The sequence below is a fragment of the Clostridium cibarium genome, from assembly GCF_014836335.1.
Classification (GTDB): Bacteria; Bacillota; Clostridia; order Clostridiales; family Clostridiaceae; genus Clostridium; species Clostridium cibarium.
Genome location: NZ_JACSRA010000005.1, coordinates 81,731 through 139,401 on the forward strand (window position 1 = coordinate 81,731; position 57,671 = coordinate 139,401).

General features: G+C 29.1%; 47 protein-coding genes, 1 tRNA gene and 1 pseudogene (1 of these 49 cut by a window edge). 7 read left to right on the forward strand and 42 right to left on the reverse strand.

Annotated features, from left to right (window positions below; all coding sequences use genetic code 11):
• A partial coding sequence (locus H9661_RS04565) for a GatB/YqeY domain-containing protein (protein WP_191767812.1) occupies positions 1-6,005 on the reverse strand: 6,005 nt, incomplete at its 3' end.
• Between the two features lie 857 nt (positions 6,006-6,862).
• Positions 6,863-7,159 (reverse strand): annotated as a pseudogene (locus tag H9661_RS04570) (B12-binding domain-containing radical SAM protein); the annotation flags it as partial.
• A gap of 201 nt (positions 7,160-7,360) precedes the next feature.
• Between H9661_RS04570 and H9661_RS04575 the strand changes: the two are divergent.
• Entirely contained in the window at positions 7,361-7,546 is a 186-nt protein-coding gene (locus tag H9661_RS04575) for a hypothetical protein (RefSeq protein WP_143315610.1), read from the forward strand.
• A 77-nt stretch (positions 7,547-7,623) separates the two neighbouring features.
• Positions 7,624-8,004, forward strand: coding sequence for a LytR/AlgR family response regulator transcription factor (locus H9661_RS04580; RefSeq protein WP_143315612.1), 381 nt, complete (start codon positions 7,624-7,626; stop codon positions 8,002-8,004).
• Positions 8,005-8,293: 289 nt separating this feature from the next.
• Here H9661_RS04580 and H9661_RS04585 read toward each other — a convergent pair whose 3' ends face one another.
• The 31 genes from H9661_RS04585 to H9661_RS04735 form a co-directional block, all read right to left on the reverse strand.
• On the reverse strand, positions 8,294-9,490 hold the full coding sequence (locus tag H9661_RS04585; protein WP_191767813.1) for an MFS transporter: 1,197 nt from the start codon (positions 9,488-9,490) through the stop codon (positions 8,294-8,296).
• A gap of 37 nt (positions 9,491-9,527) precedes the next feature.
• Entirely contained in the window at positions 9,528-10,577 is a 1,050-nt protein-coding gene (locus H9661_RS04590; protein WP_143315616.1) for an ROK family transcriptional regulator, read from the reverse strand.
• Positions 10,549-11,448, reverse strand: a complete 900-nt coding sequence (locus H9661_RS04595; RefSeq protein ID WP_243129556.1) for a PHP domain-containing protein — start codon at positions 11,446-11,448, stop codon at positions 10,549-10,551. Before H9661_RS04595 ends, H9661_RS04590 begins: the two co-directional genes overlap by 29 nt.
• A 74-nt stretch (positions 11,449-11,522) precedes the next feature.
• On the reverse strand, positions 11,523-13,604 hold the full coding sequence (locus H9661_RS04600) for a beta-galactosidase (protein WP_191767814.1): 2,082 nt from the start codon (positions 13,602-13,604) through the stop codon (positions 11,523-11,525).
• A 116-nt stretch (positions 13,605-13,720) separates the two neighbouring features.
• Positions 13,721-14,746, reverse strand: coding sequence for a zinc-dependent alcohol dehydrogenase (locus tag H9661_RS04605; RefSeq protein ID WP_191767815.1), 1,026 nt, complete (start codon positions 14,744-14,746; stop codon positions 13,721-13,723).
• A 12-nt stretch (positions 14,747-14,758) separates the two neighbouring features.
• Positions 14,759-15,697 (reverse strand): inositol monophosphatase family protein, encoded by a 939-nt coding sequence (locus H9661_RS04610; protein WP_191767816.1) that lies wholly within the window; start codon positions 15,695-15,697, stop codon positions 14,759-14,761.
• A gap of 14 nt (positions 15,698-15,711) precedes the next feature.
• Positions 15,712-16,992, reverse strand: coding sequence for an aspartate aminotransferase family protein (locus H9661_RS04615; protein WP_207706225.1), 1,281 nt, complete (start codon positions 16,990-16,992; stop codon positions 15,712-15,714).
• Between the two features lie 257 nt (positions 16,993-17,249).
• On the reverse strand, positions 17,250-18,689 hold the full coding sequence (locus H9661_RS04620) for an Rne/Rng family ribonuclease (RefSeq protein ID WP_191767817.1): 1,440 nt from the start codon (positions 18,687-18,689) through the stop codon (positions 17,250-17,252).
• 13 nt (positions 18,690-18,702) lie between these two features.
• Positions 18,703-19,404: a TIGR03936 family radical SAM-associated protein gene (locus H9661_RS04625; RefSeq protein WP_191767848.1), complete on the reverse strand. Its 702-nt coding sequence runs from the start codon at positions 19,402-19,404 to the stop codon at positions 18,703-18,705.
• A complete protein-coding gene (locus H9661_RS04630; RefSeq protein ID WP_191767818.1) occupies positions 19,388-21,244 on the reverse strand; it encodes a TIGR03960 family B12-binding radical SAM protein in 1,857 nt (618 codons plus the stop codon). The genes H9661_RS04625 and H9661_RS04630 overlap by 17 nt, the downstream gene beginning before the upstream one ends.
• Positions 21,245-21,428: 184 nt before the next feature.
• Positions 21,429-22,892 carry a nicotinate phosphoribosyltransferase gene (locus H9661_RS04635; protein WP_191767819.1) on the reverse strand — a complete coding sequence of 488 codons (1,464 nt, stop codon included), beginning with the start codon at positions 22,890-22,892 and terminating at the stop codon, positions 21,429-21,431.
• Positions 22,893-22,907: 15 nt separating this feature from the next.
• Positions 22,908-23,261 carry a hypothetical protein gene (locus H9661_RS04640; protein ID WP_191767820.1) on the reverse strand — a complete coding sequence of 118 codons (354 nt, stop codon included), beginning with the start codon at positions 23,259-23,261 and terminating at the stop codon, positions 22,908-22,910.
• Positions 23,262-23,308: 47 nt separating this feature from the next.
• Entirely contained in the window at positions 23,309-23,956 is a 648-nt protein-coding gene (locus H9661_RS04645; RefSeq protein ID WP_143315631.1) for a cysteine hydrolase family protein, read from the reverse strand.
• Between the two features lie 12 nt (positions 23,957-23,968).
• Positions 23,969-24,865 carry an NUDIX hydrolase gene (locus H9661_RS04650; protein WP_243129557.1) on the reverse strand — a complete coding sequence of 299 codons (897 nt, stop codon included), beginning with the start codon at positions 24,863-24,865 and terminating at the stop codon, positions 23,969-23,971.
• Positions 24,866-24,994: 129 nt separating this feature from the next.
• On the reverse strand, positions 24,995-25,858 hold the full coding sequence (locus tag H9661_RS04655) for a zinc metalloprotease (protein WP_143315632.1): 864 nt from the start codon (positions 25,856-25,858) through the stop codon (positions 24,995-24,997).
• Between the two features lie 27 nt (positions 25,859-25,885).
• A complete protein-coding gene (locus H9661_RS04660; RefSeq protein ID WP_191767821.1) occupies positions 25,886-26,656 on the reverse strand; it encodes a M23 family metallopeptidase in 771 nt (256 codons plus the stop codon).
• A gap of 123 nt (positions 26,657-26,779) precedes the next feature.
• A complete protein-coding gene (gene mgsA / locus H9661_RS04665) occupies positions 26,780-27,142 on the reverse strand; it encodes a methylglyoxal synthase (protein WP_143315635.1) in 363 nt (120 codons plus the stop codon).
• A 13-nt stretch (positions 27,143-27,155) separates the two neighbouring features.
• Positions 27,156-28,259 carry an FtsW/RodA/SpoVE family cell cycle protein gene (locus tag H9661_RS04670; RefSeq protein WP_243129560.1) on the reverse strand — a complete coding sequence of 368 codons (1,104 nt, stop codon included), beginning with the start codon at positions 28,257-28,259 and terminating at the stop codon, positions 27,156-27,158.
• A gap of 221 nt (positions 28,260-28,480) precedes the next feature.
• Positions 28,481-28,750, reverse strand: coding sequence for a cell division topological specificity factor MinE (minE, locus tag H9661_RS04675; RefSeq protein ID WP_143315639.1), 270 nt, complete (start codon positions 28,748-28,750; stop codon positions 28,481-28,483).
• 12 nt (positions 28,751-28,762) lie between these two features.
• Positions 28,763-29,560 (reverse strand): septum site-determining protein MinD, encoded by a 798-nt coding sequence (gene minD, locus H9661_RS04680; protein ID WP_143315641.1) that lies wholly within the window; start codon positions 29,558-29,560, stop codon positions 28,763-28,765.
• 19 nt (positions 29,561-29,579) lie between these two features.
• A complete protein-coding gene (minC, locus tag H9661_RS04685; protein ID WP_143315643.1) occupies positions 29,580-30,227 on the reverse strand; it encodes a septum site-determining protein MinC in 648 nt (215 codons plus the stop codon).
• Between the two features lie 150 nt (positions 30,228-30,377).
• A complete protein-coding gene (locus tag H9661_RS04690; RefSeq protein WP_143315645.1) occupies positions 30,378-33,296 on the reverse strand; it encodes a penicillin-binding transpeptidase domain-containing protein in 2,919 nt (972 codons plus the stop codon).
• Between the two features lie 182 nt (positions 33,297-33,478).
• Positions 33,479-36,352 carry a penicillin-binding transpeptidase domain-containing protein gene (locus H9661_RS04695; RefSeq protein WP_191767822.1) on the reverse strand — a complete coding sequence of 958 codons (2,874 nt, stop codon included), beginning with the start codon at positions 36,350-36,352 and terminating at the stop codon, positions 33,479-33,481.
• Complete coding sequence (gene mreD / locus H9661_RS04700; protein ID WP_143315649.1) at positions 36,353-36,844, reverse strand: rod shape-determining protein MreD; 492 nt, start codon at positions 36,842-36,844, stop codon at positions 36,353-36,355.
• A gap of 9 nt (positions 36,845-36,853) precedes the next feature.
• Entirely contained in the window at positions 36,854-37,699 is an 846-nt protein-coding gene (mreC, locus tag H9661_RS04705) for a rod shape-determining protein MreC (protein WP_143315651.1), read from the reverse strand.
• Positions 37,700-37,702: 3 nt separating this feature from the next.
• Positions 37,703-38,719: a rod shape-determining protein gene (locus tag H9661_RS04710; protein ID WP_143315653.1), complete on the reverse strand. Its 1,017-nt coding sequence runs from the start codon at positions 38,717-38,719 to the stop codon at positions 37,703-37,705.
• Between the two features lie 18 nt (positions 38,720-38,737).
• Complete coding sequence (radC, locus tag H9661_RS04715; RefSeq protein ID WP_191767823.1) at positions 38,738-39,424, reverse strand: RadC family protein; 687 nt, start codon at positions 39,422-39,424, stop codon at positions 38,738-38,740.
• Between the two features lie 38 nt (positions 39,425-39,462).
• Positions 39,463-40,029, reverse strand: coding sequence for a Maf-like protein (locus H9661_RS04720; protein WP_143315657.1), 567 nt, complete (start codon positions 40,027-40,029; stop codon positions 39,463-39,465).
• Positions 40,030-40,225: 196 nt separating this feature from the next.
• Entirely contained in the window at positions 40,226-40,903 is a 678-nt protein-coding gene (locus H9661_RS04725; RefSeq protein WP_143315659.1) for a hypothetical protein, read from the reverse strand.
• Between the two features lie 314 nt (positions 40,904-41,217).
• Positions 41,218-41,727, reverse strand: a complete 510-nt coding sequence (locus H9661_RS04730; protein ID WP_191767824.1) for a GNAT family N-acetyltransferase — start codon at positions 41,725-41,727, stop codon at positions 41,218-41,220.
• Between the two features lie 124 nt (positions 41,728-41,851).
• On the reverse strand, positions 41,852-43,312 hold the full coding sequence (locus H9661_RS04735; protein WP_143315662.1) for an aminoacyl-histidine dipeptidase: 1,461 nt from the start codon (positions 43,310-43,312) through the stop codon (positions 41,852-41,854).
• A gap of 177 nt (positions 43,313-43,489) precedes the next feature.
• Between H9661_RS04735 and pyk the strand changes: the two genes are divergently transcribed.
• A complete protein-coding gene (pyk, locus tag H9661_RS04740; RefSeq protein WP_191767825.1) occupies positions 43,490-44,908 on the forward strand; it encodes a pyruvate kinase in 1,419 nt (472 codons plus the stop codon).
• Between the two features lie 121 nt (positions 44,909-45,029).
• On the opposite strand, the gene rpsA is transcribed toward pyk, so the two are convergent.
• Entirely contained in the window at positions 45,030-46,178 is a 1,149-nt protein-coding gene (gene rpsA / locus H9661_RS04745; RefSeq protein ID WP_191767826.1) for a 30S ribosomal protein S1, read from the reverse strand.
• 270 nt (positions 46,179-46,448) lie between these two features.
• Between rpsA and H9661_RS04750 the strand changes: the two genes are divergently transcribed.
• From H9661_RS04750 to H9661_RS04760, 3 genes are read left to right on the forward strand one after another with little or no spacing between them, the layout of a single operon-like run.
• Positions 46,449-46,883 (forward strand): hypothetical protein, encoded by a 435-nt coding sequence (locus tag H9661_RS04750; RefSeq protein ID WP_191767827.1) that lies wholly within the window; start codon positions 46,449-46,451, stop codon positions 46,881-46,883.
• Between the two features lie 22 nt (positions 46,884-46,905).
• The gene (locus H9661_RS04755) at positions 46,906-47,559 is read left to right on the forward strand and encodes a PspA/IM30 family protein (protein ID WP_143315668.1); all 654 of its coding nucleotides are present in this window, start codon (positions 46,906-46,908) and stop codon (positions 47,557-47,559) included.
• A 10-nt stretch (positions 47,560-47,569) separates the two neighbouring features.
• A complete protein-coding gene (locus H9661_RS04760; RefSeq protein ID WP_143315670.1) occupies positions 47,570-48,226 on the forward strand; it encodes a DUF1292 domain-containing protein in 657 nt (218 codons plus the stop codon).
• 42 nt (positions 48,227-48,268) lie between these two features.
• Here H9661_RS04760 and H9661_RS04765 read toward each other — a convergent pair whose 3' ends face one another.
• The 8 genes from H9661_RS04765 to H9661_RS04800 form a co-directional block, all read right to left on the reverse strand.
• Positions 48,269-48,688, reverse strand: coding sequence for a CBS domain-containing protein (locus tag H9661_RS04765; RefSeq protein WP_143315672.1), 420 nt, complete (start codon positions 48,686-48,688; stop codon positions 48,269-48,271).
• A gap of 61 nt (positions 48,689-48,749) precedes the next feature.
• Positions 48,750-49,724 carry a serine hydrolase gene (locus H9661_RS04770; protein WP_185966743.1) on the reverse strand — a complete coding sequence of 325 codons (975 nt, stop codon included), beginning with the start codon at positions 49,722-49,724 and terminating at the stop codon, positions 48,750-48,752.
• A gap of 18 nt (positions 49,725-49,742) precedes the next feature.
• Positions 49,743-51,542, reverse strand: a complete 1,800-nt coding sequence (locus H9661_RS04775) for a MutS-related protein (protein ID WP_143315676.1) — start codon at positions 51,540-51,542, stop codon at positions 49,743-49,745.
• A 135-nt stretch (positions 51,543-51,677) separates the two neighbouring features.
• Positions 51,678-52,550 (reverse strand): metal ABC transporter substrate-binding protein, encoded by an 873-nt coding sequence (locus H9661_RS04780; protein WP_143315678.1) that lies wholly within the window; start codon positions 52,548-52,550, stop codon positions 51,678-51,680.
• An 81-nt stretch (positions 52,551-52,631) separates the two neighbouring features.
• Positions 52,632-55,346, reverse strand: a complete 2,715-nt coding sequence (locus tag H9661_RS04785) for an AAA family ATPase (RefSeq protein ID WP_143315680.1) — start codon at positions 55,344-55,346, stop codon at positions 52,632-52,634.
• On the reverse strand, positions 55,336-56,469 hold the full coding sequence (locus tag H9661_RS04790; RefSeq protein WP_143315682.1) for a metallophosphoesterase family protein: 1,134 nt from the start codon (positions 56,467-56,469) through the stop codon (positions 55,336-55,338). Before H9661_RS04790 ends, H9661_RS04785 begins: the two co-directional genes overlap by 11 nt.
• Before the next feature lie 243 nt (positions 56,470-56,712).
• Positions 56,713-56,901, reverse strand: coding sequence for an alpha/beta-type small acid-soluble spore protein (locus H9661_RS04795; protein ID WP_143315684.1), 189 nt, complete (start codon positions 56,899-56,901; stop codon positions 56,713-56,715).
• Positions 56,902-57,173: 272 nt separating this feature from the next.
• Positions 57,174-57,249, reverse strand: a tRNA-Trp gene (locus H9661_RS04800).
• Positions 57,250-57,413: 164 nt separating this feature from the next.
• On the opposite strand from H9661_RS04800, the gene H9661_RS04805 reads away from it, so the two are divergent.
• Positions 57,414-57,671, forward strand: the 5' portion of a protein-coding gene (locus H9661_RS04805) for an NAD(P)H-dependent flavin oxidoreductase (protein WP_191767828.1). The gene runs 810 nt beyond the window's last position; only the first 258 of its 1,068 coding nucleotides appear in the window; its start codon is at positions 57,414-57,416; the stop codon falls past the right edge of the window.

Here is a 57,671-nt window from a genome sequence, read left to right on the forward strand (position 1 = left end):
CTTCCGATTGCATTATATTCATTTATATAGTTACCATATATATGAATTGTTTCTTGTCCGTTATTTACTTTATATATTTGTATTCCTAAGTTTATTGCATTTTGTATATCACTTAGCTTTAACTTAGTTCCATCTGTTACTGTTATTGTTTTACTTTCTTTTATATCTGCATTTATACATATTATATTATCTTCTGTTACCTTTGTTTCGCCAAGTCTTTTATAGTCTTCAACACTTGCTTCGCCTGCGATTATTCTTCCTGCTGCCTCATATCTTTTTGCTAGTATTTCATCTATAACCTTTTGTACTTCCTCCTTTGTTAACTTACTTCCTTTTACTTTTTCTGCTTCTTCTATTGCTACTTTTATTTGTGATACTACTAGTACTGATTCTGTATTATCTGCTGTTTCTTTTATTATTTTTATCAATTCATTTCTTGTTAAGTATCTTCCATCTACTAACATTCTTGCTATCTTTATTTGATCTCTTATTGTTGCTAGTTTTTCTATATCTACTCTGCTACTTCTTCCGATTGCATTATATTCATTTATATAGTTACCATATATATGAATTGTTTCTTGTCCGTTATTTACTTTATATATCTGTATTCCTAAGTTTATTGCATTTTGTATATCACTTAGCTTTAGCTTAGTTCCATCTGTTACTGTTATTGTTTTACTTTCTTTTATATCTGCATTTATACATATTATATTATCTTCTGTTACCTTTGTTTCCCCTAATCTTCTATAGTCTTCAACACTTGCTTCGCCTGCGATTATTCTTCCTGCTGCCTCATATCTTTTTGCTAGTGTTTCATCTATAACCTTTTGTACTTCTTCCTTTGTTAACTTACTTCCTTTTGCTTTTTCTGCTTCTTCTATTGCTGCCTTTATTTGTGATACTACTAGTACTGATTCTGTATTATCTGCTGTTTCTTTTATTATTTTTATCAATTCACTTCTTGTTAAGTATCTTCCATCTACTAACATTCTTGCTATCTTTATTTGATCTCTTATTGTTGCTAGTTTTTGTACATCTACTCCACTACTTCTTCCTATTGCATTATATTCATTTACATAGTTACCAGATGGATTAATTTTTTCTTGTCCATTGTTTGCTATATATATTTGTATTCCTAAGTTTATTGCATTTTGTATATCACTTAGCTTTAACTTAGTTCCATCTGTTACTGTTATTGTTTTACTTTCTTTTATATCTGCATTTATACATATTATATTATCTTCTGTTACCTTTGTTTCCCCTAATCTTCTATAGTCTTCAACACTTGCTTCGCCTGCGATTATTCTTCCTGCTGCCTCATATCTTTTTGCTAGTGTTTCATCTATAACCTTTTGTACTTCTTCCTTTGTTAACTTACTTCCTTTTGCTTTTTCTGCTTCTTCTATTGCTGCTTTTATTTGTGATACTACTATTACTGATTCTGTATCATCTGCTGTTTCTTTTATTATTTTTAGCAATTCACTTCTTGTTAAGTATCTTCCATCTACTAACATTCTTGCTATCTTTATTCGATCTCTTATTGTTGCTAGTTTTTCTATATCTACTCTGCTACTTCTTCCGATTGCATTATATTCATTTATATAGTTACCATATATATGAATTGTTTCTTGTCCGTTGTTTATTCTCTTAATAACATCTTCAACACTTAATGCTGATTTCACAATTACTTGAGCATTTTTAGCTTTAATATCTACATTACCTTTCATTTCACCATTGATATAAATCAAGTTATCAACAGTAACTGCAGTAACTCCTATTAAATTATAATCATCTAAAGTCCCTTGACCATTATTAATTCTTATATAAGCATTATTAATATTGATTATTACAGCAATATCAATTTTTATTTTTGCTGAATCTGTATATCCTCTACCTTTAATATCTGCATTAACATAAATTAAATTATCTATAGTTACTCCAGTTATACCTAAATATGCATAATCACTTAAAGTTCCTTCTCCTGCATTTATTCTTACTAATATTTCATTTATTGAAGTAACTTTATTAATATATGCTTGAATTTCAGCTAAAGTACTATAACCTTTCCCCTTAAGTTCTGCATTTATATAGATTAAATTTATTTCTGTTATCCCAGTAACACCTATAATATTGTAATCTACTAATGTTCCTTGTCCATTATTTATTCTGTCTAAAGCTGCATGTATTTCAATTACAGTATTTACCGCTACCTTTATTTCAGGTATTGTTCTGTAGTTTTTTCCTTTTAATCCTTCATTTATATATATTAGATTGTTAACATTCACTTCAACTAATCCTAATAACTGAAAATCTGCTAACGTTCCTTGTCCATCATTTATTCTATCAAATGCTGCACAAACAGCTACTACTGTATTAACTGCAATTCTATATTCTCCTAATGTCAAATATCCTTTTCCTTTTACCTCTGCATTTATATATATAATGTTATGTTCAGTTACTCCTGATATTCCTAGTACTATATAATCATTTAAAGTTCCTTCGCCTCCGTTAATTCTTACAAAAATATCCACATAGCTAACAACTTTATTTATAGATGCTTGTACCTGTACTAAATCTCCATATCCTTTTCCTTTTAATTCTGCATTTATATAAATTAGATTATTAATATTTACTCCCGTTGCTCCTATAAGTTCATAATCATCTAAACTTGCATTTCCTAGATCTATTCTTCCATAAGCAGCTCTTATATTAATTACTAAATTAACTCTTACTTGTATGTCTGCTTGATTATTATAATTTTTACCCTTTAAATCTACATTTACATAAATTAAGTTCTGAACATTAACTCCTGTTATTCCGATGAATTCATAATCATCTACACTAGCTGTTCCTAAGTTGATCCTTTCAATTATTGCAGCTATTTTTAAATGTATTTCATATTGAGCTACAATATCTTTTACCTTTACTTGGACATCACTTAAAATCCTATAACCATAACCTTTAATATTTATATTTATAAATATTAAGTTATCTACTGTTACTCCTGTTGCTCCAATAATTCTATAATCATCTAAAGCACCTTGTCCTAAATTTATCCTAATTAATGCATCATATATTTTTATATTAGCTTCTATTCTTGTCTTTATTTCTGCTATAGTAATATAACCTTTGCCTTTTAAATCTGCATTAATATAAGCTAGGTTATTGACATTTACTCCAACTATCCCTAATAAATTATAATCTGCTAAAGTACCTTCACCAAAATTAATTCTTATTATTGATTCATATATCTTAACTACTATATCTATTCTAGTTTGTACATCTCCAATTGCTTCATAAGATCTTCCCTTTAAATCAGCATTTACATATACTAAATTATCAATTGTTACTCCAACAGCCCCTATAATTCTATAGTCTTCTATAGTTCCTTGTCCTAAATTTATTCTTGCATATGCATTATATACCTTTACTAAAACATCTATCTTTATTTGTAGTTCTGATACTACAAAAGAAGTGTTTCCTTTTATATTTATATTTACATATACTAAATTATCTACTGTTATTCCAACTATTCCTATTACTTTATAATCTTCTATTGTTCCTTGCCCTGCATTTATCCTTACAAATGCATTGTACATTTTTACTAGCACATCTATCTTTATTTGTAATTTTTCTGCTACAAAGTAGTCATTTCCCTTTATATTTATATTTACATATACTAAATTATCTACTGTTATTCCAACTATTCCTACTACTTTATAATCTTCTATTGTTCCTTGTCCTGCATTTATCCTCACAAATGCATTGTACATTTTTACTAATACGTCTACCTTTACTTGTATCTCTTTTGATGCACTATAGATAGTTCCTTTTATATTTACATTTATATATACTAAATTATCTACTGTTACTCCAATTACACCTATAGTAGTATAATCATCTAATGTTCCTTCCCCTCTACTTATCCTTCCATAAGCATCATAAACTTTTACTAGAATATCTACTCTTTCTTGGATTTCCGGAGAAGTAGTATAATTTCTTCCCTTTAAATCTAAATTTATATATGTTAAATTTTCTGTTGTTAATCCAACTATTCCTAAATATTTGTAATCTTCAACAGTTGCTATTCCTTCATTTATTTTTCTAAAACACTCATTAGCTTTTATAATTGATTCATATATTTTTATTACTATATTTACTCTTTCTTGAACTGCTTCTTTTGTTACATAATCTTCTCCTCTAACATTAATATTTATATATGCTAGATTTTGTGCAGTAACACCAACTACTCCTATAGACTCATAATCTTTTAAAGTTGCTTGTCCTAAATTTATTCTTGTATATATAGCGTCATTTTTAATTACTAATTCTACTGCTATCTTTATTTGTGCTATAGTTGTATAATTCTTTCCTTGTAATGCTCTATTTACAACTAATAGATTGGTAGATGTAACCACATCTATTCCGATAGCTTTATAATCTTCTATAGTAGCATTGCCTGAATTTATAGCTTCTATAGCTTTAAATAATCTTAATGTGCTGTCTACAGATTCTTTTATCTCACTTCTTAATAAGTCATTTCCTTTTTTATCTCTAAGAATTTTTATATCAGCTCTTATAGCATTAATACTTTCTTGAGTTACCCCTCCAATTGTTAATGCTTCATAATCCTTTAGACTATCATTTCCTCCATTTATATTCCTTAATGGTATTACTACCTTATCTATCGCTTCTTGTACACTTTTTAAAGTTCTATAGTTTTTTCCCTTTAGTGATTCATTTACATCAAATATGTTATTAATATTTACTCCAGTTGCTCCAATATATTTATAATTATCTACTGTAGCTTTTCCTGAATTTATATAATAGAAGAAATCTATTATCTTTAATGATTCATCCACTGCACCAGCTATCTCAGATTTTGTTAAATCCTTTTGTTTAATAGCTCTTTTTCCTAATATTACTTCTCTTATCCAACTAATATTATCTTTAGTTACCCCTTCTATTCCTAATATTTCATAATCTGCTTCTGTTTCTTTTCCATCGTTTATTTTACGCAAAGGTTCTATAATTGTATTTATTTCTACTTTTACATTCCCTAATTCTGTCCAACCTTTTCCCTTTACCCATTCATTAATATCTGAGATATTAACCTCATTAACTTCATTTATTCCTATGAATTTATAATCATCTATAGTAGCTTGTCCCTGATTTATCTTATCTAAAGTTACTTTTATTTTATCTATAACTTTTTGAGTAACATCTATTATTTCTGCTCTATTTAAATTATCTCCTTTTGTAGCTTTTTTACTTGTTACACTTTTCCTTATTAACTCAATATAATCAAACTTTACATTATATATTTCTAATGTATTGTAATCATCGATTGTTTCTATCCCATTATTTATATTTGAAGTAGCTAATAATATTTTATCCACCACTTCTTTTATTTTACTTATACTTCTATATCTTTTGTCTTTTAACCAATTATTAATATCTGCTATGTTTTTATTATTAACTTCAGTAATTTGAATTAAACTATAGCCACTTTCTTCTCCTTGGCCTAAGTTTATCTTATCAAAAATCACATCTATTTTTGCTACAGTGTCATCTACAATAGCTGAAATCTCATCCTTATTCAAATTTTCTTTCTTTTTTATCTTTGCATCTGCTACTGCTTTTCTTATGACCTGAATATTATCTAATTTTACTTTTCTTATTCTCAGTAAAGTATAATCGTTCAAATCTTCTGTTCCATTATTTATTCTTATAATGGCTTTTTCTTCTTCAGACAAAGTACTATCCACAGTAGTAGTTCCACTGTCACTACTGACAAAAGTATTAGTACTTACAACATTTTCTTTTGTAGTTAATCCCCCAGCTTCCTTATTATTTGTCATTTCTTCGTTATATGCACTTTGGCTAATATCCCCTTTCACAGGGATAACTTCTGCCGCATACGTATACACCGGTATATCCATCACGCATTTACCTAATAATGCTAGTATAGATATAATTATGGTCCTTTTTATAATTTTATTCATTTACCCACCTCCTTCCCTATGATAACATATACTGTATCACATGTAATTATATTATCATTCTTCATATTACTGCATAATACGAGTTATTTCGACTACTGTATTTAGTTCGTTCGACAAAAAATAATTGTCCCATTTTTATGAAAAAGTCATCTTTTTTAAGGGAAGATATATCAAGTCACATTCCCACTGACAAAACTATACTTATATCTTCTACAATATACCTAAATAATTCTTTTGTTGCTGAATCAGTAAATTTCCTTCCTTTTGATATACCTGCAAATACCCTCTGAAAATGTTTTTCAAGATTCCTATTAAGTAAATAACTAACACACTTTATTATTTAAAGTTAAATATTAATATATATTCGCAAAACATTTCGCCGATATTCGACAAAAAAACTGTTTAAAAATAACTTTTATAAATAAAATTATTTTTAAACAGTATACCATCATCAATTATTCTATTTTAATTAAATATTGTTCAATATTCTTCTTTTGATTTTTAAATATTAAAGGTTCAACCCTATACCCTTCAATACCACCCACATAATTAATATAAATTTCTTTATCAAGCCCATCTATATTATTTTTTTAAAAAACTATATCTTCTCTAATTTTATCCTTATATGTCTCATATACCTCTATAAAGAAATCATTAATACCATTTTCATTATGATATCTAGTTATCTCATTATTGATTAGACCTTCTAAATAAGATAACTTTAGTAAAGCGCCACTACCTAAACATAATGGACATTATTCTTCCATATATTCATAGATACTCTTCCCTACTCTTTTTTTAGAAATTTGAACTAAGTTTAATTCCGTGAATGGGAATATCTTATGATTTCTTCCATCTTCTTTTAATGCTTCTTGCCAAGTTTCAAAATTAAAGTACTCTGACCATCCATCAAACTTCTCATCCTTTTCAAAAGCTTTAATTAATACTTCACACATTCTCCTATCTCCTCTAGCAAATAGAACTTTCATATATGAAGTTTCTTGATGATGGTAGTTATAATAGATACTCCTAGATTTAATTGACCCTTTTACAGCCTTAATCTTTTCATTAACTTCCTCTATTTTTGCCATAGGAGCCCATTGGAATGGTGTGAATGGCTTTGGTATAAGTATTGATGCGCTTACAGTTATCTTTTATAAAAAACTCAGGCACGAGAGCCTGTTGATATCATCTTAGAGCCCTTTAACATTGCTTAGGTATCTATTTAGTTATTTTGATTGAAATGCATGTATGATATTCCACTCATTTCTATCAATAAATCTTAGGTTACATAATATGGTTATATAAGCAATTTAATCCTTACATTATAATATTTGTATGAAGGAGGGATAGATATGTTTAAAGTCCATAAGAAATTAATTTCTTCAAATGTACCAAGAACTATTAGATTTACGGAGGAACTATTTAATGAATTAAATAATGTAGCAATAAACGAAGATATATCTTTTAATCAATTAATTCTTCAATGTTGTGAGTATGCTCTTATGGAGTATGAAAAAGAAAATAGTGATGAAAATTGATATTTTCTATTTAAAAAATTGAAAATGCAAATAATGAAGCTTAAAGTAAATTTTAGTTAATTAAGGAGTGAGAAAACATGAAAAGGCCAAATGATGTTGAGCTAAATTGGAAGCATGGTGAACCATATATAGTTGATAAAACTGATAAGGGAATATATAAGATATATTTAGAAGATATTATATACATAGAAACGTATAAGAGAAATACATTAATTCACACGAAAAAGGAAAACATTTTAAGTTATAAAACTATGAAATATCATTTAAAAATTCTAAATAACAGCTTTTATAGGTGCCATGAAAGTTATATTGTAAATTTTAAATATATAAGTAAAATAATAAAATTAGATATTACCCTAAAGAATAATGAAATATTGCCATTAAGCAAAAATAGGAAAATAGGATTTTTAGAAGCATTATTAAACTTTTATAGAAGTCAATTACTATCTAATAACTAGAGGCTTAGCCCAAAAGAACAGTTAGTCTAAATAATTTTCAATAAAACAAAAAAATTTAACTTCATTTTAAAAAATAGATGTAAAAAATATTGATAATACTTAATTTTTTGCATTAAAATATAGGGGCAACAAATTACTTAATGCCCCTATATAATTTTAACTGGATTTGAGTCCGAAATTAAATATATTTTCTAAGAATATAAGAATTACATATGGAATAATCACATCTATAAGACTTTCATCAAACTAAAAAGAGCGTCAATTTCGTTGACACTCTCTTGAAAGCTTCTTATTGCCTATCATTATTTAATAATTGGAACCTATAACATATTATCTTATTAATTATTATAAACATTATTAATATAACTAATAGCACAATAAATAGTAATTCCAGTGAATATTTAGATAAAAGTAATCCTATTCCTGAAGAAATTATAGATCCTCCAAGGCATGCTGCCCCAACTTGGTACCCAATCAATTTCTCTGCCACATCTTTACTGAAACGTATTGGTGTTTCATGCATTAGACATGGATATACCGGAGATAATCCCATACCGAACATAATTACTCCAATTACATTACATGTATAACTATAGGTGAAAATAATGAATAATAGCCCTAGAATAGCCATGACTAGTCCTATTGTAATCATCTTTCCGTTCCCTACCTTATTTACGATAGTCCCTGAAATTAACCTTCCTACCATAATAGATGAATAATAAATAGTTACTGATATTCCTGCTAATTCTATAGAAATATATCTTGACTCTATCAATACACTATTTAACCATGTTCCCATTGATAATTCCATTCCAGTATATAAAAAGAATAATATTACAGCTAAAAACTGAACATCCTTCGAAAATAATCCTTTTACTTTAAGCTTTTCCTCTTGCTCTTTCTCTTGATTTAAAGTCCTAGGTTCAATTTTCCAAAGCCCTAACAAATCACTTATCAATAAAAGAATTGATATTGATAATTGTATACCTGAAATTATAATATATCCAATCTGCCATGTATTAATATTAGTTATTGAATAAGTCATTATAAATGGTCCTAGAGTAGCACCAATTCCCCAAAAACAGTGTAACCAATTCATATGCCTAGACGTATAATTACGTGCTACATAATAATTAAGTGTCGAATCAACAGCACCTTGTCCTAATCCTAAAGGTATAGTACATATAATTAACCATACGAAATTAGATGAAAATGAATATCCTAAAAGAGATAATCCAGTTAATAAACAACTAAAAAATACAATACCTCCAGTTCCGAAAATTTTCAACAATCTCCCATTCATTATGCTAGAAATGAACGAATTACATAAAAGTAATGTTGTTAATATACCAATACTTTCAAGTGGCAAATTCATATCAATTCTTATACTAGGCCAAGCAACTCCTAGTACTCCATCTGGAATCCCTAGACTAATGAAAGCTAAATATATAATTATAATTAATATATTTTTTTTATTTTTAATCACCTTATTACCTCCTCATACTCTTTCGATTTGCTAGATCTTATATATTTTCAATATAATTTCTAGCTGTTAAATGAGTAAGCCCTTCAAGATAATATTTTGTATCATTTTCTGCTAAAGCAATATTAGGCATCATAATGTCTGAAATATATCTTTTAACATATTTATAGATTATTTCTAAATTCATGTTTTTTATATTTTCATTATCTCCCCCAACTACAACTAAAGAAGGATTTATGACACAATTTAGAATTGAGATTATTCTAGCAATTAATTCTACGCATTCTTCATAAGTAGAATATTTTAAAATCTCATTAATATTTTTGCCATCCTTCCATGGTAGAAAACCTAATTCCCCAGCAAATTTATTATTACCATGAACTATCCTACCATCAACTATTATACCTGCTCCTATACAACTATTATTAAAATGAATATATACAATATTGCTACTTTTAACGCTTATATCATTAAATTCACAAACTTTATCAATAACATATCCATAAGCAATAGCATTTAAATCATTTTCTAGAATTACTGGTATATTTAACTTTTCTTGAATTTCTTGTCCCATTTTATTTATGTGCCAAATATTAAACCCTTTACTTATATAGAAGTGTTTTTCCTTTACTATTCCTGGCACTCCTATTCCTACAGAGCAAATATCCCACTCACCTTTTTTTTCCAACATAAAATTTATTAAAATATCAATGTTATTCTCAATAGCATTAATATTTCCTTCTTCTTTTACATTGCTAAGCAAGTCGCTAATCTTATAAATAATTTCTCCATTATCAACACAGAACGTTAAGATTAAGTTTTTCTCTGGATTTATTGTATATCGTTGAGCCCGTCTACCACCACTAGATTCATCTAACTTTAATTCAATAACATCTCCATTTTCTTTTAATTCTTCTAATAAAGTTCTTACTGTCGTTAAACTTATTTGAGTTTCTTTCGATATTTCTCCTCTAGTTGCAGAACTACGACTAATTAGAACCTTATATATCAAACCCATATTCATTCTTTTAATTAGTTCTGGTTTTACAACTGTTTCATTGTTATAATAACCAATGTTTAATAAGTCCATCTAATATCTCCTTTTTCTTAGAGGTACAATCTACGCTTCCTATTTGAATCTTAGGTTTTGTTTTTCCGTGGAAGTCACTACCACAAGTTAAACTTAACTTTAGCCTAGATGCTTGTTCGATATAGAAGTCTCTTTGATATTCAGAATGATAGCTACTAAATGCCTCAATTCCTACAATCCCTTCTTCCACAATTCCATCTAGAATATCTATATTTTCTTTAATATTATTACCAGGATGTGCTAATACCGCTACTCCCCCTGCTCTATTAATCATATTTATAGCTTCTGTCAAAGTAATATACTTTATCTCAACATATGCTGGTTTTCCTTGTGAGCAAAAATCCCAATAGAAATTTACATATGGATTATCATCTCTGTTCCCCCCCGGAAAGTACTCTTTAAGTAGCTTATTATCTTTATTTCTCTCATCCCCCAAAGCAACTTCTGCAATAATTTCTCCTGTTACTACGCCATCTTTCGATATTTCTTTCACCTTATCATCATCAACATATATTCCTAACTCTTTTATTATCTGAACTTTTTTAGCAGCAGCTCTTTTTTCTTGATTTAATATATTAATTCTATTTTCTTCAAATTTTTCATAATCCGGATTTACTCCATATCCTAATACATGTAAATTAATATTATTATAAGTACAATCTAATTCTATAGCAGGAATTACAGTTATTCCCAGTGTCTTTCCATATGATACTGCTTCTTTTACACCTTGCGTACTATTATGATCTGCTATTGCTAATACACTCATTTTATTTTTATAACCGATATCTATTAATTCCTTGGGCGTATATTCTCCATCATCACTATAATAAGAATGTAAATGCAAATCTACGTTAAAATCCAAATCTCTCATAATCATACCCCTTCTCTATACTTTTATTACATACTTTTATAAGTACATAACAAAAGTATAGCCCATTTTACTTTTTATGTCAATACAGTAATTTCATTACTTACTCTGTAAATATCTCCATAAAAATCTAATGAAATGATATTATTTTTATATTCTACATATGCTTTTTCTGATATATTATAAATTTCATTTACATTTTTAATATAAAAATCAGTTAATTCTTTATGATTAAACTTAAATATTGCAAAAGCTTTCGCTACTAATATAAATTTGAGCATTTCCCCATTTATATTAATTTCTACTTTCTGATTTTTCTCATCTTTGCTAACAACAAATAAATATTTAATTTTCTTATCACTATCAACGCGAGTAGATATAAATACATTTCCCTTTAAAACTTCCAAATTCAATCGTTTTTCAAATACCAAATTGAAATTTTTTTCATCTAGCTCAAACTTGTAAAAAAACTTAGAATTAATATCTCTATTTTCATAATATTTTCTTAAATCACAACATGCCTTTAATTTTTCATCTAAATTTGGAATATCATTATAACAGTGTAACTCTCCTCCATCTTCTAAATAATTGATAAGTTTTTGTTGAACTTGAGATGAAAGAAAATTAAAGCTATAAAAAATCAAATACTTATATTTTCTTAAAGACTCTTCTTTAACATTTTCTAAATCAACTAAATTAAATTTCAAATTTTCATTAATACATGTAGAAATAATTACATCCAAATTATTACTAATCTTGCCCCATGCTTCCAAAGAGTAATATGGTCTATAAATACATACCCCTATTTCTGCCTCTACATCACAATCAAGCAAATCCTTTTGCGCATTTAAAAAAGTATTAAAATGTTGTAGTGACTTATATTTATTATGTGAGCTTTCAGAATCACTAATAGGAGCTGCTTCACAATATGGACCACTAAATAATTTAGGATCTTCAGCATACATATTTATTGTTTCATAACTAAATTTAAGATGTTCTGCACATGAATTTGTTGAACATACATTATAAACATTAAATCCATTAGATCCTCTTGATATCATTATTACTTCATGATATAGAGAAGTAATAGAATATTTATATTCTTCTCCAGCCCATAAATGTCCCCAATTATCCTCAATATTCCCCCACTTTGCATAACTAGCGACAAAAATTATCTCATTAAATGCTTTTTGGCTATACATAGCATTAGGAAGCCAATTAGTGTAAGCAAAAGTAATCCGAGTATCATTAACCCTATTTCTTGTAATCCATGATGCATAAGAGCTATCTTCATCAATCTTAGGAGGATTTATATTGGCAATAATAGGAATATTGTATTTTCTAAAAATTGCTGAATAATTTTTGTAAAACTTCTCTAAATATTCACAGCTCCATTCGCCCCAATCAATATAATCTAAGTCATCTTTATATAAATCTTCCTTATTTCTTTCAAATATATCTTCAAAACTGCTATAGTCTGTATCATGAAGTAAATTATATAATCCTATATATCGATATTTTTCTTTAAGATAATTATTGTAGTTATCTAACCCTTTTGGTGAAAAATCATAATCAGTAATATTGCTATTAGCATTACAGTATATTCCTTCATTTCCTACTTGAATCCCAATAATAGGTCCTCTTGGGTAGGCATTAACTTCCAATATGTTATAACAAATATTATCAAACCATTCCTTTGTTAAATTAAAGAAATCTTCATTTAATGGATTTGGTAATTCAGTATTCATATATTTTATTGCTTTTCCATCGTAATTTAAAATATTTTCAAACTCTCCTTTTAATACAAAATCCGGTAAACCTCCATGTTTAATTTCTGCATGTATAAATGGCCCAGGTTTAATAATACAATACATATTTTTTTCTCTAATTAATCTTAATAAAAAATTTATATCAGAATTATTATATATTTCTCCACTAAAAAAGTATTTTATAGAAACATAATTTTGAGCAGAATGATGTCTCCATGGAATATAAAACGTAACAATGGATATGCCTAATCTCTTTATTTCATCCAACTTTTCATTCCAAAATTCTTTCTTATCCCTATAATATGGGTAATCTGCTGTTATTAAAAAATTTTTTTCTCCATTTATTTGTAAAATATTGTTTTTAAAAGAAACATTCTCTGATTTATTCATTCACATATATCCTTTCTAATAAAATTTAATAAATAGGGGAGGCATATGATTTCCCCTTTTCTTCTATTATTAATTTACAAATACGCCTTCCCCTAATTTAACTATTTTTTTATCTATTACATTTCAAATACTACTTTCATTATTTCATTTTTATCTGAAACATTTTTTTCTCCAACCAATATTTTAAAAGCATCTTCTGCTTCACTTAACTTAAATCTATGAGTAATTAATTTTTCTAAATCAATATTCTCTGCCATATCAATAGCTCTAATAAACATATTATTATAGTCACCAGCACCTATTATTGTTATTGCATTATTAGTAATATATAGTGGGGAAATTGTTGCTTTGTAATTGGAATTAAATCCCATTAACACAATACGCCCACCTTTATCTACTAATTCTAAAGCCTCTTCAAATAAACATCCTGTTGCATCTACAACAGCATTTGGTTTTCTTCCAAACTTCTTAACAATACCATCTATATAATTTTTGTCATTTGCATCTACAACTTCACTATTACTTAATATGTTTCTCAAAAAGTTTAGCCTTTCTGGTCTTTTTTCTACAATAACTGTTTTCAAAGCCATTTTTTCAGCTACCATTGCAAATAATGTTCCAATTGGGCCTCCTCCCAATATTACTAACTTATCATCAAAAGTTAATTTTAATGCTTCTAAATTGTTAAGCACGCATGTAAGAGGTTCAATTAGAACAGCTCTATCATCACTAATAGTATCTGGCAATAAATAAACAAAATCTTCTGGCATTACAATATATTCAGCGAAAGTTCCATCTTTGTCTACTCCTGTTTCAGTATTTGCCTTATTGTCACATAAGTTATGAAAACCTTTTTGACAATAATAGCACTTTCCATCAAACAATGTAGGATCAATAACAACTCTATCTCCAACTTTTATTGTAGTTACATCTTTACCAATCTCTTCAATATTTCCTATTGCTTCGTGTCCTAAAACTACGTCTTTTGCTCCTGGAAAATTACCGGAATAAATCCTCAAGTCTGTTCCACAAACTCCTGTTAAAGTAATTTTAACTATTACATCTGTTGATTTATTAATTTTAGGTTCCTTTCTATACTCACAATTAACTGAATTACTTCCTTTATAAACAATAGCCTTCATAATATTTCCTCCTTAATCTTTCATAAGATCTATAACTTCATTAATACTATTAATCCAATTTATAGAATTTAAAATTTTAGAATGCAACTCCAAATTTGATGCAGCAATACAAGATTGAAGATTTTTTTCGCTTATATCAATTAGTTTTGTTAGCCCAAGATCCTTTCCAAAAGCATCAGTAATTATAACTCCAGCCTTTCTAGCAATATATACGGCTGCTGCTATATCATATGGAAACAGGTGTAACATTTTCCCATTTCCTACTTTTCTAAACTCATTTTCTAAAAATGAATTTTCTTTTACCAATCTATTTCCAATATCTATATAAGCCTCTAGCTGTCCTGTAATTATTCTAGATATAGAATAAGTAGAGCTATTAAAAATAAATACTCCCCCTTTATTGGCTGATGAATCAATCAGATCTCCAATACAATGAGTAATTATTTTAGAAGGATGTCCATTAAATTCAAAACTCCAAAACATTTTTTCTAATGAAGTGTTTTTAGATAATTTAATTTCTCCATTAGATACATATATATCCTCACTTAAATAATCAGAATAGAAGTATGATTCACTTTTAAACTCATAAAGTAAAGCATATTGAATATCATTTATGCAGGCATCTTCTTTATATTTAGCTACTGCCACTGAAAAACAACAACTTTCTAATCCAGCTGCTGCACTTCTTGTCCCATCAATAGGATCAATAATTAAAATATACTGGGGATCTTCATAAAATCTGATTAATCCTTTATCCTCTGAATAATATGCAATACTCTCATTACTACTTTTCAAAAAATCAAAGACAGCCTCTTCTGCAATATCATCAATACTAAATTGAGTATCCCCTCCCGATGAAATCCCTAAATTTCTTTTTGCTTTTAAAATATCGAAGTTGTCATTAACTGACTTTATAACACTTTTTGACAAACTAAAAATAAAATCTTTCAAGCTATTTTCCTCCTCTATAATATAAAACTTTCTAATACTTTATCTAACTTATTCATCATTATTTCACATTCTTCCAATGTAATATTAAGAGAAGGTCTAATTTTGAATACATTCCCAAATCCATACAATGAAGATCTTAATAACAATTTATTTTCAAATGCTTTTTTTACTATTGCATTAGTTAATTGGGTATCTGGTTCTTTTGACTTCTTATCTTTAACGACCTCAATTCCTATCATCAATCCTACCCCTCGTACATCTCCAATAAACTCATACTTTTCTTTAAATACCTTAAGATGTTCCATAATATAATTTCCCGCTTCTTTTACATGTTCTAAGAAACCATCTCTTTTAATAATTTCTATTGTTTTATTTCCTGCTGTACAGCTTAATACATTAGAACCATATGTGAATGAATGAAAATGAGCTTCCATTTCATTAAATTTTTCTTCCATCAAAATAGCTGCTACTTGATATCCGGTTCCTCCCAATCCTTTTGCAACTGTCATGATATTAGGACTTACATTAAAATAGTCTGCTGCAAACATTGTACCTAATCTTCCCATTCCTGTTTGAATCTCATCAAAAATAAGTTCTATGCTATTTTCATTACAAACCTTCTTTAGTTTTTGAAAATATTCCTTTGGAGGTATCTGATTCCCACCATTTCCTTGTATTGGTTCAATGATCAAACTTGATACGCTTCCTGTAGATCCATAGTTTAAATAATCTTCAATTTCCTTAACACATTGACAATTACATTCTGGATACTTTTTATTTAAATGACATCTATAGCAATAAGGATATTGCAAATGTGCTATATCTGCCTGAGCAAAATGAAATGGCTTTTTCCTAAAACTGTTTCCTGAAACATTTTGCATAAATACAGTTTGTCCAACATGACTTCTATAGAAACTTATAATTTCTGTTTTCTTATTGTAATATTGCGCTAATTTAATAGCTCCTTCATTTGCTGTAGATCCACCACATACCTTTGTAGTAACTTTTGTAAGATTTTCAGGTGAAATTTCTACTAAGTTTTTTGCCAAATTAACCACAGGTTTACACATATGTGAAGATGTTAAATGAGTTAACTTTTCACTTTGCTTACTTACAGCTTCATTAACTTCTTTATTTGAATAACCTAAGCTCAAATTAAAAGTACCAGCTTCACAATCAATATACTGATTGCCTTCTTTATCATAAAGATAAATACCTTCTCCTTTTACAAACTCTAAATCTGAAGTTTCATCTCCTCTAAACATATATTTTTTTTCTTCTGCTAATTTACTCATGGTATCACTCCTATTCGATTATATTTTTTATGAGTGCACTCTTTTTGATTTTTTAATAATTAATTAATTAATATTACATTATTTTTTTAACATTTTATCCATTTTAATACAATATTTTTTGTATAATTGAGCTTCTATGTGGATTAATTCCACTAATTTTGTTAGTGCATTATTTTCATAAAGTTAGTAAATAAAAAAAACTGATTCAGAAAATCAGTCTAACTTTGATTTTTCTGAATCAGTATATTAATACCAACTTATTCTATTTTAATTAAATATTGTTCAATATTCTTCTTTTGATTTTTAAATATTAAAGGTTCAACCCTATACCCTTCAATACCGCTCACATAATTAATATAAATTTCTTTATCAAGCCCATCTATATTATTTAAAAAAGAAACTATATCTTCTCTAATGTTATCCTTATATGTCTCATCTACCTCTATAAAGAAATCATTAATACCATTTTCATTATGATATCTAGTTATCTCATTATTGATTAGACCTTCTAAGTAGGATAACTTTAGTAAAGCTCCGCTACCTAAACATAATGGACATTGTTCTTCCATATATTCATAGATACTCTTACCTACTCTTTTTCTAGAAATTTGAACTAAGTTTAATTCCGTGAATGGGAATATCTTATGGTTTCCTCCATCTTCTTTTAATGCTTCTTTAAGTTCTTTCATAACTATAGATTTATGAGATTTGTCCCTTAAGTCTATAAAATCAATAACTATAATTCCACTTAAATTTCTTAGAAGAATCTGTTTTCCTATTTCCCTAGCTGCTTCTATATTAGTATCTAAAATAGTTTTTTCAAAACTTCTTTCCTTTATGTTCTTGCCTGTGTTAACATCAATAACATACATAGCTTCAGTTCTATCTATTACTATAGACCCTCCACAAGGCAGTACAACTTTGTTATGTCTTAATTTTAGTAGTTCTTTTTCTATATCATAATAGTCAAACAATCTTTTAGAATCATCAAACAATTCAAGTTTAACATTTTCCTCTTCCTTTAAATAATCTTCTACAAAGTCAAAGTCCCCTTTATTATCCACAATTATCTTTACAGGTTCTATTCCAACCTTATCTCTTAATATCTTATTTATAGCAAGATTATCTCCATAAAGTTTTCCAAGCTTTGTAGAATAGTTCATCCTTCTATTAATCTCTTCATATTCCTTTTCTAAAAGCTTTCTTTCATGCTTCAGTTCTTCAATACTAACGTTAGCTGCTTCAGTTCTTATAATAAGCTTTCCACCCTTAACTTCTTTAAGCTCAGCTAATATAAGTTCTTTTTTCACCTCATCTTTAAATCTCTTTGAAAATTCTATTCCACTTTCTGTGCTTTCAAGGACCATGTACTTTGAAGGAATTCCAACCTTTGTAGTCAGCTTGGCTCCCTTTTCATTTAATGGCTCTTTTAAGATTTCAACTAGAATTTCATCACCTTTTTTAATTCCTTTAGACTTAAGCTCGTTACTATAATAAAGGTAGCCTTCCTTTTCAAGCCCAATATCAACAAAAATAGAATTAGTAGCAGGAATAATATTTTTAACTCGTCCTTTATATATTTCACCTATACTAGGTCCATTACTTTCCTCATCTACAATACATTCTTCTAATATGCCTTTATTTTTAATCCCTATCCTAAGTTTCTTTTCTCTTCTCTCTATAAATATCTCTCTCATATATAAACACATCCTACCTACAATCACAAAGTGGTATAAATTTCTTATCTCTCAAGAAATACATTTCTTCTCTCTTTATATCAACAAATGCATCATTATCACACCCTAAGGTATGTGATTTAATATAATCAACTAACAAATCTGCTGATAAATGTTCCCTACTTCCTGATTGAATTAGAGTATTTATTATTAATTCTTTGTCTTTAATCCAGAACTTAAACTCATAAACAAGACTCTTTATATCAACTTCTCTTTCCCCTTTTTTACTCTTTTTAATGGTATTCCATTCCTTTTCAGCTAAAAGGGTATTAATTTCTTCTTCTAAATTCTTTATATCATTATAAGAAACTTTTATTGTGTATCTACATGCATCAATTAATGCCATACCTTGAGGAAGCTTCTTTTCGTTCTCCACTTCAACAATCTTTTTACAGGACAAAAACTTTATACCTGCTGCACTCTTCTCATTTAATCTATCTAAAATTTCTTGTTCATTTACCTCTTCTACTAAGATTAAATCCATATATTCTCCAGAAGAATAAACACCAACAGATAGAGGCTGTGCTATTGAAACTGCCATATGTGGATTAAATCCCTTTGAATATTTAGCTGGAAGTTTTGCTCTTCTTACTACCTTTTGAATTGTTCTCATTAAGTCCAAGTGAGCAATAAACTTTATCTCACTTTCTTTAGAGTATTTAATTAGATATCGCACCAGCAAAACACTTCCCTTCTTTAAAGTTTACATCTATTCCACAACCGGTACAGCCTTTTCTACAATTTTGAGTAAGTTCAGCTTTCTTAGCTCTTTCATTTTCTATTTCAAGATATTTTCTATTAACTCCAATATCTATAAAGTCCCAAGGAAGTATTTCATCGTAGCTTCTTTCTCTATATGCATAGAAATCTCCATCTACATTGCATTCTTTTAATGCTTCTTGCCAAGTTTCAAAGTTAAAGTACTCTGACCATCCATCGAACTTCTCACCCTTTTCAAAAGCTTTAATTAATACTTCACACATTCTTCTATCTCCTCTAGCAAATAAAGCTTCCATATATGAAGTTTCTTGATGATGATAGTTATAATAGATACTTCTAGATTTAATTGACCCTTTTACAGCCTTAATCTTTTCATTAACTTCATCTATTTTTGCCATAGGAGCCCATTGGAATGGTGTGAATGGCTTTGGTATAAGTATTGATGTGCTTACAGTTATCTTTAACCCTTTATTTCTCACACCTTTTGGCACTGCAAAATACTGATCTTGTATCTTATGAGCAAGTTCTCCTATAGCTCTGCAGTCATCTAGTTCTTCATAAGGTAGCCCTATTATAAAGTATAATTTAATTGTGCTCCATCCAGCTTCAAAAGCATTCTTTGATGCTTGTAATATCTTTTCTTCTGTTAAACCCTTGTTTATTACATCTCTCATCCTTTGTGAACCTGCTTCTGGAGCAAATGTTAAACCAGTCTTTTTAACCTTTTGGATTTCCTTAATTAAATCGACTGAAAAAGCATCAACTCTAATTGAAGGTAAAGCTACAGCCACCTTATCTTCACTATGCTCTTCCATAAGATCATGTACTAGAGCTTCAATATCTGAATAGTCACAAGTGCTTAATGATGATAAAGATACTTCTTGGTATCCCGAACTATCAATTAATTTTCTTGCTTGTTCTATTAAAGTTTCTCTTGATTTTTCTCTTACTGGTCTATAAAGCATACCAGCTTGACAGAATCTACATCCATTTGTACATCCTCTAAAAAGTTCAAGTACAATTCTATCATGTACTATATCTGTATAAGGCACTAAAATTTCTTCTGGAAAATCCACCTTATCAAAATCAGCTACTATTCTCTTTCTTACTTTTGCAGGTACATCTTCATATTTAGGTTTAAATTCCTTTATAGTACCATCTTCATTATAGTCAACATCATATAATGAAGGAACATATATACCTCTTATATGAGATATTTCCCTTAAAAAAGCTTTCTTATCCCACTTGCTATTTTTATATTTAATATAGACATCTATAACATCGTTCATCATTTCTTCGCCTTCACCAAGTTCAAAGAAATCAATTATTCCATGTAAAGGCTCTGGATTATATGCACAAGGCCCCCCTGCCATGATTAAAGGAGCATCATTGTCTCTATCTTCTGCTCTAATTGGTATTCCTGCCATATCAAGCATATTTAATATATTTGTATAACTCATTTCATATTGAAGTGTGAATCCTATCATATCAAAGTTAGTTATAGGATCCTTTGTTTCTAAGGCATATAAAGGTATATTATTTTTTCTTAATCGCTCTTCCATATCTGGCCATGGAGCAAAAACTCTTTCACAATATGTATCTTTTCTTTGATTAATTGTATGGTAAAGTATTCTTGTTCCCAAGTGAGACATTCCTACCTCATATACATCTGGAAAACAAAATGCAAATCTTACATCAACTTCTTCTGGATTCTTAATTACTTGATTAAGTTCTCCACCAATATATCTAGATGGTTTTTCTACTTTACATAGAATGTGATCTGTTATTTTATTCATTAATAGATCCTCCAAATTCATTTGTATTTATTGTTTTACATCAATATATTTTAACACAAGTAAGTAATTATAGAAAATGAAAAATTAAGTAATAAAAAAGGTTGACTATAATCAACCTTTTTTGCGTTACATATGTTATTCATAAAACCTATAATAATTGATATTATACTAAAGCCTTCTTATCTTACTTGTTTTCCTTCAATTTTTCAATCAACTCATTTTTTACATCCCACAATTTTTTAGATAAATCCACATAATAAGTATGAGGATTCTCAAACCTCTTTATTTCGTCCCATGTGTTAGCAAGTTGTTCTTTTGCATGAGCCTTAATCTCATCTAAGCTTGGAATATCATAAACTAGTTTCCCATCTATAAATATTGGTTCTTGTAACTCTTTAACGTAGAAATTCTTTAAAGTTTTCTTTTTCCAAGTAAACACCGGATCAAAAATAACATAATCTTCCTCCACATTAATCACTTCATCAGCCATTGTTATAACATCTGCTAAAAATTTATTACTTTCCTTATCATAAAATCTATATACTTTCTTATATCCAGGATTAGATACCTTCTCAACATTTTCAGATATCTTTATTCTAGGTATTATATCCCCATCTTCTTCAACAGCAACAAGTTTATAAACCCCTCCAAATACAGGTGCACTTTTGGATGTTATAAGTCTTTCTCCAACTCCAAACACATCAATCTTAGCTCCTTGATTAAATAAAGATGTTATTGTATATTCATCCAGAGAATTTGAAGCCACAATTTTACAATCAATAAGACCTGCTTCATCAAGCATCTTTCTTGCTTTAATAGAAAGGTATGCCATATCCCCACTATCAAGTCTTACTCCCTTTAATCTTTTTCCCATTGGTTCTAATACCTCTTTTGCCACTCTAATAGCATTTGGAATACCAGATTTTAATACTGAATAAGTGTCAACTAATAGTGTACAATTGTCTGGATAATATTCCGCATATTTCTTAAATGCTTTATATTCATCTTCGTAAAATTGAATCCATGAATGTGCCATAGTACCTGATACAGGAATTCCTAATGCTTCTCCCACTATAGTCGTCGCTGTTCCATCAGCCCCACCAACATAAGCTGCTCTAGCTCCATGAATTGCCGCATCATATCCTTGTGCTCTTCTTGCACCAAATTCTAGTACAGATCTTCCATCAGCAGATCTACAAATTCTGCTAGTCTTAGTTGCTATTAAAGATTGATGGTTTACTGTTAAAAGAATCATAGTTTCTAAAAGTTGTGCTTCGATTACAGGAGCTTTAACTGTTATTATAGGTTCATTTGGAAATATTAGAGTCCCTTCTGGTACAGCATAAATAGAGCCTGTAAATCTGAAGTTTGATAAGTAATTTAAAAACTTATCATTAAATATATCTAACCCTTTTAAATATTCTATATCTTCTTCATCAAATCTTAACCCTTCTATATATTCTATAACTTGTTCAAGACCTGCCATTATAGCATATCCACCTTGCTCAGGCACTTTTCTAAAGAACATATCAAAGTATGCTATTTTTTCTCCTACCCCGTCTAGAAGATATGCATTACTCATCGTTAATTCATAAAAATCCATTAACATACTCATATTTCTATTATCTGTTAAATCTAATTTTTTCATTTATAATCACCATAATTAAAGTACTATTGTACTAAAATCCTTTCCTTTAATATCCTTAACTGATTTTTCATATATGATTGAACTAATTGTATTATAATTTAGCCCTTTTATTTTCTTTTTGATATAGCCATTATCCATCACTATTTCAGTTAAATTTTCCTCTAAAATATGATTAATTCTAAATCCATAAGATTTTAAGAATAACCCATTATTAACATCAACCTTCACAACAATCCTTAGAGTTTTTAATTCTAATTCTTCTCTATCCTTATAATATTTTCTCCTATCTTCTGTAAAAGATAATTCCATTTCTTTAAATCTATAATCTTTTCTCAATTTATTAATAAATTCAATATAAAAATTCTTCATAACCTTCTCCTTATAATCATTTTGATGATAAGATTTTTTAAAAAAATTTAATTTATTTCTTTTACTACTTCTATACCATTATTTTTTAATTTATAAAAAGTCATTAAATTCATTAAATCTGCATTATGATTTCCAAGTTCATAAGTTTCAGTTGAGTTCATTGGAACTATAATTCTCTTATTCATATTAAATTGATTAAAATAAGTCTTTAGAGTTATAACAAAAGTTTCAACACATATATTACTACATACACCTACCACTATGAAATTTTCTATTTCACTATTTTCATCTAACCATTCCTTAAACTTAGGTGCATGAAATCCATTTATACTATTTTTCTTAATTAAAACTGTATTGTCATCACTTTTTATTAACGAAATTAACTCTTCTTCTGCTGTATTTTCTAAACAATGTGGTGGATAGTTATTAAACTCTACTGATTCTTCAGTGTGACTATCTATAAAAAATACCTTTTTGCATCCTGTTAAATCTTCATTTAATTTTTCTATGGGACTAATAGTTCTCTCCACCCTATCCGATGCTAATGGACCAATATCGTAAAATCCTCTCACCATATCTACTACTATTAAAGCTGTAGTTTTATTTAATATTTTCTTGTTTTCTCCTATTTCCTTTAAACTTATGCTATTTAAAGAACCTATTTCTTTTTTTATACCTTCAATTGCATCATACATACTATCCTCTCCTTAAATATTTTTAATTTCATCTATGATATAACTTCTATTTAATTCATATAAAGCTGATGGCCTATAAGCTCTATTCTTCTTCACTTTATCTGTTTTAGTAACCATCGGATTAATCCATCTTCTAAAATTTTGTTTGGTTAATTCTCTTCCAAGTAATAATTCATATACTTGTTGAAGTTCCATTAATGTAAAATACTTTGGCAATAAACTAAAAGCTATTGTGGTATATTGAACCTTGTTTCTCATTCTTTCTAAAGAATAATTTAATATCTTAATGTGATCAAAAGCTAATGCTCTTTCACCTTTAACTAGCTTAATATCATATTTAGATGTTTTATTATAACCTTTCACTTCAATAATTTCTGTTATTTCATAAATTATAATTATATTTCGTTTAGCATTTTCTAGTTTTATTTCAGATATTACTTTTAAGTCTTCAGTTTTTATAATCTTTTTGCTAATATCAAACCAATCTACTTCTTCAGCATCATCCCCAGCTTTGGGACTTATATCATCCTTGTTAACTAATGCCATATAAGAAGTTGATACAACTCTCATTCGAGGATCTCTGTTAACTTCTCCCCATGTATATAATTGTTCTAAATAAACATTATCTATATTCGTTTCTTCCTTTAATTCTCTATATACTGCATTCTCTATACTTTCATTAATATCTACAAATCCTCCTGGGATAGCATAACACCCCATAAAAGGATGATCTTTTCTTTTAATTAATAGTACTTTTAATTTTTTTTCAGGAACTTTCTTTAAGTCCATCTCTTCTTCATCATCTAATGTAAATAAAACCATATCTACAGTTAATGAAGGTCTTTCATAATTGCCCGGATTATAGCTTTTTAAAAATTCTTCTTCTGTCAATCCATCTTTATTAATCAATTTCGCCCTCCCCTTATAATCTAAATGATTATATGTTTCTCATATAATCATTATAACCATAAGTAGATAATTTTACAAGTATCTTTTTATAAAAAATATGCTTTATATACCTCCAAATCGTATATAAAGCTATTTAATACTATCTTTTTTGTTTTTGAATAAAAGTTCTTCTAAAGTTATATTACCATATTCTTTTAAGGCTTCTATAAGCTCATCCTCATAAACTACCCCTAAAAGTTGCAGCTCATCGTCTAAAACAAAAAAGGAGTTAAATTTATTTCTATCTACCAAACTTAATACCTTAACTAAATCTTTTTTGTAATAAACTGATATACTTTTATTTTCAATATATTCCTCCTTGATTAACCTTTTTCTCTTTCTAAACAAATTACCCATTATAATATATATGGTCTTTTCCTTTTCTAAGAAGGTTGAATATGTTATTAATATTGCTGCTAGTAACAAACTAAAATTAACTTTATGTATATAAATAGTGCTAAAGAATAGTAATATTAAAAATATCCCTACTCCAAAACTTATATTTACTAATATCTTTTTTGCTCTTTTATATAGTATTTTCTTTCCTAGTACAATTTCATAAGCTTTTATACCATCAAGTGGATATGCAGGCAGCATATTAAATATAAACAATACTAAATTAGTATCTATACTCTTTTCAATATAATCTATATTAAAATATTTTTTAAGCCATAATAACAAAATAATTGCCCCTATATTAAACAGAGGTCCAGATAAGAATACTATTAATTTTTCTTTTTCATTTAAATCGTCTAAATCTCTAATATCTGCACTAACCCCTGTAATATGAAGCTGTATATCGTATGCTCTAATACCAAATTTTCTTCCAACTATAATATGAGTTATTTCATGTAGTATTACCCAAATAAATCCCAATAATAACTCACTATAAAAACTTCCTATAACTATTAAAATTGAAAATTCTAATAGAAATATTTTAGTTTTTTTCTTCATATAATACTCCTACTACATTGCTCTTTCCTAAACCTCCTCCAATGATGATAAATCCATCATTTCATTTGGATCTTTCTCACTTCCCATAAAACTTATTTTAAATATTATCCCCTTTGTTCCTGTAGAATCAATATCCCCTGTTTTTCCCAAGCATTGTCCTTTTTTCACTTCATCTCCCTCTTTTATCTGAACATCTGATAATAATCCATAATAGGTTTCCACTCCACTCCCATTATCTATTAATATATGTTTCTTGCCATCTTCTTCTTTTACTTCTCTTATAATTCCGTTAAAACTTGCATTAACATCTTTATCTCCATCTGTAACTATTACAATGCCTTTGTTATCTTTCTCCATATGCTTTTTCTTTCCGATAGTAGGTACTATATAATCTTCTTTCATAGTTTCTTTCAATGTCTTTTCACCTGTAAGCATATGCTTAAATTCATCTATATAATCTAAAGCTTTTTCCTTATATTCGTCAACATCCGGAATATTTACAGCCATTATAGCCTCTTCTACATTAAATTTTTCATCTATCATTTTTTTTGAAACTGTATATGCATCTTTGGTTCCCTCTAATGGTATTGTCTTTATAATAAACAATAATCCTAACAATACAAGCGCACCACCAAGCTGCCAAATTAATTTATTTACTACTTTATTTAAAATGTTTGCATTGCTACTATTCTTTATACCTCCACCTTTAGTTGAGCTTACCCTTCTATATGAAGCACCCCCTCCTTTTGCCCTCACACTTCCATAGTATCTCTCATATTGAGCTCTATAATTTCCCATCTCATTCCTCCAGGTAGTTCTATATTAAAGTATATTTTTAAGTATTAGGATTTATGAGTTTTACAAATATACAAATTTCAACAAAAAAAGTTCTAAACTTTTTATAAGTTTAGAACTTTTTTATTAATCAACTATATTCATTAAAAGCTTTGCTGTTCCTATATTTGTTGCTATTGGTACAGAATGTACATCACACACCCTTATAAGAGCTGTAACATCAGGTTCATGTGGTTGAGCTGTAAGTGGGTCTCTTAAAAATATAACTAAGTCCACTTTTCCTTCTGCAATTCTTCCCCCAATCTGCTGATCACCACCATATGGACCTGAAAAATACCTCTTAACTTCTAAGCCAGTAGCTTCCGTAATTTTAAGCCCTGTAGTTCCAGTTGCTATAAGTTCATGATTTTTAAGCTTATCTTTATACTCTAAAGCCAATTTTATAATTTCTTCCTTTTTCTTATCATGTGCAATTAACGCAATCTTCATAAAAGTTATCCCCCTAAAAATGTATTTTCTTTTTCCTCATCCCAATATTCAGTATTAAAGCTACTGCTATTACTGTTGTAAGAAGAGAACTTCCCCCTTCGCTTATCAATGGTAAAGTAATACCTGTTATTGGCATCAAGTTAATGGTCATTCCAATATTCTGAGTTATAGCAAATAGAAAATATGAGACTAACCCCATACATACTAAGGACGCAAATCTATCTTTTGTCCTTCTAGCTATAGCAATCATTCTCGAAATTAATATTCCATATAAAAGTAATAAAACTAATGCTCCAGCAAGTCCCCATTGTTCTCCTATAGCAGAAAATATAAAATCTGTTTGTACTTCAGGTACATGAGTCCCTGAATATCCTGGAGCTACATTTGGATCTAATGATGGTTTTGATCCAAAAAGGCCTCCAGAACCAATTCCTATAAGCGATTGACTTAACTGATATCCATTTGCAGAATCCTGTGAATCTGAACTCATAAATGATACTATTCTAGCCTTTTGGTGTGGAAGTATAAGGCCTGAATACCATAATACTATTACAGATAAAAATAACGCTAAGGCTCCTCCCCATATTATTCTCTTGTCAAGACCTGCAACAAATAGCATTCCAAGAACTATGAAAAAACATACCATAGCCATTCCCATGTCTGGTTGAATTAAAATCAACCCAACAGGAATCATAGCCCATATAAAAATGGTAAAAATATTTTTTATATTATTTATTTCACAATCCATTTCATCTAATAATTTTGCCGTTCTTAATATAATAGCAAACTTTGCAAATTCAGCTGGCTGCATTGATTGACCTGCAATTCTGATCCACCCACGGGCACCATTTACTTCAATACCTATATGAGGAATCCAAACTGCAATAAGCAAAATTACTGATCCCCAATAGACTATTGGGATATATCTAAAAATTACTTTATAATCTATAGCAACAAAGAAATATAATGCTACTAGTGAAACTGCAAACCAAGCTAACTGTCTCTTTACATGATAAAACGGACTTAAATCGCCTGTATTTCCTTTAGTTGATAAGTATATATTTAACAAACCATATAGAACTAAAGCTATCAATGAAAACAAAAGTGCTTTATCCATATCTCTTAGCAATCTAAAATCTAATTTATATCTATTTAAGAGTCCTCTTTCCTTAATCAATGTCCCACCTCCATACTCTATAAATGACATATTAATTATATATTATTATCTTACTTTTCACCATAAGAAAAAGAGAATATACTGAAATATAATAATTTTTTAATAAATAGTCAAATAAGTAGAACTATTGAAATTTATTTCAACAATTCTACTTATTTTATCTATCTTCCTCTTACTCCTTTAATAGGAATATTAGCTACTAAAGAAGAGGCAACATCGCCTTCAATAACATCACTCTTTGTAACTGCTATTTCAACATCATCAGCTTGAATTTCAATATACTTAGAAAGAACTTCTAATATTTCATTTCTCATTTTGTCTATAGTTTCTGTTGGGATGTCTCCTCTATCATGAATTAAAATTAATCTTAATCTATCTTTTGCTACGTCTTTAGGTCTTTGTTTATTGCTAAAACCACTAAAAATTCCCATCTAGTACACCCCCTATTTACGTCCAAATAGCTTCTTCAATGATCCTATGAAGCCTGCTGATTCAGTACTTAATTCCATTAATGGCACATCTTCTCCTGTAATTCTCTTTGCAATATTTCTAAAAGCTTGACCAGCTCTAGCTTTATCTTCAAGAACTATAGGTTCTCCTTTATTAGTTGAAACTGTTATATTCTTATCATCTGGAACAACTCCAATAAGTTTTACAGATAATGTTTCTATTATATCTGAGACATCTAACATATCACCATTCTTTGCCATCTCGTAATTTAATCTATTAACAATAACTCCATGATCTTCTAATCCCTTTGCATCAAGCTTACCTATAACTCTATCTGCATCTCTTACTGAAGTTATTTCTGGATTTACTACTACAACAGCTCTATCTGCACCAATAACAGCATTTTCAAAGCCTTGCTCTATACCTGCTGGAGAATCAATTAATACATAATCAAATTCTTTTTTAAGTTCTCCTACAAGTTTTAACATATCTTGTGCAGTTATATCGTCTTTATCCTTAGTTTGTGCTGTTGGAAGTAAACATAAATTTGAGAATCTCTTATCTTTTATTAATGCTTGCTTAAGTCTACATCTTCCTTCTATTACATCCATTAATGTATATACAATTCTATTTTCTAATCCCATTAATACATCTAAATTCCTTAAGCCTGTATCTCCATCAACAACTACTACTTTATTTCCTAAAGCAGCTAAAGCAGTTCCTATATTAGCAGTTGTAGTTGTCTTTCCTACTCCGCCCTTACCTGATGTTATTACTATTGATACTCCCATTTACTTATCCCTCCAAGAATTAATATATATATTTATTAGTTAAATATGGCTCTACTATAATAGCACCATCTTTGACCTTCGCCACTTCTGGATACTTTGGTTTTGGAGAATCGTCAGGTGAAATAGTTATTATATCTCCTATTTTAAGTATTTCTGGCTCAAGAGAAAATGCTGCAATTATAGCTTTGTTATTGCCACTATCTCCTGCAAATACATTTCCTTTGATGCTTCCAAGAACTATAATATTCCCTCCTGCATATACCTCTGCACCACTATTTACATCTCCAATTATCACTATATTTCCTGGGAAATTGACACTTTGTCCTCCCCTTACAGTCTTTCTTATAAACTTAGTTCTTCCTTCATAAATACCATTAAATGATTTCACTTCTTTTTCTATTTCTTTATCTTCTATATCTTCTACAATAATCTCTTTAACACCTATCTCCTCTAAGAGAATGTCTTTTAATCTATTCATATCTCTTTCATTTATTGCAGATATATTAATTGTTATGTATAGAGTAGAACCTTTATAAAATTTCTTACCCTTCGATAATTTTTCAGTTATCATAGTTAACATATCATCAAATCCACCAAACTTATCCATGTCAACTAATGCATTTAATCCATTTTTGTTTCCTTTAATTATTACTCCACTATTCTCCATTGGCTACCCTCCACCAATTTTATGCTATATATATTCAATCTAAATTCTAAAATTCCTTCTTAATATATACTTTTTCCCTATAATTATAACATTAATGTACAAAAAAGAGTATCCATATTTTAAAAGATACTCTTTTTTATTAAAAACTTGCTAATTTGTCTTTTTATCAGCAGGTGCGTTTGATACATATTTTTTATATGATTCAGATTTAGATATATAATCAGCGCCCAATCTATCTTTAAAATATGCTTCATATATTGCCTTCGCAACAGGAGCAACAGCAGTACCATGTCCACCATCATATGCAACTGCTACAACTGCAATTTCAGGATTTTCTGCTGGTGCAAAACTGACATAAGTAGCATATGGAGCTCTTCCATAGTCTGTTTGGTCTTCTTTAACATCTGCAGTACCTGTTTTACCTGCAGTATTTATAGGAAATCCTTCCCATGTACCTCTAGCTGTACCACTGTCGTCATTATTAACCTTTTTCATACCTTCTATAACTACTGCTAAATTTTCTGGTTTTAAATCAATCTTATCTAATACTTCTGGTTTATACTCTTGAACTGTGTTTCCATCTGTATCAGTTATTTTATCTACGTAATGTAATTTATACTTAGTACCACCATTAGCTAATGTAGAAATATATTGAGCTAACTGCATAGGAGTAAAGGCATTCATACCTTGTCCAATAGAAGAATATACTTGTTGTCCTGGTGATTTAATTTCTGATCCCCTATCATTAATTACAAATTTTGAAATAGCTTGCACTACAAGTTTTGCTTGAGAATCTATATTAACTTTTCCTTTACCATCAGATTCATATTTGCTTACATTAGCCTTATACTTATCTGATAGATTCATTATACTTTTAACATCTTCTAATATACTTTTTTGAAAAACAGTTTCGTTATTCACTTCTTCACTTGTACCTAACTTCATGAATGTATCTGTTATGGTCTTTTTTAGACTAGTTTTAGCAGCCTTCAACTTTTCATTATCATCAGCATTATCTGCAAAGTCAAAAGATACAAAATTACTGTTATTTCCTGCATAATAACCAGCTTCCAAAAAATCCCTCAAGTCAAACTTTGAGGATAATGCTACCCTATTCTTATAGGATTGAAAATTGTATACTTGTCCATAGTTTTCCTCTATTTCAATTCCTGTGCTCTCTTTTTGTTTGCCATTTGGGTCTACTCCAAGTCCAAATTTCCATGCATATTTTGCAATAGCATCTAGTGCTGTTATATTTTGTCCCCCTTGTTTATATAACTTATAGGCTACTTCATAAAAATAGTAGTTACATGATACCTCTAGAGCTTTAGTTACATCTATGCTTCCATGAGCACCTTGACCATTTGCAAATTCCAAACACATTGGTCCAAAATTAGTACCATAAACCTCTGGGTGTATATTAAATTTTCCTGTATCATTTATTCTTGTATCAGTATTAATAGCACCTTCCTGTAAGCCTGCTATAGCAGTAAGTGGTTTAAATGTTGACCCCGATGGTAATAATCCTTGTGTTGCATAATTATAAAAGCGTTTAGGATATAAATCATTTGGATCTGTTCTGACGCCATCTTCCTTAGGGAATAATTCATCTAGTGATTTAGTTGCTCCTGTTGAACTTATTATCCCCTTACCAAATTTATCTAAGTCTGGGCTAAAATATTCTTTTGTTTCTTCATCTGATAATTGTCCAGACACTGCAAATTTATTAGGATCAAAGTTAGGATATGATACACTAGCAAGTATCCTTCCTGTTTTTACTTCAACAGCAACAGCTGCTCCTCTATTTGCTCCAGTATATGGTTTATCAGAACTAATTCCAGCTCTTATATTTGCCATCGAATCAATTAATGATTGCTCAGCTGCGTATTGAATATTTTTATCTATAGTTAAATGCACACTATTTCCTGGATATGATTGAAGTTTAAATTGTTCTTGAGTAACTCTTCCTTTCGAATTAACCTTAACTGTTGTTCCACCTTTAACACCTTTAAGTTGATCTTCAAAAGCAGATTCTATTCCCGAAGCTCCTATAAGGTCTGTTGAAGCATCATATCCTCTTAACTCATATTTATCTTTATTTAATGTATCTATTGGTGATATGTAGCCAAGCACTGATGATGCAAGTTCCTTATAAGGATAAAATCTTGTTGGCTCAAGTTGTATATCTACTCCTGGCATATCATTTAACTTCTGATATATTATTAAAGCTGTATCTTTCTTAATATTACTAGCTAAAGTAATTGATTTGTATCCTTTAAAGCTCTCCATCTTTAGAGCATCTTTGACTACCATATAAGTCCTAATCTGGTTATAAGTATATTTTTTTAATAACATATTTGTTAATTCTTCGCCAGACATGTCTTTATATTTTTTTATTCTTTCTTTATATTCTTTAAGTTTTTCATTATACTCTTTGGTATTATCTTTAACAGGTTCCGGATCTATCAAACTAATTAGATCATAACTTTTTACCAAATAATAAAATGTCTCTTTTGGTGTAACTTGCAAAAGTCTATCATTTACTGCATTTATTTCATCCTCAGTTAAATCATCAACTTTTTTATCCTCATATAGTTCTTTTTCAATATCTGTATTTAATCCCCTATCTCTCTTAAAACGTATCTCTTCTGCTTTTTTAGCACTTTCTGTTGTCCCCTTAAATGAAAAATAAGGTTGATTGCTACTATCTAATTTTAATATTAAATCATCTTGAAATCCTTCACCATTTTCTGAAAGTATTGATAAAGCTAAATCCACTGTTTTAAAAAAACTTTTATCAGCTTCATCTGTTTTTGTATATGTCATAGCATATGTTTGCACATTAGTAGCTAAAACATTTCCTTTTTCATCATATATTACCCCTCTAGGTGCTTTTTCTGATATAAATTTAGTTGAGGTAGTATCTGCCTCTTCCTTATAATCAGCATGCTTATAAACTTGAATATATGCAAGTTTGGAGATAATTACTGTAAATATAAATCCCATCAAAACTAAAAATACATTGTACCTTGAGAGTTTTTTCTTTTTTTTCGGTCTACTAACTATCATTTGAACCTCCACCTGTGTCTACATATATACTATTTAACCTCTTTCAGATAAATAGTAAAAGCACATTAATTATATACTTTTAATAGTAATTATACCATTTGTGTGTCCACTTTTGCAGTTTGTAACAAAAAAGTAATAAAAAAAGAAGCTATCTTTTTTAAATAGATAGCTTCTTTTAACCTTTAACTTAACTTATTATTTGCAGGTGCACCTGTCACATACTTTTGATATGACGTTGAAGTAGATGCATAAGCAGGAAATTCTTTTTCTATCTTCTCTTTGAAATATGCCTCATATACAGCTTTAGCTACAGGTGCTGTAGACGACCCGTGACCGCCATCATATATTACTCCTACAAAAGCTATTTGTGGATTTTCAAGCGGTGCAAAACTTACATAAGTTGCATAAGGTGCTCTTCCTATTTCCTTTTGCCTTTCATTAAAATCTGCAGTACCTGTTTTCCCCCCAGTTCTTATTGGGAAATTAGCAAATACTCTTGCAGCTGTTCCACCTTCATCATTATTAGCCTTATACATACCTTCTCTAATTGCATTTATTGTGGAATCTTTCAACTGAATTTTATCAATCACTTCTGGTTCATATTCTTGGACAACCGCTCCATCAGGTGTGGTTATCTTATCAACAAAATGCAATTTATATCGTGTTCCTCCATTAGCTAATGTTGATACATATGCTGCTAATTGGGTTGGCGTAAAGTTATTCATTCCTTGGCCTATTGAGGCATATACTTCTTGAGCTGGAGATGTAATTTCTGAGCCCTTATCATTAACTACAAACCTTGCTATTACCTCAGCTATAGTTTGTGCCTGAGAATCTAAATTAACTTTTCCCTTTCCTTTTGCTTCATAATCACTAACATTTTGTTTATATTTATCTGAAAGATTCATTATATTTTTAATGTCTTCTACTAACGTTTTTGCAAAGGCATCTGTACCTAGCGCACTACTATCTGTACCAATCTTTTCAAATCTAGCTGCTACTTTATCCTTTAAAGATGTTTTTGCTTCTTTTAATTTTTCACTATCAGCATCATTGTTTGAATAATCGAAAGGTATAAATGATCTTACTCCTCTATAATCTCCTGATTCTAGATAATCTCTAATTTCAAACTTAGCATATAATATAGATTGATTCTTAAATGATTTAAAATTATATACTTGCCCAAAATTTTCTTCAATTTCTATTCCTGTACTCGCTCTTTCCTTAGTATTAGGATCTGTCCCTAATCCAAATTTCCATGCATATTTTGCTAAAGAATCTAAAGCTTCTACATTAGATCCAGCTTGCTTATATAACCTGTAAGCTACTTCATAGAAATAATAGTTGCAAGATACCTCTAGAGCATGAGTTATATCTGTATCACCATGACTGCTATGATAATTTGTATAAAGTAAACACTCTGGTGCGAAAGCAGTTCCATAAGTTTCTGGATGAGCATTAAACTTTCCTTGATCATAAATAGTTTCTGTTGGTTGAATAACACCAGCTTCTAGTCCTGCTAATCCTGTCAATGGTTTAAATGTCGATCCAGGTGGTATAAGCCCTTGTGTTGCATAATTATAAAAAGCTCTTGGATATAGATCATTAGGATCTGTTCTTACTCCATCTACCGCTGGGAACAATTCATCAACAGTTTTATTTAATCCTCTAGACTTTATGTAATTTATTCCAAATTTTTCTAAATCCGGACTGAAATATTCTTTTGTTTGTGCATTTGATAACTGTCCTGAAACAGCAAAAATATTTGGATCATAATTTGGATATGATGCGCTAGCTAATATTCTTCCAGTATTAACTTCTACTGCAACAACAGCTCCTCTAGTTGCCCCTGGATAAGGATCTGTTGGCGAAGTTCTAATAGACTCTATAGTATCCTTTAATCCCTGTTCTGCTGCATATTGAACACCTTTATCAATAGTTAAATGCACACTATTTCCTGGATATGTTTCTAACTTAAATAATTCTTCTGTGACTCTTCCCTTTGAGTTAACCTTAACTGTTGTTCCACCTTTAACACCCTTTAACTGCTCTTCAAAGGTAGATTCTATTCCTGAAACACCTATAAGATCACTGGATATATCATACCCTCTTAATTCATATTTTTGCTCATTTGAACTATCTATTGGAGATATATACCCTAAAACTGAAGATGCAAGCTGGTTATATGGGTAGAGCCTTATAGGCTCTAATTTTATATCTATACCAGGTAAATCATTTAACTTTTGAAGAATGATTAATGCAGTATCTTTTTTTATATTGCTAGCTAGTGTAACTGACTTATATCCTTTGAAACTTTGAATTTTCAAAGCATCCTTAATAAGTAAATAATTTCTAAGATCCTTAAAGGAATACTTTGAACGTAGCAGGTTAGTTAAAGCCTCTCCTGACATTTCATTGTATTCCTTAATCTTTTCACTACTTGGATTTGGATCAATTAACTTAATTAAATCATAACTTTTAACTAAATCATAAAAAACTTCCTTTGGAGTTATTTCCAAAAGTTTAGCATTTACACTCTCTATCTCTGAATCTGTTAAATCTTCTTCCTTACCACTATATAAATCTTTTTCTACCTTTTCATTTAATCCTCTATCCCTTTTAAATCTTATCTCTTCAGCATTTTGATCATTTTTAGCAGTTGTTTTATATGCAAAGTAAGGCTCATTATTTTCATTTACTTTAAGTATCAAATCATCAGTAAAGCCTTCACCGTTTTCAGATAATATTTTAAAAACTGTATCTATGGTATTAAAAAACATCTTGTTAGCTTCTTCTGTGGTAGTATACATCATTGTATATGTTTGTGTATTAGTTGCTAATATGTTCCCATTTTGATCATATATTATTCCCCTAGGTGCCTTTTCTGGGACAAATTTAGTTGAAGTCGTATCTGCTCTTTCTTTATAATCATCATGCTTATATATTTGAATATATATAAGCTTTCCAAAAATAATGGCAAATACGACTCCCATAATAACTAAAAATGATTTATACCTAGATGGTTTTTTCTTCTTCTTTGGTTTGTTAACTATCATTTAGAACCTCCACGCTTTCCTCATATCTTCTCTATCAAAAAACCTTAAGATAGTTTTGTATACAAAAAGCATAATTATTGAATTGTAAAGCGCAGTACTTACACCCCTAAATAAATCAATATGAATATTTAAAGCATAGAAAATAATAAATATTCCTAAATACTTTAATATTGTTCCAACAAATATAGTTATAATTGGTACTAGCTTCCTATCTCTCCAGATTCCTTCGCCTATGAATCCTGCAAGATAGCAGCAAAACATATTTATTAATGCATTAACTCCAAACATATTATAAAAGAATACATCTTGAAGTAATCCACTAATAACGCCTATAATCACAGCTTCTTTTTTTCCATTAATAATAGAATAAGAAACAGAAAAAATAAAAAGTAGACTAGGCCACGCACCTTTTACTGCAATAAAAGGTGCTAGCGTATTATCTAAAATTAATAATATACATGCTACAATAATTAAAACTACTCGTTTCTTCATAGTCCACCTCTAGTCATACTTTATTTCTTTCTTATCTTTTGGCGCTACTATATATAGTTCTTCAAGCTTACTGAAATCTACAGACGGTTTAACCACTGCACTTTTCATAACCTTAACCTTATCTTCTTCTACTGACATAACTGTTCCAACTTTTATATCTTTCGGATATAAAAAGCCTAGTCCAGAAGTCATAATTACGTCTCCCTCTTTAACTTGAGAATCTACTGGAAGATTTGACACCTTCACTAACAAGTTATTTGAATTATCTTTATATCCTTTTAGTATACCAGTGTTATCCTTAGTATTTTCCACCTTAACACTGACATTTACATTTTCATTTATTATCCCTTGAACTATAGCCCAGTTGCTACCAACACTAGACACTTGACCAACTAGTCCATCTGGTGAAATAACAATCATATTTTTTTCTATTCCATCATTTTGACCTTTATCAACTATGTACCCATCTATAATTCCACTACCACTATAACTTATGATATTAGTAGCAATATAATTATAGTTATTATGCTGTTCTTTAAAATCTAATATACCTCTAAATTTATCATTCTCTTCTTTTAAATTAGAATATTCTTGAAGCTCATTCTTAAGCTCTTTATTTTCCTTAGCCAATTGTTTATTTTCTTCTTTAACATCAGAGAAATTTAAAAAGAAATCAACAAAATCTTTAACTCCACGATTCGCATTATACGCAATTTTTTGAATAGGATTCAGGGCGTCGCCTGCAGCACCCATAGGTCCTTTAGTTTCCTTACTTGCAGTAAAGATAATTAATCCTAAAAATGCAACTGACAGTACTATTACAGTAACTGCCAGTTTGTTCTTAAAGAGCTTCATCTACTATGATCTTTCTTCCCTGCTGATCTTGTCGAAATCTTCAAGAGCTTTTCCCGCTCCTAATACAACACTATCAAGTGGTGCTTCTGCAATATGTACAGGCATATTGGTTTCACGTGTAATTAACACATCTAATCCTCTTAATAGCGCACCTCCACCTGCAAGCATTATTCCTTTTTCCATAATATCAGCTGCAAGTTCTGGTGGTGTTTTTTCTAAAGTTGTCTTAATTGATTCAATTATTGCGTATACGGGTTCCTTAATTGCTTCTCTAATTTGAACTTCTGAAACTTCAATAATCTTTGGAAGGCCTGTAATCAAGTCTCTTCCTTTAATTTCCATCATTATTTCTTCTTCATCTATTTTATATGCAGAACCTATTTCCATTTTTACTTGTTCTGCAGTTCTTTCACCAATCATCAAATTATATTCTTTTTTAATATAAGCTATTATAGATTGGTCTAATTCATCTCCTGCAACTCTTAATGATTTACTAGTTACTATTCCTCCAAGAGAAATAATAGCTACTTCAGTTGTACCTCCACCAATATCAACTATCATACTACCAGTTGGTTCACTTACTGGTAATCCTGCTCCTATAGCCGCCGCCATCGGCTCTTCCATAAGAACAACATCTCTTGCTCCGGCTAACTTTGTTGCTTCTTCAATAGCTCTCTTCTCAACTTCAGTAACTCCTGATGGATAACAAACTATTATTCTTGGACTCTTAAATGAACTCTTGCTCACTGCCTTTTCTATTAAAGACTTAATCATGGTATGAGCTACATCGAAATCAGCAATTACTCCATCTTTTAACGGTCTAATAGCCACTATATTTCCAGGTGTTCTTCCTATCATTTGCTTAGCTTCTGTTCCAACAGCTAGACATTTTTTTGTAACATTATTTATTGCTACTACTGAAGGCTCTCTTAATACTACTCCTTTTCCTTTTACAAAGACAAGAGTATTAGCAGTACCTAAATCTATCCCCATGTCTTTATTGCTTCCAAAAAAACCCATTGTTTTGTCCCCTTTCAGTTATATAATTCCTTTTTCTTTTAAACTTGAATATTTTCTATCACCTATTATTATATGGTCTAATAACTTTATTCCAATTATATTTCCACATTCTTTTATTCTTAAGGTAATATTTATATCTTCCTCACTGGGATTTGGATCTCCAGAAGGGTGATTATGACATATTATAATAGACGCTCCACTATTTTTTATAGCTTCGCAATATATCTCTCTTGGATGAACTAAAGATGAATTAAGTGTTCCTTTAAAAACATCTTTAATTTTTATTATTTTATTCTTTGTACTTAATATTATTAGCTTTAGAATCTCCTGATTTAAATTAGCCATTTCTATCATAAGCATATCAGCTATATCCTTAGGTGAATTAATAGTAATTTTATTATCAGCCTTTAAAGTATTAAATCTTCTAAAAAGTTCAGCTAAGGCCAATATTTGCGAAGCCTTCACTGTTTTAACACCTTTGATTCTCTTTATATCATCATATGTTACATTTAAAATGCCATTTAAACCATGAACTTCACTTAATATTTTGCCACTAAGGTTTAAAATATTTTGTCCTTTAGTTCCACACCTAAGTATTATCGCTAATAATTCTTGATTGCTTAAAGTATCAGCCCCAAAGTTCATCAACTTTTCTATAGGCCTTTCATTACTTGGAATATCTGAAATTTTAAGATTGTTGTCCATATTTAACTCCTAAAATACAAATTCCCATTCCCTCTTAATTATATTACTCTTTCAATCATTTCATTAAGTTTATTTAAAGGTAACCCCACTACATTATAATAGCAACCTCTAATTTCTTTGACAAAAACCCCAGCTTTTCCTTGAATCCCGTAAGCACCTGCCTTATCCATAGGATCTCCAGTAGCTATATAGTCTTTAATCTGTTTTTCAGTTAACTTAGAAAAAACAACTTGAGTTTCTACAAAGTCTTTAAGCGTTTTTCCACTATCTGTATTGATAATTACTATTCCGGTATACACATTGTGAGTATTACCACTTAATTTGCTAAGCATTTCATAAGCTTCCGACTTATCTTTAGGCTTACCAAGTATTTCATTATCTAAAGAAACTACAGTATCTGCCGCTATTATTATTGAAGATTCACTTACCTTACTTAGTACATCTCTAGCTTTACCTAGTGCAATATTTTCTACATAATCTGATATGTTTCCTGTTTTTTTTACCTTCTCCTCATCAAATTCACTGACAAGTATTGTGAAGTTTTCTACAATTCTACTTAAAAGCTCTTGTCGTCTTTCTGAAGCCGAAGCCAAAATCACCTTCAAAACATCACTTCCTTAAAAGTATACTTCTTTAGTATTACCTTTATTTATAATTTTAAACATATTTTTTGAAATTATTCCATAACTTGAATAAAGTGTAGTGAATACTGTTCTTACACCTAATATAGTTTATCATTTAATACCCCTTTAAACAAGGGTGTTTATCCAATTAAACACTTTTTAATTTTTTTTTAATAATTCAATTTTGTTTATATTTTATTATTATATTATATAAAAATACTAACAATTCTGATGTATTCTCTTTTTTCAATTCATCTGGAAGACCTCTCACATTATTAAAAAGCAAATTAAATTCATCACTTTTATCACTGACCTTTTCTGAGACACTATTAACCCATGCTTTAAATTCCTTTGTATCAATGCTTTTGACATCTTTTTCATAAAGTTTATTTATTATTTTAATATATCCATCAATAATTTCACTTTCAGTTCTATCTCCTACTTCTTTACCATCTAGCTTACATGAAATTCTAAAATTACTTATAGATCCTTTAGTGAGTTCTTGGCTTTTAGTTTCTGAATCTTCTAAAGAATAAATTCCCGCAATAATTTTAAAACTTCCATTTTCCTCTATAATGGCCTTTGAATATTCCTCCGGTATACTTTTCATTGTCAACTCAGCATTATTCTTATTTGAATATAATCCACATTGAATAATTCCAAAGGATTTTTCAATGCCATCTACACTACTATCTTCTTGTTTAACACTTTCTTTTTCTTTTACTATTTCTTTATCTCCTATTAATAACCTATATCCTCCTACTCCTAAGACTATTGAAAGTATAATTATTAATATTAACCATAAGAAAAAATTTTCTCCACTTTTTCGCTTGTAATCATATCTTGTGTATCTCATAGTATCCCCCTTATTAAATAATTTATTTTGCACATTTTTAAAAGCTCTGCTAATAATATATATTTCTAAGGTTACAGTTTTATTCATTATGTAGTTCTAGTTTAATAACTTGTTATTACTTATAAAAATCTCCTTTGCCTCTTTATAGGCTATAGTTATTAACTTAAAACACTGTTATCTCTTTACTTTTTTATATAAAAAACAATAGCATGCTAAACTTAGTAATTTTGTTTAGCATGCTATTGAAGATGTTAATGTTTTCATTTCAACCACTATATTTATTCTCTATTAATCGGTCAATTCCATTTACTTTACTACCTTTTATTCATAATAACAAGATTTCTCTCATAATCATTATCTCCATCAAAAAATCCTTTTGTTACTCTAGATACATCGAATCCCAAACTATTCCAAAATGATATCCCCCCAAGATTGCTTTGTACAACCCCTACTTCAACTTTATCTATAAAAAAATTCATCTTAAAGTACTCTATTACTTTACTTATTATAATTGAACCTTCTCCTCTATTTCTTAGTTTCTTATCTATTATAAAAAGCCAAATAAATAACTCGTTCCCTTTTTCCATTTCAAATCTACCTTTAAAAACAGCAATTATTTTTCCTTCTTTACTAACCTTAATAAAACTTTCACCACTAGCTACATAATACTCTAGATATCTTCTATAAAAAATTTGTGGCTCTAAGGAGTAACAATTATTATCCTCTTCGCTATTTTCCTTTATCCATTCACTAAGAAGTTGCAAATCATTTTCTGTAACACTCTCAAATGCATAATCTTCATACTTAAAATCAACATTAACCATAAACCCACTCCTTTTAGGTAAACTCTCTCCTATAATATTGATATTCTACAAATATTTATTTTTCCCTTCACTTTATTATAAAAATAAAAAAAGGAATGGTTAAGGCTACCATTCCTTTTTACTACTAGTATTTGTTATTTATCTCTTTAAGCACTTCAAGTAAATATTCCCATACTCTTTCAGTAGAACTTATAGACAAATGCTCTTGTGGTGTATGTGCATCTCTTATATCTGGTCCGAAACTTATCATATCTAATTTTCCTAATCTTTCTTCAAACAATCCACATTCTACGCCTGCATGAAGTGCATAAACCACAGCATCTTTTCCATACATCTTTTTATAAACATCTTTACATAATTCTCTAATCTTAGATTCCTTGTTATATTCCCAAGCAGGATATGGAGCATGAACTTCAAATTCACCACCAACAACTTTTGTTAGCACTCCAATTCTATTTACTATATCTTCCTTTAATGTTGTAACAGAACTTCTAACAGCACTATGGAATTCTACTTCTTTATCCCCTGTAGATACAACTCCAATATTATTTGAACTTTCAACTAAACCTTCTATGCTTGCACTCATTGTACTTATGCCATTTGGATAAAGGTACAATAAGTCTACAATCTTGTCAGTACAGTCTTTAGTTAATTTTTCACTTACTTTATCTGTATATTCTTCAACAATTAAAGTAACTTCAGAATCTGTTTCTTGTAGCTCTAATTTTATTATCTCACTTAAAGCTTTTACTTTAGAAATTAAGAATTCTTCTTTGCTTCTATCAATAGCTATAATTGCATCTGCTTCTCTAGGAATAGCATTGTCTTTAGCTCCTCCATTAATTGAAACTAAATTAAAATCCAACTCACTTGCTAATTCATTAAGAGTTCTACCCATAATCTTATTAGCATTTCCTCTTCCTAAATGAATTTCAGAACCTGAATGTCCGCCTTTAAGTCCTTTTACAACTACATTAAATAACTTTTCATTATTTAAAGGTTCTTTTTGTAATCTAATAGATGATTTTGCTCTTATACCTCCTGCACAACTAACCAAAAGATATCCTTCTTCTTCACTATCAAGATTTAACAACACTTTTCCTTTGATATCATCTTTAGATAGTGCTTGCGCTCCTGACATTCCTGTTTCTTCATCTGTAGTTATAAGCACCTCAATAGCTGGATGTTCTATTGTGTCATCAGCAAGAACTGCCATAGCATACGCAACTGCTATCCCATTATCTGCTCCAAGTGTAGTACCATCTGCATAAATATCATCATCTTTTATTACAAGCTTTATTGGATCTTTTTCAAAATCATGCTCTGTTCCTTTATTCTTCTCACATACCATATCCATATGCCCTTGTAAAATTACTGTTGGTGCATTTTCATATCCCTTTGATGCAGGCTTTCTAATTATTATATTTAAAGCTTTATCTTGAGTAACATCTAGTCCAAGCCCTTTAGCAAATTTCATTAAGTAATCACTTATTTCCTTTTCATTTTTTGAGCCTCTAGGAATTTTAGATATTTCTTCAAAATACTTAAATACTAAGGCAGCCTTAGAACTTTTTAAATTTTTCATTTTTATTCTCCCTTTCGTCCATAATGTGTTAATATTATACTAAGATTAGTTTTAGTATACCATATTGTATATCTTTATTTAATTATTTTCAAAATAATCCAATATTATTATAAGCGTTTATGCTAATAATATTTAATATGACTAATCATTAATAAATCTTAGGAGGTTACTTAAAATATGCAAAAAACAAAAATGATTTTTACAATCGGTCCAGCTAGTGATAATGAAAAAATGCTTAGAAAATTTATAAACATTGGTATGAGTGCCGCAAGGTTAAATTTTTCACACGGAACCCATGAGACGCATAAAGAAAAGATTGACCTAATAAAGAAAATAAGAGAAGAAATGGATTCACCAACTGCCATCATATTGGATATTAAAGGGCCAAAAATTAGAACTCATAATTTTGTAAATGATGGTGTTGAACTTGTAAAAGGACAAGAATTTTCATTTATATGTGGTGAAGAATTGCTTGGAGATAATACAAAATGTTCAATATCTTATGATATATTATATAAAGATGTAGAAGTTGGCGGAAGCATCTTAGTAGATGATGGTTTATTAAAATTCGAAATAATACAAGTTGTTGGCAAAGAAATCAAGTGTAAGGTAAAAGTTGGTGGAATGATAAAAAATCACAAAGGTGTTAATGTACCTAACGTAAAAATTAAACTTCCATCAATTACTGAAAAAGATATAGATGATATAGCCTTTGGATGTGAAACGGGTGTAGACTATATAGCTGCCTCTTTCATAAGAAAAGCTAGTGATATATTAGAAGTAAAAAGAGTTCTAAAGAAATATGGTGGAGAGAACATTCAAGTAATAGCTAAAATTGAAAATCAAGAAGGTGTTGACAATATTGACTCCATCATCGATGTAACTGATTGTGTTATGGTTGCAAGAGGTGACATGGGAGTTGAAATTCCTATAGAAAGAGTTCCTATAATCCAAAAAATGATTATTAAAAAATGTAGAAAAGCTGGCAAAACTGTAATTACAGCTACCCAAATGCTTGATTCTATGATAAGGAATTCACTTCCAACTAGAGCTGAGGCCTCTGATATATGTAATGCAATATTTGACGGAACCGACGCTATTATGCTTTCTGGTGAAAGTGCTTCAGGTAGTTTCCCAAAAGAAGCTGCTGAAACTATGGCAAGAATAGCTCAAGAAGCTGAAGCTAACTTAGATTATGACCAAATCTCTAAACATTTAGCTGAATCTTCGTTAACTGAATATGCTGATGCAATTAGCTATTCAACATGTAGAACAGCTTCAGCTTTAAATGCTAAGGCAATTGTTGCTGCAACAAAGAGTGGCTCTACTGCAAGATTACTATCAAAATATAGACCAAAATCTCCTATTATAGCTATAACTCCATACGAAGAAGTTAGAAGAGCTTTAGCTTTAACTTTTGGAGTTCATCCTACTAAATGTGAAATGTTTAATAACACTGATGACATTTTGGTAGAAGCTAAAAAGACCGTATATGATTTAAATGTTGCTAGAAAAGGTGATGATGTAATAGTTGCCGCTGGAATGCCAACTACTCATACTGGTGGAACTAACATGATGAAAATAGAAAAACTATAATCATTAAATATCTTTTCTATAAATTCACAATGTACATAATAAAAAGATAAGCTATCTTTATTTTGCTTAAAGATAGCTTATCTTCTTATTACAACATAAAAAATAAATATCATTCTTATCTTTATTCAAATTTAAAATCTTTGAATAATTCTCCTAAGCTTATGCCCTCTTCTTGATCATTATATTGTAAGTATTCTTTACTCTTTTCATCTGCATCTTTTATGCTTAAGCTTAATTTTTTATTTTCTCTATCAACATTTAATACCTTAACTTTAACTTTTTGTCCTGTCTTTAAAACATCTGCTGGCTTTGTTATATTTTCATCTGTTATTTCGCTTATATGTACTAACCCTTCAACCCCTGGTAGAACTTCAACAAAAGCTCCAAACGAAGCTAACCTAGTTACTGTTCCATCAAATATTTCTCCATCTTTTATTGAATCACCATGAACTTTCCAAGGTTCCTTTTCTACATCCTTAAGTACTAATGCCAACCTTTCTCTATCTCTATCTACTTCTCCAACAAAAACTTCAACTTTGTCTCCTACATTAACTACATCTTCTGCCTTATGCACTCTTTCCCATGACAAATCATTTAAATGAATTAATCCTTCGATTCCTCCAATATCTACAAATGCTCCAAACTTAGCTATTCTTGTTACAACACCGCTTCTCTTCTCGCCAGACTTAACTTTTGCCCAAGCCTCTTTTTTGTTTTTTTCATATTCCTTTTCTTCTATAACTCTTCTTGAAGCAACTACCTTTCTATTTCTGAAATCTAGTTCAATTATTTTAACTTCAAGAACTTTACCTACAACTGTTTCTAACTCAACTCTTTCTCTGCTAATTTGAGATCCTGGAATAAATACTCTAATACCTCCATAGTAAGCAACTACTCCACCTTTTACAACTTCCTTAACTTTTACAGAAATAATCTCTTCATTTTCAAAAGCACTTTTTATATTTTCTTTTTCTGTAACCTCTAATGCCCTAACTCTTGATAAAAGAACATAACCTTCTCCATCATTAGGGGATATAACATATACATCTAACTCATCATCCTTCTTTACTACATCTAAAGGATTTGTGTCATCGTATGTTAACTCTTCTTTAGTTATAAGTCCATCAAAAGCATAATTTATATTTACAGAAACTTCTTTATCATTTACATCTATAACTTTTCCCTTTAAAATATCTCCTTGCTTTATTCTCTTAACATCATAATCTGCTAATAGACCTTCCATACTATCGTTTATAGTTTCATTTTCCATCAAAATTCACTCCCTACATATAATCTTAACTTAATTCTAATTTTATACGAAGGATATCTATTATACAAGTATTGAGTATCCAAAATATAAACATATCCAAGTCTTACAATATAATTAAGTTTTTATTAAGTTCTTCTTTTCCTCTTCATTGCTTAAATTTTTGTTATATAATATACTATAATATATATACACTGTATCATTTTTGGGGGTGGTATTATTAAAAGACTAGTAAAAAAGATTGTTTTAACTTCTATCTTTGCACTTTTATTTGTGTTTTCTAATGTAATTACAAGTCCAGTATCTATACCTTTTAACCAAAGTAATACAATTACAATAGTCCAGGCAAAAACTGGTTCTAGCAGTAAAAGTTCATCTGGCTTCAAATCTGGAGGTTTTTCATCTGGCAAGAGTAGTTCTAGTAGTAAAGATTTTAAATCTGGTTCATATTCTTCAACAGATAAAAATTCTTCTAGTTCAACAGATAAAAATTCTTCTAGTTCAACAGATAAAAATACAAATAATGATTCAGGAAGCTACTCTAGTGGTAATAGTGGATGGGGCGGTAGTTCCTATCGAAGATCTTGGTTCCCTATTCCATTCTTTTTTGGCGGTGGATCAATAATATCTTCAGTTATAAAACTTTTAATTATATTTATGATTATTATATTTATAATTAAAATTTATCAAAAGTATAAAAGAAAATAACAAATCTTAGGAGGTTACTTTTATGGGAATTTTTTCAAGAATGTCAAATATGTTAAGAGCAAAAGTAAATACTACATTGGATGAAATGGAAAATCCAATAGAATTATTAGATCAAAAAATTAAAGATATGGAAGAACAATTGAGCAAAGCAAAACTAAATTCAGCACAAGTTCTAGGTAATGTTCATGAAATAGAGAAAAAAATGGAATTAGCAAAAAAAGAATCTGCTGATTTTGATGAAAAAGTCAAATTAGCTCTTGCAAAAGGTAATGAAGATTTAGCTAAAAGAGCTTTAAGCAAGAAAGTTGATAGTGATAAAAGATATGAAACTTTAAAGGCTACTTATGAAACATCAAAAGTACAAGCTGATACTTTAAAGAAAAATCTAAAAGCTCTTCAAGATGAAATAGATAAGACTAGAAGCTATAGAGATGAAGCAGCTGCTAGGTACTCTAGTGCACAAGCTTCTAAAAAAGTAAATGAAGTATTAGCTGATGTCAAAACTAAGTCTAACTCAATACAAATTGATAATATAGAAAGAAAAATCGCAAGAGAAGAATCAATGGCTCAAGGATTAGGTGAACTTAGAGAAGTAGATGATTTTGAAAGCGAATTTGCTAAACTTGATAACGTTGATTTAGATTTAGAACTTCAAAAATATAAAACTCAACAATAGTAGGTATATTATGACTAAAAGTATAGATTTCATAGATAAAGAAAAAGATTACTGGGGTAAAATATTTACCGACATAACTTATGCCATAAGTGAAATCTCACCTTTTGTTGAAGAAAAAGATTTAATGACACGAAGATATTACACAAAGGTGGGTATTCTAAAAGAATATATGACTAAGCTTAATTCTAGTGAATTAGATTCAAAGAAAAAATCTTTTTTTAATATGTTTAAAGATGATGAAAGAATTACTAATTTACAAAGGTTTAAACAAAATAATTTATCAACATTTAAGCAACTAGAAAGCTGCTCAAAATGTCAATGTCTCAATTGTTCATTTGAATGCAAATTTAGTAGCTGCTCATCTTGCAAGGAAGGATCCTTATTAAAATCTTGTGATAAAGATAAATTTAATGTAAGAACTTATACTAATTTCAATCTAGATCTTACTAACAACGATACTGGTGAAGCAAATAAGTATAAAGTACTTGCCGTAGTTGAAAATTGTAGGCTAGAAAAATTATATATTTTTCTAGAAAACATGTATAATCCAGATGATAAATTAGTCCTATATTACTACCCTGGAATTAAATCAGATGATTTTGGGGAAATAACCGATTCATTTGAATTTGACTCTGTAGTTCAAGCTTATCAAGAATCTGATTATTAAAAAAGGTTAGCTAAAATTCACAATTTTAGCTAACCTTAAAATTTATAATTCTTTTCTTATTTTATTTAATTCACTAAAGCAATAATTTATTATATCACTTCTCTTTATAATCCCGATAAAAATACCATTATCATCTACCACTGGTACAAAATTTTGATTAACCGCTAAATTTATCAAGCTTTCTATATCTGCATTTATTGAAACGCTTTTATGATAAACTCTTCTTTCAATATCACTTATTTTAACAGATTCAGTATTTTTAAAATTCAAATCAGGAGTATTCTTAAGTTTCCATAACAAATCTCCTTCTGTTAATGTACCTACATACTTACCACTTTTATCAATAAGAGGTATCGCTGTATATCCGTGATGCTCCATCCTTTCCATTACTTGTCTCATCGTTGCATCAACATTTTCGCAGACCACTTCATTTTTAGGTGTAAGAAAAAATGCTATATTCATAATTCTCTCCTCATATTTCTAGTTAAATTATATTTATTTTATTCTACATTTATTATAAAAACTATAGCTTGTCCAACGTAATATCATAAATTACTTTAGAAATATCAGCTATGTTTTCTCTACCTTCTTCCATAACATCCTTTGTATAGATACACAATATATATGGCCTTTCACTATATATTACACCAATATCATTAACATAATTCTCATAATCACCAATCTTATGAGCAACCATATTTTTAGGTATTTTTTTATCTAACCTATCGTGAGTATTAGTTTTTAACATTAAATTAATAATATCTCTATAGTTATTATCTTCTTCTGCCTTCTCATATATCTTCTTTAGCAGAATACCACTTTGCCTTGGAGTAATAAAATTAGATTCTCCTATCATGCTTATTTCTGTTAAATTATAAATATAAGAAGAAACACTTCCTATAGATTTTTTTAACATAGATGTAGCAATGTTATCCGAATCTTCTATCATATATTTAAGTAGATCAATTACCGGAAATTCATCTCCCTTTGAAACTCTTCCCTGTAGTTCCCCTGCTCCATCACAATTATCTGACTCCTCATATTTGATTTTTGTATCTTTTGTAATCTCATTATTATCTAACTTGTCAGCAATCATCATTGCAATAGGTACCTTTATAGTACTCGCTGCATGAAACCCTACATCTGAATTCAATGTATATTGTAATCCACTGTTTATATCATAATAAAAAATCCCGTATGACTCCTTTTTATCTCCTACAATTTCACTTACCTTTTTAGATATTTTGTTAATCTTCTGCATTGAAATTTCTATATCTTCTTCTTTTTTTCTAATACTTTCTTTTTCTGCTTCTTCATTTAAATTACTATGCTCTTCAACATTTTCTTCTCCTTGAGTATCTACCTGTTTACTAAAGCATAGGAGTGAAACTGATAATGAAATCATAATAGTAGAAATTAAAATGATGACTATTTTTCTATAGCTTCTATCATTCTGCTTATAATCTTTATTATAGGTCCCATTTTTTTTATGTTTCACCACCATCATCCTTATCATTTACTTTTTTATTTCTATTCCAGCAAGTTTCATTAAATATACTGCATTTTGAGTAGTACTTTTTCCTCTTCTTAACTTATAATCAAAGTTTATTTTATTATCCTTATAATATTCTCTAAAATTATAATTTTCTATTTCCTTCATTTCTTCTTCTAAATCACATAATTCTAAATCATGAGTTGACAATAATCCTGTTGCTCCATTATCAGCTAGTTGTTTTACTAAAACTGTTGCCCCTGTATGCCTATCCTTAGAATTTGTGCCCTTAAATATTTCATCTAATAAGAAAAATAACTTTTCTCCACGCTTACATGCTTCTATAATAAGTTTTATTCTTAATATCTCAGCATAGAAAGAAGATATACTTTCTTCCAGGTTATCCTTAGTCCTCATGCAAGTATAAATGTTCATTATACTACATTTAAAACTTTTTGCTGAACATGGTGCTCCTATATAGCTTAATATAAGATTTATTCCCACAGTCCTTAAAAATGTACTTTTACCTGACATATTGGATCCTGTAATTAAAGTTATTTGCTTAGGCTTTATTAATTCATAATCATTTGCTACAGCTCTGTCACCGATTAATGGATGTTTTATTTCCCTACCAACAACTCCACTTTCATCTGTTATTTCAGCATAACACCAATCTTCATAATCAAAACTTAAGTTAGAAATACTTGCAAGAGCATCAAATTCTCCCATGACTTCTAACCAATTTTCAATTTTTGAACCATTTATTTTTCTCCATCTGTTTAAATTAAACAATATAAACACATCGGCAAACACTACTACATTCAAAATAAAGAAATAGGCATTTCCTGCTGAATCTCCAACCCAATCAAGTAAATTAGATAACTTTCTCATTTCATTTTTACATAATAAACCTGAATCATCTTTAAGCTTTTCCTTTAATCTATTTAAATAAGGGCTATTAAAACTTTCATCTTCTATCAAAGTTAATATATTAGAATAAGCTTTAACACTATTTTTTATTGAATTAAATAATTCTATAACTTCATTTCTATCCTTTGTTAATACTTTTATCACTACATAGTTTATCATAAAATTAAGTATTAAAAATGAAAAAGGTATTACTTTCACAATACATAAAAATATTATTACAGCTGTAATTAAAATGAATAAACTTGCAACTCCAATTCTTAAATTGTCTCCGGTTGAACTTTCTTTTCCCCATTTTATTAATTCTTCAAGTTCTTCACCTTTTTTCTTTTTGAAAGTTGCATCTACATATAATTGCTGTCTCCATTTTACCTTTTCTCCTAACTCTTTAATAGATACTTGTCTTTCTTTAATTGAATTTTTATTTGGTAGTTTTTTTAATGAAAGTATTTCTCCAAGTTTTCTTCTTCCACTTAGAGTTCTTGTAGTGTTTATCATTTGAAATAAAGAGTTTTTCCCGAATATATCTAAGTCATCTGCAAATGCGTGATTTTCTTCAAGCAATTCTTTCCCATCATCTTCAAATTCCTTATATTCTCCCTTTAATCTTTTCAATCCTTTTTCATTAAATTCTAATTCAATATCTAACTTTTCTCTCTTTCCTATAATCTTACCGTGTATAAATGCCACAGCCAAAAATATTAATGCCGTCATAGACAATATGCCAACAGCTGTTAAGAAACCTTGACTTTTATAACTTCTGTAAGAGAAGATTAATCCTGATATAAGGATTACAAGTCTACACCATCCTATCACTTCTATTTTTTTGTTTAAATTACATATTTCACTTTTATTTTTTTCTATATTTTCATTGTAAAATGCCTCTGCTCTACTCATATATTACCTCTCATTTCTTTTATAATTATAAGATAGCACAATAAATAGGAAAATCCAACACTTCCTAATAATTTCCTTTAAAATTTATACTTATTCGCTTAAATTTAACATAAAAAAAGCATCTCCAAAGAGATGCTATTTAAGCTCTGCATATATTTTTTCATAATTATCTTTCATTGCTTCTATATAACTCTTGCCTTCAACCTTTGTTTCTAAAGTATGTATAGGTACAACTTTACCATTAATAGCTTTTGCTAATGTATCCGAATCCTTTTGAGATTCACTTCCTTCTGAGAAAATTATCTTTATATTCTCTGACTTGCAATAATTAGCTAAGCTCTCCATATCTTTAAAAGTAGTTTCTGCTTCTTCATCAAAAATTCCTTTAATGGCTTTTTGTTGTAGTCCATAATCTCTACAAAGATAAGCAAAAGCCTCATGACTAGTCACAAAAGTTTTACCTTTAATACTAGCAAGTTTTTGTGAATACTCATTAAATAATAAATCTAATTCTTGTTTATACTTATTATAGTTTCCTTCATAATACTCTCTATTTTCAGGATCAGCCTCTATTAGTGCATCCTTTATGTTATTACATTCGTTAGTAGCTTCCTTCAAACTTAGCCATATATGCGGATCTTCTACCCCATTATCTACTATTATATTTCCATTTTTACTAGCATCGATTAATTTAGTATCTTTATTTCCTTCCTTAACTTGATCTAGCCATCCTTCCATGCCTAATCCATTATATATAAATAACTTTCTATCACTTAATGCCTTTTTATCTGATGGACTAAAATCAAAGTCATGAGGTTCCATATTCTCCTTAACTACAGTATATATATCTACCTTATCCCCACCGATTATTTCAGTAAATTCCTTTAATGGACTTATTGATACTGCAACTTTTAGTTTATCTCCATCATTTTCAGTACTTTTTCCACATCCAACAAATAACATAGGGATAGTCATCAGTATTAATATCTTTGATAAGAACTTTCTCATACTCCACCTCTAATTGCACATAATTTGCATTTGCAATGCTATTTTATTTTAGTCCTACCATTCTAAATTGTCAACATTAATTTATAGAGCTATAAGATTATATTCTATTTTATTATTTTCTAATATTTCCTTCTCTAATGTATGACATGTAAATATCAAGCCTTGTCCTTTTATTTTTTCATTAATTAGTAGTAATGCCTTTTCTCTTCTATGGTTGTCATATTGTACAAATGCATCATCTAATATAATTGTCCTCTCTTCACCATTAAACAATATATCTATTAATGCTAATCTTAAAGACAAATACAGTTGATCTAGAGCTCCATTACTTAAATAATTTCCTGCAAATAAATTATTCTTATCTCGAACCATCATTTCATAATTCTCCCCTAGTTTTATTTCTTCATACTTTTCTTTAGTTAAAACTTTAAATATGCTCGCTATATTATTATTTAAAGTTGGACCAACCTCTCTACGCACTTCATGAAATGATTCTTCAATAGCTTTAATTGCTATATCGAGCGATTTTACCTTCTTTTCATCCTTTTCTATTTCTGACTTAATATCTTCAATTTCTTCTTCAATTAAAATTAAATCTCTTTTTCCAATATACCTATTTGCTATTTTATTTTCTAAATCTTTTATATTTTTTTCTATTTCAATTAATTCTTTAGATTTTCTCTTTTCTTCAACTTCAATCTCTTCTTCTGACTCATAAGAATATTGATTGCTTTCATTAATAATATCCTTAAGTTCATTTTTTATTTCATTTATATCTCTATCTTTTAATAATACTTTATAAGTTTCTTCCATAGACTGTAGATTTGCATGTATCTCATTTTTCTTTTTTATTTTCTCTTTATATTCTTTAATATAAATCTCAATATCCAATAAGTTTCCTAAGTCTAAATCCATTATCTCTAATTTAGCTTTTAGTTTTTTCTCTTTAATTTCTAATTCTATATTGATATTCTTTATAGAATCAGCTAACTGAAATCTTTTTTCTTTAATAGCCTCTATGGTTTCACTAATCTTTGAGTATATACTTATTGCTTCAAGGACTTCCTCTAAATCTTTGCATGAAGATAATCCTATAAGAGAATCTATCATTTCTTTATTTTTATTATATTTATTTAAAGTTTCTTCATACTCTCCTTTATCTATTATCTTTTTCTTTTCTTCTAATCGCACTAAAATTCTTTCTTCATATTCTTTGTAGATAGAATACTTTTTTATTGATGTTATTAGCTCTCCATAATCATTTATTTTTAGCTTTATCATGGTTTCATCTAATACTTCTTCAATACTATTAATTTCTTTTCTAAGCTTCTCTATTTCCTTTTCCTTATATTTCATCTGCTTTTTCCTGCTATTAGTCATTAATATTATGGTAGCACCTGTTATCACAGATATACCTCCTATTATCATAAATGGCATACCGAAAAAAAACATAGCTAAGCCAATAGCTAAAAAAATCCCCCCAATTAAAACTTTAAAATTTTCCTTCTTAACATCTACTTTTGAATCAAAATTTATATCATTACTCTGTGCAATTGTCTTAATGCTCCTTAATTTTACATCATATAAATTAAATTTTTCTTCTATATCTTCTTTTATATTTTCTAATGCTATTATATTTCCCAATAAATTTCTTTTATTGTTTAACTCTCTCTCATCCAAAACTATAGAATTATCTATATCTTTCATGTAAGAAATCTTATCTTCTAATGTCTTCTGCTCATACTTTATCTCAATAAGTCTCTCTTTAATATTTTCCCCAAATAAATCTAAAAACTTATAGTTTTCTAACTCTATTTCATTATCTTTTAGTTCCATGTTTTGCTTTGTTAGTTCTTCATTAAGCTCTTCTTTTTTATCTAACAGTACCAGATATAATCTATTAACTTCCTTTAAATCATCTATAAATGCTTCATCTATTATATCCTTACCATTTTCCAAATCATTTTTAATCTCTTCTTCTTTCTTTTTAAGTTCTTCAGATTTCTTAAGATATTCAGTAATATCCTTGTATTCTTTCTGAAGATTAACTCTTTTTAAATATTTCTTATATACCTCAAGTTTTTCTATTTCGTTAATTATTCTTTTTCTATCAGCCTTATGTTCTAAAAGTTTATGTTCTAAACCTAAATTTTCTTCTGAAAGCTTATATCCTTCATATCTCTCTTCTAAAAGAGATGAATGCTTTTTTTTCAAAAGATCTAAAGCTCCAACTCCCCTAGTAGTTACATATTCTTTTTTTATGCTCTCTAACTTCTCTAAGGCTTTTGCTACTGGCACTTCATGTTCACTACATCCCAAAAGAGCTGTAATCTTATCCATAATCTCTTCTTCTTTATCTTTTGTAAATGAAACTGCTAGTTGTCCTATATATAACGTCTTTTCAAATGTCGCTCTATTTATTCCCAAAAAGTATTTACCAGGCTCATCTTTATTTATATTCTTCTCTTCTTCACCTGTTAAATAATCTAACACCATTGAAATATCTTCTTTTTTAGTCTTTCCAAAGCTCCTTTTTATGAGGTAATCCCTTCCATTATGTTCAACTACCAATTCTCCTTCTATATGCCTATTATTAAATGGCAAATACTTTTTCCTATCACTTTCATTTTTACCTCGCTTAGGTGACAGCCCATAAAGCATAATCTTAATATAAGACTCTATACGACTTTTCCCAGTTTCATTTTCCCCATAAATTAAATTTAAACCTTTTTCAAAGTTTATGATCTTTTTCTCAATGCCAGCAAAACTATCAATTTTTAACATCTTAATAATCATCCATATTTACCTCCCCCTCGGTAAGGCTACTCATACCAATCTTGAAAGCCATCTTAATGACTTCTCTTTCTTCCTCGGTGCTTGACTCTTCCAACATCTTTTGAATCTTTTTTGCAAATATAGCTTTCACTGAATAACCTCTAGAAAGTTCTTCTATATTTAGCTTAACTGATGTTTTATCTACAATCTTGCAATAATAAAAATGTGAATTAAGTTTCTCATCTAAAATTCTTTCATCTATATTAAAGTCTCCTGAAATTTCACCATGCAAAATAATCTTATACAAATTTTTTTGTCTTTCCTTTTCCTCTATTGAAGTTAAAATTATATTTTTAACCTCTTCATAACCAAAAGAATTTGAAATATCTATCTTAATCTCTTCATAGTTTCTTTTTGAAGTCTTAATAAATTGCAAATCTACTATACCTTTAGATATAAACCCATAAATTATTCCCTTGTCACCAAGCTCATCAAACCCTCGTCCTTGAGGATTTCCACTATATGCATAATAAGTATATCCTTCTTTATTAATACCACTAAATCCATGCCTGTGTCCAAGTGCTATATAATCCATTCCACTCTCCCTTATTTCCGATAAAGTAATTGGATTATACTCATTTCCTTCACTAGAACTAGATATTTCACCATGAAGAACCATTAAGTTTATTTTATCTGAATTGCCGTCAAATCCATCTAACATAGATCTTCTCACATATTTATCTACAAAAGCCCCACCCCATACATTAACATCTAAATCATCCACATATACCTTTTCTATTTTAGATGTAAAAATATGAACATTCTCAGGCCACTTAATTAACTTGTAAAAAGATGTATTCATATAGGGATCATGATTCCCAGGACTTATAAATACTTTTGTATCCTTTATTTCTTCAAAGGCTTTTTCAATAAAATATAAAGTATCCTTACTCAATGTAAAATTATCAAAGATATCCCCAGCTAAAAGAAATATATCAACAGATTTTTCTTTGCAAAAGTATATGATTTTCATAAATACTTCTTTTAACTCTTCTTTACTAAATTTTCTTTGTTTTTCTCCTACTTCTTTAAAAGGAGTATCAAAATGAAGATCTGCTGAGTGAAGTATTTTTATTTTTTTCATTTTATCACCTTTCTCATCGAACTTTTGTTCTCATTTTAACATAATGTATACTTAAATAAAAGAAAGCTTGTCCTTTTTATATAAAAATATTCTTACCATATTTAACTCTATTATAATTCCATACGTAAAAATGAAGAGGATGACTTACGTCATCCTCTTGGTAGTTAGAATACTTTATGTAACATTTTGGTGGTGTAATTTCCATAAATGATTTACCTTAATTTAAGTAAGGTTAGTAGGTGTTTACTTTATCTTACTTTCGTATTCTTCCACCATTCTCTTTACCATTTCGCCACCTACGGAACCACATTGTCTTGAGCTTAAATCCCCGTTATAATCTGAAAATGGAACTTCTAGCTCTTCAGCTACTTCGTTTTTTAATTTGTTTAAACCATTTCTTGATTCTGGAACTAATGCTTTATTACTTGACATTGTAAATCCCTCCTCTGGCTTACGGTTAGTAAGTTAATTAAACCCCATTGTTTAATTAACTTACATTATTATATTGTCCTTTATGAAAATTTATATTCTCAAAAAAAACGGTACTATAACCATTTTTCCCCTAAATCTAATTTAACAACATTTTTTAAATCAAAAAAATAATATGTTCATATAAATTGAGTAATACTAAAATATAAGCTATAAAATACATTACTTATTTTTTTATAAAAAAAAGTATCTAGATAAAAATCTAGATACTTCTATGGCAGGGGCACTAGGACTTGAACCCAGAACCAATGGTTTTGGAGACCACTACTCTACCAATTGAGCCATACCCCTAAGACGAGTTTTATTGTATCATGTTTACTAACAATTGTCAATAAATTATTTTTAGCAGTCTCTATCTTCTTAATTTAGTTGTATTGTTACAAAATATATTTTATAATATGAGTATATTTTGAGTATCAAAATATTTTATAGTCAAAAGAAAGGATGTAATTTAAATGAATATTAATCCATTAAAGATAGGTAATTTATCTTCTAGACTTCCAATAATCCAAGGTGGAATGGGTGTAGGCGTTTCTTTATCAGGTCTTGCTTCAGCCGTTACTAATGCTGGCGGTATAGGAGTAATATCCTCTGCTCAAATAGGATTTAGAGAAGATAACTTTGAAGATGATTCTATAAATTGTAACTTAAGAGCTCTAAAAAATGAAATTAAACTTGCTAAAGAAAAATGCAATAATGGAATTCTTGGTGTT

What these genes read in the sequence shown, in the direction of transcription:
- H9661_RS04670 (WP_243129560.1), bottom strand. Translation starts at nt 28,259, where the DNA reads ATGGATAAAGCACTTTTGTTTTCATTGATAGCTTTAGTTCTATATGGT.
- H9661_RS04630 (WP_191767818.1), bottom strand. Translation starts at nt 21,244, where the DNA reads ATGAATAAAATAACAGATCACATTCTATGTAAAGTAGAAAAACCATCT.
- H9661_RS04780 (WP_143315678.1), bottom strand. Translation starts at nt 52,550, where the DNA reads ATGAGAAAGTTCTTATCAAAGATATTAATACTGATGACTATCCCTATG.
- H9661_RS04795 (WP_143315684.1), bottom strand. Translation starts at nt 56,901, where the DNA reads ATGTCAAGTAATAAAGCATTAGTTCCAGAATCAAGAAATGGTTTAAAC.
- minC (WP_143315643.1), bottom strand. Translation starts at nt 30,227, where the DNA reads ATGGAGAATAGTGGAGTAATAATTAAAGGAAACAAAAATGGATTAAAT.
- H9661_RS04790 (WP_143315682.1), bottom strand. Translation starts at nt 56,469, where the DNA reads ATGAAAAAAATAAAAATACTTCACTCAGCAGATCTTCATTTTGATACT.
- H9661_RS04785 (WP_143315680.1), bottom strand. Translation starts at nt 55,346, where the DNA reads ATGATTATTAAGATGTTAAAAATTGATAGTTTTGCTGGCATTGAGAAA.
- mreD (WP_143315649.1), bottom strand. Translation starts at nt 36,844, where the DNA reads ATGAAGAAACGAGTAGTTTTAATTATTGTAGCATGTATATTATTAATT.
- pyk (WP_191767825.1), top strand. Translation starts at nt 43,490, where the DNA reads ATGCAAAAAACAAAAATGATTTTTACAATCGGTCCAGCTAGTGATAAT.
- radC (WP_191767823.1), bottom strand. Translation starts at nt 39,424, where the DNA reads ATGGACAACAATCTTAAAATTTCAGATATTCCAAGTAATGAAAGGCCT.
- H9661_RS04660 (WP_191767821.1), bottom strand. Translation starts at nt 26,656, where the DNA reads ATGGGAAATTATAGAGCTCAATATGAGAGATACTATGGAAGTGTGAGG.
- mgsA (WP_143315635.1), bottom strand. Translation starts at nt 27,142, where the DNA reads ATGAAGATTGCGTTAATTGCACATGATAAGAAAAAGGAAGAAATTATA.
- H9661_RS04775 (WP_143315676.1), bottom strand. Translation starts at nt 51,542, where the DNA reads ATGAGTAGAGCAGAGGCATTTTACAATGAAAATATAGAAAAAAATAAA.
- H9661_RS04620 (WP_191767817.1), bottom strand. Translation starts at nt 18,689, where the DNA reads ATGAGAGAGATATTTATAGAGAGAAGAGAAAAGAAACTTAGGATAGGG.
- minD (WP_143315641.1), bottom strand. Translation starts at nt 29,560, where the DNA reads ATGGGAGTATCAATAGTAATAACATCAGGTAAGGGCGGAGTAGGAAAG.
- H9661_RS04605 (WP_191767815.1), bottom strand. Translation starts at nt 14,746, where the DNA reads ATGAAGGCTATTGTTTATAAAGGAAGTAATTCAGTTAATTGTGAGTAT.
- H9661_RS04635 (WP_191767819.1), bottom strand. Translation starts at nt 22,892, where the DNA reads ATGAAAAAATTAGATTTAACAGATAATAGAAATATGAGTATGTTAATG.
- minE (WP_143315639.1), bottom strand. Translation starts at nt 28,750, where the DNA reads ATGGGAATTTTTAGTGGTTTTAGCAATAAACAAAGACCTAAAGACGTA.
- H9661_RS04645 (WP_143315631.1), bottom strand. Translation starts at nt 23,956, where the DNA reads ATGTATGATGCAATTGAAGGTATAAAAAAAGAAATAGGTTCTTTAAAT.
- H9661_RS04655 (WP_143315632.1), bottom strand. Translation starts at nt 25,858, where the DNA reads ATGAAGAAAAAAACTAAAATATTTCTATTAGAATTTTCAATTTTAATA.
- H9661_RS04760 (WP_143315670.1), top strand. Translation starts at nt 47,570, where the DNA reads ATGACTAAAAGTATAGATTTCATAGATAAAGAAAAAGATTACTGGGGT.
- H9661_RS04575 (WP_143315610.1), top strand. Translation starts at nt 7,361, where the DNA reads ATGTTTAAAGTCCATAAGAAATTAATTTCTTCAAATGTACCAAGAACT.
- H9661_RS04695 (WP_191767822.1), bottom strand. Translation starts at nt 36,352, where the DNA reads ATGATAGTTAACAAACCAAAGAAGAAGAAAAAACCATCTAGGTATAAA.
- H9661_RS04615 (WP_207706225.1), bottom strand. Translation starts at nt 16,992, where the DNA reads ATGAGTAAATTAGCAGAAGAAAAAAAATATATGTTTAGAGGAGATGAA.
- H9661_RS04730 (WP_191767824.1), bottom strand. Translation starts at nt 41,727, where the DNA reads ATGGTTAATGTTGATTTTAAGTATGAAGATTATGCATTTGAGAGTGTT.
- H9661_RS04640 (WP_191767820.1), bottom strand. Translation starts at nt 23,261, where the DNA reads ATGAAGAATTTTTATATTGAATTTATTAATAAATTGAGAAAAGATTAT.
- mreC (WP_143315651.1), bottom strand. Translation starts at nt 37,699, where the DNA reads ATGAAGCTCTTTAAGAACAAACTGGCAGTTACTGTAATAGTACTGTCA.
- H9661_RS04710 (WP_143315653.1), bottom strand. Translation starts at nt 38,719, where the DNA reads ATGGGTTTTTTTGGAAGCAATAAAGACATGGGGATAGATTTAGGTACT.
- H9661_RS04735 (WP_143315662.1), bottom strand. Translation starts at nt 43,312, where the DNA reads ATGAAAAATTTAAAAAGTTCTAAGGCTGCCTTAGTATTTAAGTATTTT.
- H9661_RS04755 (WP_143315668.1), top strand. Translation starts at nt 46,906, where the DNA reads ATGGGAATTTTTTCAAGAATGTCAAATATGTTAAGAGCAAAAGTAAAT.
- H9661_RS04690 (WP_143315645.1), bottom strand. Translation starts at nt 33,296, where the DNA reads ATGATAGTTAGTAGACCGAAAAAAAAGAAAAAACTCTCAAGGTACAAT.
- H9661_RS04595 (WP_243129556.1), bottom strand. Translation starts at nt 11,448, where the DNA reads ATGAGAGATTTGGATTTTAACGTAGATTTGCATTTACATTCTTATTAT.
- H9661_RS04590 (WP_143315616.1), bottom strand. Translation starts at nt 10,577, where the DNA reads ATGGACTTATTAAACATTGGTTATTATAACAATGAAACAGTTGTAAAA.
- H9661_RS04600 (WP_191767814.1), bottom strand. Translation starts at nt 13,604, where the DNA reads ATGAATAAATCAGAGAATGTTTCTTTTAAAAACAATATTTTACAAATA.
- H9661_RS04725 (WP_143315659.1), bottom strand. Translation starts at nt 40,903, where the DNA reads ATGAGATACACAAGATATGATTACAAGCGAAAAAGTGGAGAAAATTTT.
- H9661_RS04580 (WP_143315612.1), top strand. Translation starts at nt 7,624, where the DNA reads ATGAAAAGGCCAAATGATGTTGAGCTAAATTGGAAGCATGGTGAACCA.
- rpsA (WP_191767826.1), bottom strand. Translation starts at nt 46,178, where the DNA reads ATGGAAAATGAAACTATAAACGATAGTATGGAAGGTCTATTAGCAGAT.
- H9661_RS04765 (WP_143315672.1), bottom strand. Translation starts at nt 48,688, where the DNA reads ATGAATATAGCATTTTTTCTTACACCTAAAAATGAAGTGGTCTGCGAA.